The sequence below is a fragment of the Haloarcula rubra genome (genome assembly GCF_019599465.1).
In the GTDB taxonomy this organism is placed as follows: domain Archaea; phylum Halobacteriota; class Halobacteria; order Halobacteriales; family Haloarculaceae; genus Haloarcula; species Haloarcula rubra.
In genome coordinates this window covers 165,556-223,226 of sequence record NZ_RKLR01000003.1, presented here as the reverse complement: position 1 = coordinate 223,226, position 57,671 = coordinate 165,556, and the positions used below count along the sequence as shown (strand labels likewise).

Genomic DNA, 57,671 nt, shown 5'->3' with positions numbered 1-57,671 from the left:
AGCGCGAGGCCGTCTTCGAGAGTGGGTACTCGAACAGCCCCGACGGGACCGGCTTCGGACTCGCCATCGTGGGTCGAATCGTCGACGCCCACGGCTGGGACGTCCACATCTCCGAGAGCGACGCCGGCGGCGCTCGGTTCGAGGTCACCGGCGTCGAACGGCCGGAGTGACCCCCGTTCGCCGGTCAGCGGACAGCCGAACTTACGAGAACGCCTTGACCCAGCCGGGGACCGACGCCATCTCCGTCTTGTCCTCCCAGCCGTGGGCCCGCAGGTAACTCTCGAGGTCGGTGAACTCGAACCCGAACGTCGACTCGAGTGCCTCGATGTCGGCGTCGTATCCGACCTCGTTGAACCACTCACACATCACGGTGAACTCCTCGCCGAAGTCGTCGTAGGCGTCCTCGATGGGGACGTGATACGGTTCGACCTCCTGTCCCGACACCTCGGAGATGATGGCGGCCGTCTCCGAGAGCGTCTTCTCGTCACCGGCCAGTTCGTACCGCTCGCCGACGAACTCGTCGGGTCGCTCGAAGGCGACGGCGGCGGCGTGCCCGACGTCGGCCACGTCGACCATCTGTAGCGAGACGCCCTCGGCCAGCGGGAAGGCGAGCGTGCCGTCCTCGACGATACTCTCGACGAAGCCCTCGAGGTTCTGGTAGAAGAACACCGGCTGGAGGACCGTCATCGGGAGGTCGAGGTCCCGTGCGTACTGTTCTATCTCCCACGCCGAGTCGAAGTGCGGGATGCCCGTGTCTCGCTCGTGGCCGCCGACGCCGCTGAACACGAACTGGTCGACGCCCTCTTCGGCGGCCACGTCGGCTAGGTTCTGGCCCTGTTCGACCTGTCTGTCGTACCCTTCCGTCCAGAAGTTGGTCACCGCGAAGACGGCGTCGACGGCCGCGACGTGGTCCCGGAAGCTCTCCGGGTCGTAGAGGTCACCCTCCACCATCGTGACGCCACGGTCGGCGAGTGACTGTGCCGTCTCACTGGTCGCGTCTCTGGTCAGTCCGTACACGTCGAAGTCGTCGTCCGACGCGAGAAGGTGGTCTACGACGGCCCCGCCCTGATTCCCCGTCGCACCTGTCACGAGAACGCTGGATACTGTCGTCATGGCTACCGTACACTTCGACGGGAGTCGGTATCAGCGTTTGGCGTAACCGCTGTCACCCGGTTGCACCGGTGTAACTAGGTGGCGTCTCGTCACTCGCCGAACCGTTCGGTGACGGCCTGCCGGTCTATCTTCTCGGGACCGCTCGTCGGCATCTCGTCGACGAACGCGAGGTGCTGGGGGTGCTTGAACCGGGCGAGACGGCCGTCGAGGAACGAACGCAGGGCGTCCAGCGAGAACGCCTCCGCACCCGCGGTCAGTTCGACGACGGCCTTCCCGACCTGTCCCCACTGGTCGTCGGGGACGGGGACGACCACGCACTCGGCGACGGCGTCGTGGTCGGCGATAGCGTCCTCTACCTCCGCCGGGTAGACGTTCTCGCCGCCGCTGACGAACATGTCCTTCTTCCGACCCTCGACGTAGTAGTAGCCGTCCTCGTCGACGCGAGCGAGGTCACCGGTCGCGACCCACCCGGACCCGAACGTCGCCTCGGTCTCCTCGGGATTGTCGAGGTAGCCGTCGGCGGCGTGGGGCGAGCGCAACTGGAGTTCGCCGATATCGCCCGGTTCGACCGGTTCTCCGCCCTCGACGATTCTGGCGTCTACGTGCATCGCCGGCGTCCCGACGGCGTCGGCCTTCTCGCGGGGCCACCCCTCGGGCATCGCGAAGTTGTTGGGACCACACTCGGTGAGGCCGTACCCCTGCGAGAGGTCGACGCCCCGGTCCCACCACGTCTCCATCACCGACTGGCGGCAAGGGCCGCCGCCGGACTTGACGAACCGCAGCGTCGAGAGGTCCGTCTCGTCCCAGTCCTCGTGGTCGGTCATCATCCGCAGAACGGCCGGCACCGCCACCAGCACGGACCCGCCCTCGTCGTCTATCACGCGGAGCAACTCGCCGGGGTCGAACTCGCGGGCGACGACCACGGTGCCGCCCATGTGCCAGAGGGGGACCGTGACGACGTTCCACCCGCCGGTGTGGAACATCGGGAACACCATCGGCGTCACGTCGTCGTCGCGCAGGCCCCACGCCGTGATGGTGTTCAGCGAGTTCCAGACGACGCCCCGGTGGGTGACGACCGTCTCCTTCGGCGTGCCCGTCGACCCGCCGGTGTGGAGCAGGAGGTGCGGGTCCTCCGGCGAGAGCGTCGCCGTCTCGACCGACGAGTCGTCCGCCGGGAGTTCGTCGGCGTAGGTCTGACTGCTCTCGGCAACTGAATCGTCGTCCCCTGCCTCGACGGCGAGCACCGCCGTTTCGAGGCCCTCAGCCTCGGCCGTCGCCTCCCGTACGTCGCCGAGGAACGGCGTCTCGACGACGAGCAGTCCCGGGTCGACGCGTGCGAGCAGTTCGCCCAACTCCGGCGGTGCGAGGCGGTGTGAGAGCGGCGCGAGGACGCCGCCGGTCTTCCCCGTCGCGAAGAACAGGTCGACGACTTCGGGGCGGTTCCGCGAGACGACGGCGACGCGGCCGCCGTCTTCGACGCCGTACTCGCGGAGGAGTCTCGCCGTCCGGTTGGCCCGCCGGTCGAGGTCGGCGTACGTGTACCGCTCGCCAGTCGTCGCGTCGACGAGGCCGTCGCGGTCCGGTGTCAGGGCGGCGCGCTTCTCGCTCCACGCACCCACCCAGTCCTGCGGGCCGCTGGCGAACTCAGACATCGTCGAGGAACTCCGTCAGGTAGTCGTTCACCGTCTCGGCGCGTTCGAGAAAGAGGAGGTGCGGTGCGCCGTCGAGGCGGTGGAACTCCGCGTCGGGCAGTCGCTCTGCCAGCAGTTCGCCGTTCTCGACGGGGACGACCCGGTCGGCGGTCCCGTGGAGAACCAGCGCCGGCACCCGTATCTCGTCCAGTCGGTCCGAGAGGTCGAACTCGGCCACGGCCGCGCCCTGCCACTCTCTGGCCCGGTCGCTGGCGTCGCTGTCGAGTCGCCAGTCGACGATTCGCGCCACGAGGTCCGGGTTCTCGTCGACGAACGCGTCCGTCAGGGCGGGGGCCATCTTGTGGCGAATCGCCTCCCGGTCGTCGTACTCCTCGGGAACGTCGTACATCCGCTCTTGGGTCTCCTCGGGCACCGGGACGGCGTCAGGACCGCCCGGCGACGTACACAGGAGCGTGAGCGACTCGGCCCGGTCGTCGTCCAGCGCGAACTGCTGGGCTATCATCCCGCCCATGCTCGCCCCGACGACGTGTGCCGCGTCGACGCCGGCGTCGTCCAGCACTGCCGCGAGGTCGCTTGCCATCTGTTCGACGGTGTAAGGCCCTTCGGGTTCGCTGGACGCACCGGTGCCGCGGTTGTCCCACAGAATCGTGTCGTAGTCGTCGACGACGGCACGGCGGGTCCAGCGCCACATCCACCGGCCGTAGCCCAGTCCCTCGACGAACACCACCGTCTCGGCGTCGAGGGGCCCCGCCCGCTCGTAGGCGAGGCGGACCCCGTCGTTGTACGCGTCTGGCATACGTTTGGATAGTCATGGAACCCCTTTCAAGGGGGACGTTACCATGTGAACGTCGTCAGTCACACCACTCCAGTACCGACGCCGCCCACGTGTACCCGGTCCCGGCGGCGAGACAGAGGACGACGTCGCCGGCGGTGAGGTCGCCACGGACCTCGTCGAGGGCCAGCGCTTGGTCACAGCTCTGGACGTGGCCGTACTGGTCGAGATACAGGTGGTCGTCCGGGCCGAGTCCGAAGTCCTCGCACAGCGTCTCGTGGAAGGACCGCTTCATGTGGGTGATGGCGGCGAAGTCGACGTCGGCGCGGTCGTACCCCGAGCGGCCGAGCGCCTCGTCGGCCACCTGCCTGAAGTTCGGCAGACTCACGTCGCCGAGGCGGCGTTTCATCCGTTCGTGGTCCGGAACGCGGAGCGCGTGGTCGCCCTTCGCGACCGAGTCCTCGCTCGGTGGTCTACGGGTCCCACCGGCCGGCATCACCACGTCCTCGCTGAAACTCCCGTCCGTCAGCGAGGCACTCTCTCGGACGCGAGCGAGCGCGCGGTCGGATGTGTCCGCTTCCAGCACCAGCGCCGTGGCACCGCTCCCGAAGTTGAACATGAACGACGTGTCGGGGTCGTCGTAGTCGACGAGGTCTTCCTCGCGGCTGGCGGCGACGAGGAGGATGCGGTCCATCCCGGCGTCGGCGTCGAGCAGTGCCCGGGCCTCCCGTAGAGCGACGGGCAGACCGGCACAGAGGGCGTAGCTCTCGGTGGCCGAGGCCCGGTCCGCGCCGAGTGTGTTGGCGACGGCCGCGGCGGCGTTCCAGACGACGTAGTCCTTGAACTCGCTGCCGTGGTACCGGACAGCGTCGAGGTCGGCGGGGTCTATGGCCGCGCCTTCGAGTGCCTCCTCGGCGGCGGCGACGCACATCTCCGCGGGGTGGTCCTCGTCCGGGGGACAGACGTGTTTCTGCCTGACGCCCATCTTCTCGACGACCACGTCTTCGGGGATGCCGGTCCGAGAGGCGACGTCCGCACCCGTGAGCACCACGTCGGGGACGTAGGTACCCATGCCCGTGACGTGGACGGTCACTGCTCGTCACCCCCGGTCGCGTCGTCTGAGGTCTCGCTCTCGCTGGCCGCGTCGCGGAACCGGGCGGCCGACACCTCGGCCAACGTCCCGCCGACGCGCTGACGGACGGTCCCGAGCAGTCCGTCGGGGACGTAGAGGACGAACAGGACGAACACGATGCCGACGTACAGGCTCGCGTGGCCGTTGAGGAGCGTGTCGATGAGCACACCGAGGCTCGTGTCGCCGACGACGGGGGTCGCTAGCGTCTCCTCGCCGAGGCCGGCCCGGAGGTAGGGAAGGAGGCCGCCGCCCTGCCCGGACTTCGAGAGGAACTCCCGGACCGTCTCGTCGAACAGACGACCGAACAGCGGGCCGGCCAGCGTCCCGAACCCGCCGATGATGCTCGCCAGCAGGGCGTCGCCGGTCGTCAGGAAGTAGAAGGAGTTCTCCGGGCTGGCAGAGCGGCGGAACCCGGCGAACAGGCCGCCGGCGATGGCGGCGAAGAAACCGCTGACGGCGAACGCCGCGAGTTTGTAGCGGTAGGTGTCGTAGCCGATGGCGACGGCGCGCTCCTCGTTCTCGCGGATAGCGACCATCACGCGGCCGAACGGCGAGTGGATGATGCGTTGCATGGCGAAGTAACAGAGCAGCACCACCGCGCCGATGGCGTAGTAGGAGACGGCGGTGCCCGAGAGCGTGTGCCCCAGTACGGTCACCTCCTCGCCGGCGAGGACGCCGATGGCGACGTTCAACTGGTCGACGCCGGGGACGCCGATTTGGAACCCCTCGGGGTGGGTCGGCCCGACCGACGGGCCGTCCCGGGGGTTCGACGCCACGTAGTCCCACCCGCGGATGAACACGTACAGCACCTGCGCGAAGCCCAGCGTAATCATCGCGAAGTAGACGCCCGAGAGACGGAACGAGACGAGGCCGACGACGAGTGCCAGGAGGACCGCGAGCACGCCGGCGACCAGGAGCGACACGACGAACGGCGTCCCCGGGCCGAGCAGCGGCACGGCCCCGTTCGCCACGAGGATGACCGTGTACGCGCCGGTACCGTAGAACGCCGCGTGGCCGAAGGAGAGGTAGCCGGTGTAGCCGCTGACGAAGTCGAACGACATCGCGAACAGGCCGAAGTACAGCACGGCCGTCATCGTCTCGACGCCGGGCAGGAGGATTTCGGCCTCGTAGAGGCTCAGCGACTCCGCCAGCAGGTGGTAGATGGAGGGGTATAGCGCCAGCAGGCCGACGAGGGCGAGGTGTGGCAGGTGGGCACGGAGGTACTCGGTCGGCCAGTCGAGCCCAGTCACGGCGGCGGACTGGGTATCGGTGTCTGTGCTAATGGCCACCCACCTCCTCGACGCCGAACAGCCCCTGTGGTCGCACGACGAGCGTCACCACGAGGACGAGGAACAGGGTCAGTTCCGGCAGGCCGGTGAACCTGATGTAGTTCTGGAACCACCACGTCATCGTCGAATCGGTCATCCCGACGACGAGCGAGGCGACGACGGTGCCACGGAAGGTGCCGAGGCCGCCGACGATGACGACGATGAACGCCGGCAACAGCGTCTCGGCGGCGAGGGGGACGCTCGCACCCCACGCCACGTCCCACATCAGGAGCGTGCCCGCCGCCCCGGCCAGTCCGATACCCAGCGCGAAGACGACGGTGAACACCTGTCGGACGTCGATGCCCAGCGCCGACGCCATCTCCGAGTCCTCGCTGCCGGCACGGATGTACAGTCCGTACCGCGTGCGCGTGAGGAACGCCCAGATGGCGGCGACGGTGAGCACGCCGAGCAGAATCTCGAAGACCGATAGCCAGCGCACCTCGACGGGACCGAGCGCCGCCGGTTCGCGGAGCAACTGCGGTTTCGTCGCCAGCGCCGCCTGCCAGTCCGAGAGCGGTTGCATCCCGTACAGCCCGAGGACGATGCGGACGATTTCGTCGACGACGAGGGTGAGCCCGAACGTCAGGAGAATCTGGTAGATGGGCGGGCGGTCGTACAGCGGCCGGATGACCGTCGTCTCGATGGCCCCGCCCAGTATGGTCAGCGCGCCGAAGACGACGACGATGGCGACGAAGAAGAGGCCGAGTCGGCCGACCACCCCCGTCGACTGACTCACGGTGAGGACCATGACGAGGCCACCGAGGTACGCGCCGACCATCGTCAGCGACCCGTGGGCGAAGTTCAGCACGCCCATCAGGCCGAAGATGAGGGTCAACCCGCTCGCTATCATCACGTACAGGGCTGACTTCGCGAGGCCCTGCACGACGACACGCCCGAGTTCCGAGAGCGTGAGGAAGTCCGCGAGTGCTTCGACTATCATGCCGAGAGATACCTCCTGAACCGCTCGTCGTCGGCACTGACCGCGTCGGCGTCGCCGTCGTCGACCACGCGGCCGTTGTCGACGATGTAGAACCGGTCTGCGAGGTCCAGCGCCAGCGGGAGGTTCTGCTCGACGAGGAGCATCGTCGCGTCCTCGCTGGCGGCCGACAGCGCCTCGGCCACGTCGGCGACGATTTGCGGGGCGAGGCCCTCGCTCGGTTCGTCCACTAAGAGCAGGTCGTTCTCGCCGACGAGGCCGCGGGCGATGGCGAGCATCTGCTGTTGGCCGCCTGATAGCGTCCCGGCGTCCTGTCCCCGTCGCTCCTCGAGAATAGGGAAGGCGTCGAACGCGAGCGACAGCCCCGACGAGACGCCGTCGGCGTCGGGAATCGCCGCGCGGAGGTTCTCCTCGACGGTCAACTGCGAGAAGATACGGCGGTCCTCTGGAATCCACCCGACGCCGCGCTGGGCGACCTCGTGGGTTTCGAGGCCGACCAGCGACTCCTCTCTGAAGCGAACCTCGCCGGCTCTGGGCGGCGTCAACTGGAGAATGGAGCGCAGCGTCGTCGTCTTGCCAACGCCGTTACGGCCGACGAGCGCGACGACTTCGCCGGCCTCGACCGAGAGGTCGACGCCCTCCAGGATGTGGCTGTCGCCGTAGTAGGCGTGGACCCCGTCGAGTTCGAGGAGACTCACGCGACACCGCCCTCCTGGTCGTCCGTCTCGGCCCCGTCGTCGAGGCTCCCCGGTTCGTAGCCGCCGAGATACGCCGACTGTACCTCCGGGTCGGCCCGGACCGCTTCGGGGGGGCCGTCGGCGATGACGGCGCCCTGGTGGAGGACGACGACGCGTTCGGAGACGTCCATCACGATGTCCATGTTGTGTTCGACCAGCAGGACCGCGTGGTCCTCGGCCACGTCCTCGATGAGGTCACGGACCTCGTCGACGCTCTCGGAGGAGACGCCGGCGTTCGGTTCGTCCAGCAGGAGGACCGACGGGTCGCCGGCCAGCGCGACGGCCACCTCCAGTTTCCGCTTCGCGCCGTGGCTCAGCGTACTCGCCGGTTCGTCGACCCGGTCGGACAACCCGACGCGGTCGAGTTTCGCGTACGCTCGCTCGGTGTAGGCCTCGAAGTGGTCGACGTTGCGCCAGAGCGCCGTCGAGTCGTCGCCGGCCGCTTGCTCGGCGATACGCACGTTCTCTAGCACCGTGGAGTTCGGGAAGACGTTCGTCACCTGATACGACCGGTGGATGCCCCGCTGGGCCGTCTCGTGGGGCGAGGCGTCGGTGATGTCCGCCCACGTGTCGCCACGACGGAGTTCGACGGTCCCCGTCGTCGGTTCGAGCACCCCCGTCAAGAGGTTGAAGAACGTGGTCTTACCGGCGCCGTTGGGGCCGATGAGCGAACACAGTTCCGAGCCGAGTTCGAAGTCGACGTCGTCGACGGCGACGAGGCCGCCGAACTCCTTGGTCAGTCCCCGCGTGCGGAGCATGTTACAGCGAGCAACCCATCTGGTCGCTGTCCGCGGGAATCGTCGCCTCGCTCCCGTCGATGCGGGCGAGCGGCTGGCCGGGCATGATGGCCGCACCCCAGCTATCGGCCCACTCGTCGGTGGTCGGGATGGGGTTCGCGACGGTCATCGCCGAGCGGGCCTGATTGTTGTACTCCTGGAAGGTGTAGCCGTTCTCGCCTTTCGGCGTGTCGGTGACGGTCATCCCTTTCAGGGCGCTGGCGACGTCGGCACCGGCCGTCGACCCGCCCTCGGTGATGGCCTGATGGATGGCCGAGGCACCGGTGAACGTCCCGGACGTGAAGAGGTCGGGGACGACGCCGTAGGCGCTGGTGTAACTGTCGACGAAGGCGTTGTTTATCTCGTTGTCGTACTGGTTCCAGTGGTAGCGGGTCGTGAACGGACCGAGTTGGGAGTTCTGTATCTTCTGCTGCGTCAGCGGTTCCCCCAGCACGCTCTGCATCGTGCCGCCGACGACACTGTTGGTGATACGCGTCGCGAACCCGCCGAAGACGCGGTAGGAGTAGTCGCCCGAGAGGAAGGCGTTGAACATGCTCGGGAGCGTCGCGACGGTGAACCCGCCGACGACGCCCTCGGCGCCCGCCTCCTCGGCGTTGTCGAGTAGGCCCTCCCACTCGGCGTAGCCGCTCTCGACGAACCGCTTGCCGACGATGTCGACCCCTTCCGATTCGAGGACGTTCTGGTAGTTGTTCACGACGGCACGACCGAAGGAGTAGTCGGCACCGAACAGGTACACCTTTGAGACGTCCGTCTCGTTGGCGACGTACTTCCCGCCCGAACGAGCGTCCATCGCCGTGTTCTCGCTCGCGCGGAACACGAGGTCGCTACACGTGTCGGTGTTCGCCGTGATGCCGGCCGACGCGGCCGGTCCGACCATCATCGGGACGCTGGCCTGGTTGACGACGTTACTGATGACCCGACGCGCCGACCCCGACGACGAACACCCGGCCAGCAGGTCCACGTCCTGATTCTCGACGAGGTTCGTCGCCGCCGTCTGGGCCGTATCGGCGGCGAACTCCGAGTCCCGGACGTAGATGGTGTACTCTACGTCGCCGACGGTCATCGACAGTTGCCCCGTACTGACGTCGGTGGGTGGGTCCTCGCCGGCCTTGTAGGCGAGTCCCGAGAGGAACCCCCAGAGCGACTGCTTGCCGTAGTACGAGAGGTCACCCGAGAGTGGCTGGAGCATCCCGATGCTGACCGATTGCGTACTGTCCGACCCGTCGCCCGTCGCAGTACCGTCGTCTGTCATGTTGGAGTTGCCGTCGCCGCCGTCGCTTCCACCGTCGCTGCCGCCGTCGCCGCCGTCTTCGCTCACACAGCCACTGAGGCCGGCGATGCCGACCCCGAGCGACCCGAGTACACGGCGCCGTGTCACATGGTCTCTCATACACGGATACCTACACGAACGACGACCATAGTGTCCGACGTTAACATGTTAACGGCGCCGAGCGCCGTTCAGGAGTCGATGTCGTCGAGCGCCTCGACGGCGCGCTCTATCATCTTGCGCTCCCCTCGCCGGAGGTTCTTCGACACCGCCGGCTTGGAGACGCCGAACTCGTCGGCCAGCGACCCCAGCGTCGTGTCCCGAGGGCTCTCGAAGTAGCCCGAGGAGACGGCTTCCTCCAGCGTCTCGCGCTCCGTCTCCGAGAGGTCACGACAGCCCTCGACGAGCGTCATCGCCGCGCCCGCGTTCTGTACCACATCCTGTAATCGGGGGAGGCTCTCGGCGGATCGTTCGATGACGTCGAACTCGTTGTCGCGGTCGAGTTCCGAGAGCGTGTCGTCGGCGTCTCGGCCCCTGTCGAAGCCGACGTGCCACACCTCGCTACCAGCCTCGATGTGGAACGGCCCGGTGATGTACCCCCCGTTGTCCCGAATCGTCGCCATCGCCGCCGTCTCGTCGATGACCGTCCGAATCTGTGCCACCTCACCCTGCCGACGGAGCAGTGCGACGTCGTTCATGTTGCCGTGGTCCCGGAGCGTGTCGAGGCCGACGTCCAGTACGTCTCTGTCGTCCGCTTCCACGACCATCCGCGTCTCGAGTTCGCGGTTCGCACTGTCGAACTCCCAGTGGACCGCCGCGAAGGCGACACCATGGTCTGCCGTCGTGTCGATGAACGGGCAGTCGTACTGCTCCATGTCCATGGCGATATCTATCATGTGTTAGCCACGTTATCACGTATCCCACTCCCCACACGTATAAACGATTCTTCCTTTGTGTGTGATAGAAGTCGGGCGGCACGATGCGGGAATAAAACGCACGCTCTCCTACCGGAACGTCGGAAAGAAGGGTCGAACGGACACGTTCTGGGATTCTATCACGAACGAACACAGAGGACGGCGGTGCCGTGTCACCCCGTTTCAATAGTGTTTTAGGCCTCCACTCGGGAGGGACTGGTATGACTTTGCACGCCAGAGAGATAAACCAGGACGTCCGTGAGTTGGGCGAACTCCTGGGTGACGTCCTCGAGGCGCAATCGTCGACCGAGGCGTTCGAGATAGTCGAACGAATCCGTAATGCCTCAATCGAGTACCGGCGTGGCGACGCCGAGACCCGTACGGAGGTCGGCGAGACGCTCGACCGTCTCAACCCGGAGATGCAGGACATCGTCGCTCGCGCGTTCACGACCTACTTCGAACTCATCAACCTCGCAGAGGAGCGACAGCGCGTGCGCGAGATTCGAGAAGGGAGTCAGGAAGGCGTCCTCGAAGACAGCGTCCTCGACGCCGTCAAGAAGCTCTCGGACCAGGGGGCCGACGCCGAGGAAGTCGCCGACGTCTTAGACGACGTCCTCATCCAGCCGACGTTCACGGCCCACCCGACCGAGGCCCGACGGAAGACGGTCAAAGCCAAACTCCGCTCGGTCGCCAACGACCTCGAAGCGCTCGACGAGGTCCGCCTGACCGACCGCGAAGAGGCACGCATCGAACGCGACCTCGACGCCGAGGTCACCAGCCTCTGGCAGACCCCACAGGTCCGTGACCGCCGCCCGGAGGTCACCGACGAGGCGCTGAACGTCCAGTGGTACCTGGAGAACGTCCTGTTCGACGTCATCGACGAGGTGTACGACGAACTCGAACGCGCTATCGACGAGGAGTACGCCGAAGACATCGACGTGCCGCGACTGTACGAGTTCCGCTCGTGGGCCGGGTCGGACCGCGACGGCAACCCGTTCGTCACGCCCGAGGTCACCGAAGAGACGCTCGAACGACAGCGCGACACGATTCTCCCGCTCTACCGCGACCGTCTGAAGTCCCTCTCGGGCGTCCTCAGTCAGGACGCGTCGAACATCTCGACCGACGCTACCTTCGACGAGCGACTCAGCGACCACAAGGACCGCCTGCCCGGCGTCGCGACCGAGGCCGAGGAGCGCTATCCCGACGAGCCGTACCGCCAGAAGCTCAAACTGATGCGCGAGTCGGTGCTGCGGGTCAGCGACGTGCGACAGGGCGGTTACGACGGCCCCGAGGAGCTCCTGAAGGACCTGCGGGCCATCGCCGACAGCCTCCGCCAGAACGACGCCGGCGTCATCGCCGAGTCGCAGGTCGACCCCCTGATTCGGAAGGTCGACACGTTCGGCTTCTCGCTGGCCAGTCTGGACCTCCGGGACCACCGCAAGATGCACACCGACGCCATCGCGGAGGCCGTCGACCGGCAGGGCATCGACTACGCCGGCATGGACGAGGACGAGCGCGTGGAGTTCCTCACCGAGGCCATCCTGCAGGAGGGCACCGTCGTCGACATGGAAGACACCGAGGGCCTCTCGGACGACTCGACCCGCGTCCTCCGGCGCTTCCGCGAGACGGCCGACTGGCAGAACGAGTTCGGCGTCGACGCCATCGACACCTACGCGATCAGCTGGTGTGAGGAGTCCAGCCACGTGCTGGAGGTCCTCTTCCTCGCCGACCAGGTCGGTATCGTCGACCTGCCGGGCTACTGTGGCCTCGACATCGTTCCGCTACTCGAATCGGAGTACGCGCTCTCCGGCGCCCGTCGCATCATGGGGACGCTGTTCGAGAACGACGCCTACCAGATGGCGCTGGACGCCCGCAACGGCGTGCAGGAGATAATGCTCGGCTACTCGGACTCCAACAAGGAGAACGGGTTCCTCGCCGCCAACTGGTCCCTGTACAACAACCAGAAGCGACTGGCGGAGATAACCGACGACTACGACGTGGAAATGCGCCTGTTCCACGGCCGCGGTGGCTCTATCTCCCGCGGTGGCGGCCCGATGAACGACGCGATGCTGGCGCTGCCCAACGAGACAGTGACCGGCCAGATAAAGTTCACCGAGCAGGGCGAGGCCATCGCCGAGAAGTACGCCAACCACGACATCGCGGAGCGGAACCTCGAACAGATGCTCAACGCGCAGGTTCGCGCCCGTCACACCGCCATGCACGAACCCGTCGAGGAGATTCCCGACGAGTGGATGGAGGCCATGGAGACGGCCGCCCCCGCCGCTCGCGACGAGTATCAGGATCTGCTGGAGACGGACGGCTTCGTCGACTACTTCGAGCAAGCGACGCCGATTACGGTCATCGAGAACCTCAACATGGGGTCGCGCCCGGCCTCCCGGAGCGAGGACCGGAGCGTCGACGACCTGCGGGCCATCCCGTGGGTGTTCTCGTGGACGCAGGCGCGCTGTATCATCCCCGGCTGGTACTCCATCGCGACGGGGCTGAACGCGTACCTGGACGAGGGTGGCGACGTCGAGACGCTCCAGCAGATGTACGAGGAGTGGCCGTTCTTCCGCACGAAGATAGACAACGCGTCGCTCGCGCTCGCCCGGACGGAGATGGACATCGCCGAGCAGTACGCCGACCTCGCCGACGACGACCTGCGCGAGCGCATCTTCCCGCGCATCGAGTCCGAGTACGAGGAGACGGTCGACCTCGTCCTCGAAATTACCGACCGTGACGGCCTCCTCGCCCGCGACTGGCTCGAACAGAACCTCGAGCGCCGGAACCCCTACGTCGACCCGCTCAACCTCCTGCAGGTCCGCCTGCTCGCCCAGTCGCACCTGACCGAGACGGAGAAACGCACCCTTCGCCTGACGGTGCAAGGTATCGCGGCCGGGATGAAGAACACCGGATAACCCGCCCGGTCACCCCGGTCGACGGTTGGAGCTCAGTAACAACACCTGTTGTATCCACCGAAGCCTTTACTGTGGTCCCACTTGGACACTCGCTATGGCAATCCAGAAGATTCTCCTCGCAGTCGGGCCGAACGACAAAGACCGAATCGACGAACTCGCCGAGACCGTGGGCGACATCGCCGGGCCGACCGGGGCCGAAGTCGTCATCGGCCACGTGTTCACCGAGGACGAGTACGACAACGTCGTCGACCGACTGGAGTTCGCCTCCGCCGCAGAGGCCGACGTCGACGAGGTAGCCGACCGGCACACGACGGTCCGGGAACTGGAGAAGCGACTCGGCGACGCCGATATCACCACCAGCGTTCGAGGCGCTGTCGGGAACCACGGCGAACAGATAGTCGACCTCGCCGAGGAGACCGGTGCGGACCTCGTCGTCGTCGGTGGCCGCAAGCGCTCCCCGACCGGGAAAGCGGTCTTCGGGTCCACGGCACAGGAGGTCATGCTCAACGCGCCGTGTCCGGTCACCTTCGTCCGCGGCGAATAAGCGCTCACCACCTGTTCTTTCGCGGTTCTCGCCGCTAAGAGCGGCACTATCGACGACCAGGCGAGTCGGCGGCACACCCGGTAAAATCAGCGTGAAAACCGAGACTGGGACAGACGCCGATATCGGAATTCGAGGCCGACCGAACTATCTCCGTCTCGTCACTCCACCACTGCGGCCTCGACGAGTTCGAGGGGGTGGCGAATCTCGTAGCCGGTGCCGTGTTCCATCTGCATCGCACAGGTGGGGCACTCGGTCATGCCCGTCTCGCCCTCGGCGTGTTCCATGTGCTCGAACATCTCGTCACCTATCTCCATGGACTTCTCGTACTTCTCCTCCTTCCAGCCGTAGGTGCCCGAGATGCCCGAACAGGAGTCACCGACGTCCTCGACGCCGACGCCGTCGAGGTCCCGAAACAGTTCGACGGCCTGCCGTTCGAGCCCCTGATTCCGGGCGTGACACGGCGCGTGGTAGGCGAACTCCTGTGCCAGTTCGCCCGACACTTCGGCGGACTCTATCTCGCCTTTCACGTCCTCGTGGATGCGGAGGTACTCGATGGCCTCGAACGTGTTCGAAGCCACTTTCTCGATGCCGTCGATGTCGAACAGTTCGGGGTACTCCTGTCGGAGCGCCATCGAACAGGAGGTACAGGACGCGATGGCGTCGTATCCCTGGTCGACGAGGTCCGACATCGACGAGACGTTGACCTCGGCGTGCCGGCGAGCGTCGTCGAGCATCCCGTTTGCGAACATCGGCGTCCCCGAGCACTTCTGTTCGGGCGCGACGACTTCGTAGCCGAAGTGTTCGAAGACGTGGACCATCGCCTTGCCGACGTCCGGCGTGTTGTAGTTGGAGTAACAGCCGTGGAAGTAGGCGACTTTCTTGTCGGCGTCGGCGGGTTCGCCGCGGCGTTCGCGGCTCTCGACGGCGTTCGCTCTGGAGGCGTCGGCACCGCCGCGGGCGGCCCACCACTCGCGGAACGTCTGCTGGGCGAACTCGGGGAAGTCACGCTCGCTCGTGACGCCCATCGTCTTCTCCATCACCCACCGGGCGGGTCCGAAGTTCATGGCGAAGTTCGCGAGTCGTGGTACCTTGCTGGCGATACTCGCCGACAGGCGGTAGTTCGAGAGGATGCGGTTGCGGACGTACTCGACGGACAGTTTGTCCATCTGCTCCTCGACGTACTCCCCGCGGGCGGTGTTGTGCATCTGACTCAGCGGCACGCCCGAGGGACACGCCGAGTCACAGCGCATGCAGTTCGAACACGACATGACCGAGTCGTCTATCTCGTAGTCGTCGTCGGTCTGTTTCAGGCGCCACTGCTCGGGCCCCTGGAACTTCGGTCCGGGGAAGTCGTCGTCGACTTCCGCCACCGGACAGTTCGTATCACAGACCGAGCACTTGTAGCAGGAGTCCGCGCCCGGTCGCAGGTCGAAGTCGTCGCTCTCGGGGAACACTTCGACCGGTTCGAAGCCCTCGCCCGTGTTCGGTTCAACTGGGTCGAAGTCTGTAGGTTGTGCGTCGCTCATCGTACCTCCGCTGCGGCGCTCGTGCCCGCCGCGTAGCCTGTCGCAATCGAGACGCCGCTACCCGATTTCTCCGCCGCGAAGTCGTAGCCGCCGAGCACACTGCCCGCGGCCCGCAGGTTGTCGAACTCCACGTCGCCATCCGCAGACAGCGGTCGCAGGTCGTCGTCCGTCTCGACGCCGAACCCGGCGAACGGGTGGTCGCCGAAGACGTCGGTGTCGAACCAGTCGTACCGGTCGTCGCTGTGGGGGACGTGACAGTCGAAGACGGGTTCGCTGACCCCGTCGCGGTCGGACTCGACGCCTTTCCCGACGAGGCCACCAGTCGCGAGGACGTACTGGTCGGCCGAGAGCGGGATGCGTGCGCCGTTCTTCTCCATGAAGACGCGCTCTACGTGGCCCTCGCCGTCGAAGTCGACGATGGGGTTGCCGGTCTCGAAACTCGCACCGCTCTCGTCCAACGCCTCGAACAACTTGTCTTCGAGTCGGAGGCCCGGCAGGGATGGCGGGCCCATCGGGACCTCGAACACGTCGACGCCCATCTGGTCGCCGAGGGCGTCGCGGATGGCACCGGGGTTGTCGTCGCCCAGAATCGCGGGGAAGCCGACGCGCTCCGCGTCCTCGACGAGTGGGTTCACTCGCTGGGCGAGCGCCTCGCGTGCCGGCACCTTTCGGCCCCGCACCGCCACCTCGCCGTTGGTGTCGAGGAGTTTCGCGTACCGTGTCACCTTCGCGTCCGCTCGCAGGTCGCCCGGGAACCGGATGGTCTCGCCGCGCACGTCGAACGGGACGCCGGCGGCGTCTAAGTGGTCGGCCACGTGGGGCGCGTCGAAGTCCGTCATCGACTCGATGCCGACAAACAGGGTGTCCCGGTCGTCGCTCGCCAGTCCTGCCGCCGCACCGCGTGGGTAGCGGGCGGTGGGTTTGATGGTCCCGCCGTGGGTGGGCAGGAGGGCGTTGGTGTCGGTGTGGCCCCCTTCGTAGCCGCTGACCTCGTCGAACATCGCCATCGCCTCTCTGACCGTCTCGACACCGACGGTCCGGTACGGGTGGGAAGCGGGCAGGTCGGGCATCGCGGCGTAGGGGTCGGTCAGTGGGCCCTCCCCGTCGGGCGTGTATCCGAGGAGGTCGACCAACCCGGACGCCTGCCGGAGCGTGCTCTGCTTGTAGGAGACGAGGCGGACGTCGGCGCCGTCGCGGGCGGCCGCGAGGGCACTGGAGAGGCCCGCGAGACCGCCGCCGACGACGAGGATTTCGGACTCAATCGCCATCTGGTTTCCCTCCGTCGGCGGCGACGTCGGCCGTCCCCGAGTCGTCGGTGTGGTCGACGCCGGAGTCGAAGGCTGCGAAGTCGACCGGGTCCCCACCGGCGGGGTCGTTGTCGCGGTTCTGCGTCGTCGCGTGCAGCGCGTAGTTCAGCGCCGCCTGTGAGAGTTGTTCGCCCCAGAGGGCGTGTCGCTGGCCCTTCCAGCGCTCCTGTAAGAGTTCGTCCCACGCCTCGCGGACGATTCCCTCGTCGTACTCGCCGTGGAGTTCGCTGGCCATCCGATGCGTGCAGATACCGCCCTGACAGTTCCCCATCGAAGCGCGAGTGCGGATGCGGACGGCGTTGAGGTCGGAGCCGGACTGGCTGATAGCGTCCTGAATCTCGGCGCGGGTGACGCCCTCACACTCACAGACAGTGGGGTTCGGGCCCTCTGTCTTGAGCACCTCGTCGGCCCGGGAGCCGAGGCGTTCGACGCTCCGGCGACCGATTGGCGACCGGAGACCGAACTCGTCCATGTAGTCCCGGAGGACGGAGAAGTCCTCGCTGCCGGGCAGCGGTTCGTCGGCGGTTCGACACTCGGCGTCGATACCGAACTTGCCGCAGACGTGGTCGGATATCTGCTCGCCCATCATCCGGTAGGTGGTGAACTTCCCGCCGACGATGCTGGTCATGCCCGGCAAGTCGTCACGCTCGTCGTGGTCCAACAGGAAGAAATCCCGCGTGATGTCGGTCGGGTCCTCGCTGCCGACGTCCGGCGGTTCGTACAGCGGTCGGACGCCCCAGAACGAGCGAATCGTCCGCGCCTCTTCGAGCATCGGAATCAGTTCCGACAGCGTCTCTATCATCAGGTCCACTTCCCACTGCTCCTCTGGGTAGTCTTCGGGGTCTTCTACTTCCTCGTCCGTGGTCCCGAGGATGGCCGTCGTCTCGTGGGGGACCACGATGTCGGCGTCGCCCTTCGGCCGGCAGCGGTTGATGACCGTGTCCACCTGTCGGATGTTCATGATAGTCATGACGCCCTTCGAGGGCCTGACGGCGATGTCGAGGTCGGCCATGTCGCCGATGCGACCGGCCCACGCCCCCGTCGCGTTGACGACGTAGTCCGCGCGAATCTCCTCGGTGCCGCCTTCGGTCCCGTGGACTCGCTTGCCCGGCCCGGAGGCGTGTTCGACTTCCAGACCGACCACTTCGTCGTCCTCGACGAGGAGGTCCGTCACCTTCGAGTGCGTCTCGATGCGCGCGCCGTGTTCCTGGGCGCTGGCGGCGTTCGCGACGACGAGACGGAAGGGGTCGATTGCGCCGTCAGGGACGGTGATGGCCTTCTCGACGTCTTTCGCGAGGTGTGGCTCCATCTGGCGGGCTTCCGCACCGGAGACGACGTCCGCGGGGATGCCGCACTCCTTACACCCCTGTAACTTCTCCTGAAAGTACTCCTCGGAGTCCTCGGGGCGCTTGACGAACATCCCGCCGGTCATCTCGACGCAGTGGCTGGCGATGTCTCGCAGGACGCGGTTCTCTTCGATACACTCCGTGGCGCTGGCCTGGTCGGAGACGGCGTATCGCCCGCCGCTGTGGAGCAGGCCGTGCATCCGGCCGGTCGTCCCGTGTGTGAGATTCCCCTGCTCGACGAGTGTCACGTCGAGCCCTCGCATCGCGAGGTCACGGGCGATGCCAACGCCGGTCGAACCGCCGCCGATGACGGCGATGTGTGGTGTCGATGCCATCTGTTATACGTGCGCTTTGGAGCCCATCCACTTTATTTTACCGTTGAACCGGGGTTCGCCAGTAAATTTTATTAGTAATCATGATTGTCTCGACTATCGTGTGAACGATGACCACGCACGTAAAAATTCTCTGACGATTTGTCCTGTTTGGACCGATCCCCCCGCTGAGACCACCAATATCCGGTCACTGGCCAGTGTTCGAAGGGGCGAACGAGGAGTACTTCTCAGTTACTGTCGGCACGGGGGGCTTCAGTAACTACTATGTACAATTATGTGCGATTAGTGGGACACGAATTAGCATGATAGCACACGAGCTACGGAGTGAGGGGCCGACATGACTGGCTGGAACCCGTTCGGAGACGACGCCGTCGAGACCGACGGCGGAGCGGCGGACCGTACTCCCGACACAGACACACAGGGCGCGAAGACGGACACGAGCAAACCGACGGCGACGCCCGACACACCTGACGAGGAGGACGGCGCAGCCGCAGAGATAGCACGTCTCGAAGACGAACTCGCCGCCGAGCGCGCCAGACGGAGCGACCTCGAGTCGGCCGTCGACCGACTGGCCGACGTCGCGGCGGCCAACGCGGAGGGCGACCTGACCGCGACGCCCGGGGAACCGCCGACCGAGCGTGCGGCGGACCTCTACGACGCGTACGACGACCTCGTCTCGGAGTGGCGCGAGACCGTCGACCGCATGGCCTCGTTCAGTGAACAGGTGTCGTCGGCGACCGAACGCGTCGACGACCGAATCGATAGCGTGAAAGGCTCCAGCAGGGACGTCAGCGAGGCCGTCGACGAGATATCGGCGGGGTCACGGACCCAGCGTGACCGCATTCAGGACATCTCGGACGAGATGCGGAGCCTCTCGGCCACTATCGAGGAAATCGCCGCGTCCGCCAACGAGGTAGCAGACACCTCGGAGGCGGCGAGCAGTCGGGGGTCGACGGCACAGGCGGCCGCCGGCGACGCGATGGCGGAACTCGACCAACTGACGAGGCACGCCGAGGAGACGGCCCAGAAGGTCGAACGGCTGAACGACCGCATGACCGACATCGAGGACATAGTCGAGTTCGTCACCGACGTGGCGGACCAGACCAACATTCTGGCCCTCAACGCCAACATCGAGGCCGCACGCGCCGGGTCGGAGGGGGACGGGTTCACCGTCGTCGCCGACGAGGTGAAGAACCTCGCCAGCGAGACGAAGCGGGCGACCGACGAGATAGCGTCCTCCATCGACAGGGTGCACGACCACGCCGACGCGACGGCCGAGGAGATGCACCACACCCGGACCACCGTCGAGAGCACGCACGAGGCCGTCGAGCGGGCCCTCGACGAACTCGACGCCGTGGTCGAGCGTGTGGACGAGGTGGACGCGAGCGTACAGGAGATCGACGACGCGACCGACTCGCAGGCCCAGTCCACGCAGGAGGTCGTCTCGATGGTCGACGAAGTGGGCGAGATAAGCGACCGGACCACGGCGGAGGCCGACACCGCGGCCGACGCCGCACAGGAACAGACGACGGAACTGGCGGAAGTCTCGACCCGTGTGTCGACGCTCACCGAACGGGCCGATTCGCTGGAGGCCACGCTCGATCGGTTCGAGCTCGCCGGGGCGGGGACGTCGGCGAGCGCCGACGAGACGGTAGTGGAGTTCTGGCACGCGATGGGCGGAGAGAAGGCGTTGTTGCTCGAATCCCTCGCCGACGAGTTCGAGTCCCAGACCGAGGGCATCAGCGTCTCGCTGACCTCGAAGGGGAGCTATCGCGGGACGCTCGACGCGACGCTCGAGGCAGCGGCCACCGGGGACGGCCCCACCGTCGCGCAGGTGTTCGAGATAGGCAGTACGCGCGCACGCGAGAGTGGCCACTTCGTGCCGGTCGAACGGTTGCTCCCCGCCGACCACGTCGACTCGCTCATAGACCCGGTGTCGAACTACTACCGCATGGACGGGCAGTTGCAGTCGCTCCCATTCAACGCCTCGAACCCCGTCCTCGCGTACAACCGTGACGCGTTCCGTGCGGCGGGGCTAGACCCCGAATCACCGCCGCGGACGTTCGACGCGGTCCGGAGCGCCGCCGAGCGACTCGTCTCACGGAGCGGTGCGGACTACGGCATCACGTTCGCGAACTACTCGTGGTTCGTCGAGCAGTGGTTCGCCGAGGCCGACGAACTGCTAGTCGACGCGGAGAACGGCCGTGCTGGGGTCCCCCAGTCGGCGCATCTCGACGACGAGTTCGCCCGGTCGCTCGTCGAGTGGTGGGTCGCCATGGAGGCCGACGGCCTCTATCTGAACCCCGGTATCGAGGCTCGTGGGGAGGCGCGAACCGCGTTCCACGCGGGCGACGCGGCGATGCTCGTCGGGTCCTCGTCGTCGTTGCAAGCCATCGAATCCGGTGCCGACTTCGACGTCGGCACGGGGATGCTCCCGGTCGAAGACGAACGGACCGGCGTCCTCGTCGGTGGCGCGTCGCTGTGGGTCAGTGACGGGTTACCCCGTGCGACGCGGGACGCGGTCGGGCAGTTCCTCACGTGGCTCACCGAACAGGACCAGCAGATGCGGTGGCACCGCGAGACGGGGTACTTCCCGGTCCACGAGGCGGCGATTCCGAAGCTACGGTCGGACGGGTGGTTCGAACGGAACCCGCACTACGCCACCGCGTTCGACCAGTTGGTCGCCACGACCGACACGACGGCGACCCGGGGAGCCCAGATCGGGCCGTTCGACACCGTACGAACGGTGATAGAGGAGGGTATCGAACACATTACGAACGTCGAGCAAGTTGACGAGGAGTTGGCACGCGTCAACGAACAGGTGGAGAAACGACTCCGAACGTACGCTAGAAACTGAAAGAACAATCGTTTCGTATTTTTTATCTCCGGTCGGCCGTCGTGAGTAATCTTTATAATGATTCACTATATTGTTTACTCACAAGGCGGGGTCTTGGGTAAACAAGACTCGCCCGAACGGAGAACACACCAATGGCAGACACATACGTCGGCTCGATCGACCAAGGTACGACCGGTACGCGGTTCATGGTATTCGACCACAGCGGACAGGTCGTCGCCAACGCGTACGAGAAGCACGAACAGATCTACCCGGAACCCGGCTGGGTCGAACACGACCCGCTCGAAATCTGGGAGAACACGCAGGAAGTCGTCACGCGCGGCCTCGACGAGGCCGACCTCGACGCCAGTCAGATAGAGGCGCTGGGCATCACGAACCAGCGCGAGACGACGGTCGTGTGGGACAAGAAGACCGGCAAGCCGGTCCACAACGCGCTCGTCTGGCAGGACCGTCGGACGACCGACCGCGTCGAGGAGATTCAGGAAGCCGGCAAGGTCGAAGAGATTCGAGAGAAGACGGGGCTCGAGTGTGACGCGTACTTCTCCGCGACGAAGACCGAGTGGATCCTCGAGAACGCCGAACCGCTCAAGATGCAGAGTTCCCGTGGGGAGGACCTGCAAGACCGCGCCGAGGCCGGCGAGCTCATGATGGGGACCATCGACACGTGGCTCATCTACAATCTCACCGGGAACCACATCACGGACGTCACCAACGCGTCGCGGACGATGCTGTACAACATCCGGGACCTAGAGTGGGACGACGAACTCCTAGACGAGTTCGGCGTGCCCGAGTCGATGGTGCCGGAGGTCCGCCCGTCCTCCGACGAGGACTTCTACGGGACGACCGACGCCGACGGCTTCCTCGGCGAGGAGATTCCCGTCGCCGGCGCACTGGGTGACCAGCAGGCCGCGCTGTTCGGTCAGACCTGTTTCGACGAGGGTGACGCGAAGAACACGTACGGCACCGGGTCGTTCTACCTGATGAACACCGGGACCGAGGCCGTCAAGTCCGACCACGGGCTCCTGACGACCATCGGCTTCCAGATGTCCGGCGAACCCGTCCAGTACGCACTGGAGGGCGCTATCTTCATCACCGGTGCCGCGATCGAGTGGCTCGAAGACGTCGACCTCATCAACAACGCCGCCCAGACGGCGGAACTGGCCCGCTCGGTCGACTCGACCGACGGCGTCTACATGGTGCCGGCCTTCACGGGCCTCGGTGCCCCCCACTGGGACGGCCGTGCCCGAGGGACCATCGTCGGCATGACGCGTGGGACCCGGAAGGAACACATCGTGCGTGCCACCCTCGAATCTATCGCGTACCAGACGCGCGACGTTGCCGAGGCCATGGAGGCCGACTCCGGCGTCGAGACGACGTCGCTGCGCGTCGACGGCGGTGCGGTCAAGAACAACTTCCTCTGTCAACTGCAGTCCGACATCATCCAGACGGACATCGCCCGTCCGGAAGTCGACGAGACGACCGCGCTCGGGTCCGCGTACGCCGCGGGTCTGGCCGTCGGCTACTGGGACACCGTAGACGAACTCCGCGACAACTGGCAGATCGACCGCGAGTTCAGCCCCGAGAAGGACGCCGAGGAAGTCGACAAACTGTACAGTCGCTGGGACGACGCCGTCGAGAAGTCACTGGACTGGGCACAGGAGGAATAACGTATGGTGGCAGACCTGCTCCTCCAGATTCCGCTGTTCGGCGTCGAGGTGCCGCGCTTCATCGCGCTCCTGCTGGCCGCCTTCGCGGGCGGCGCGTTCGGGGCCGCTCTCGGCGCGCTCCCGGCGTTCTGTTTCACCGGGTTCATGGTCATCGCCGGCGAGGCCGTCAACATCCTCGTCGCCGAACTCGGCTCGGTGCTCGACATCGCCGGCGGCGAAATCGGGGTCGGTGTGACCGGCTCTATCGCCTTCGGTCCGGTGTTCGGGCCGCACGTCTCGTTCGCGGCCGGCGCGGCAGCGGCCGCCTACGCCGCGAAGAACGACGGCATGCCGGAACCGGCGGACGGTGACTACCACCCGGCGAAGGACATCGCGTACGCGCTGGGCACCCGCCCGGACATCCTCGCCGTCGGTGGTCTCTTCGGTATCCTCGGTCTGGTCATCACTCGCGTCTCGGCCGGCATCGGCGCGCCGTGGGACCCCATCGCCATCGCTGTGGTCCTCTCGGCCGTCGCTCACCGACTCGCCTTCGGCTACCCCATCGTGGGTGCCGGCGACCGCAGCGTCCTCGACATGTCCCCCTTCGAGAAGGGTGAAGAACGCGTCGCCACCGACGGCGGTACGGCCGGTGCCACTCGGCTGGCCGTCGAACCGTGGCTCCCCCACCAGTACAAGTGGAGCAACGTCGCTATGATCGGCATCGTCGCCGGTCTGCTCGGCGGCTGGATAGCCATCGTCACCGGGAGCGCGTTCCTCGGGTTCGGTATCTCCGCGGCGTCGCTGACGTTCCTGAACCTCGGCGTCGAGAAGATTCCGGTCACGCACCACATGACCCTGCCCGCCAGCACGGCGGCGCTCGCGGTCGCACCGCTCGGCGGCGAACCGATCCAGATAATCACCGCCGGGGTGTTCGGACTCATCGGCGCTCTCGCCGGTGAGACCATCCAGCGTATCTTCTACGCCCACTCGGACACCCACTTCGACCCGCCGGCCGCGGCCATCGTCGTCTCGACGTTCATCATCGCCGTCCTCGCTCTGGTCGGCGTCTTCCCGACGTCCGTCTGGATCCCGCTGCCGTAATTCACACGCCTTTTTGTTTCTCAAAACGAGCGGTACATACCGAAACACCCGAATCTAAGCATGGATATCGAAGCGCGAATCAAACGTCGGCAGCGCCGTGACGGCGAGCCGCGGCTGATCCAAGACTACGAGTCGCTCTCGCCGGTCACACACATCGAGGAACCGGCGGACCGGGGCCCGGTTCTCGAGCGCCTGCTCGACCATCTCGACCCCGTCTTCGACGGCAAACTGCCGCCGAACGCGTACGTCTACGGACCGAAAGGGTCGGGGAAGTCGGCGGTCGTGACGGCACTCTTCACACAGCTCGAACAACTCCCGACCGAGAACCGAGCGGTCATTCACACCAGCACGCGTGCCCAGTCACCGACCTCGCCGGCGTTCGTCTACGTCGACGCGCGCCAGACCACGAGCGAGTTCGCGTTCTACCACGCGGTGCTGGACGCGCTCGTCGAGGAGTCGGTTCCGGAACACGGCATCGGGACGGAGACGCTCCGCTCGCGTCTCCACGAGGTGCTCGGCGGCACGCGAACCGGCGTCGTCGTCACCGTCGACCACGTCGGCGAACCTCGAAGCACCAGCGAGAGCGACCTCGTCGACCTCTTCGCCGGCCTGCCGAGCAACGTCAGCTGGCTGGCAATCGGCCGGCTGAACCCGACGGAGACGGTACTCACGGAGTACACCGCTGAGTCCATCCACGTCGACCACTACCAGCGACAGATGCTGGTCGACGTCCTGATGACTCGGGCGTCGGTCGGTCTCGCCCAGCAAGCGCTGGACCACGGCCTCGCCCGCGACATCGCCGAGTGGGCCAACGGCGACTCCCACGACGCACTGGCGGCGCTGTTCATCGCGACCGACCGGGCGAGCGAGGCCGGGCGGGCCCAGTTGACGCCAGCCGACATCGAGTCGGCGTTCGAGGAGATGCCCGACCCCTGCGTCTCGCTGGGGATCGTCCTCTCCTTGCCACCCAACCGGCAGGCGGTCCTCAGGGAACTGGTCGACCTTGGACCCAAGGACCGGTCGTCCGTCACGGCGACGACGGAAGCCATCAGCGGGTCGACCGCCGTCGACCTCTCGGCGGGGACCGTCAAACGGTTCCTCTACGAGATGGCCGAGGCCGGCGTCGTCGAACGCGTCCAGTCCGAGGCACAGAGCGGGCAGGGACGACCACCCAGCAGGGTCGACCCGCGGTTCCCCCCGACGGTGTTCCGTCGGCTCTACGACTTACGACAGTAGCGAGGCGCGACCCCCGACGCCGAGCGGCCGCCCGTTTTCGTGTCGACACTACCGTCGAGCGGTGCCGTCGCTCACCGTCACGAGACGAACGGAAGAGCGCTCTTCAGACCCCTCTGGCCGGGTCGCCGGTCCCCTCTGTCAGCGCCGAGGCGAGTGCGCCGCGGACGACCACGTCGTCCCCGAGCGTCGTCAACTGGATGTCGGGGATGTTCGACATGACCATCTGGTCGAGGCGGTCGCGAATCGGGTCGAGAATCTGTTCGGGGTTGTTGATGGCGACGGCCCCACCGACGTAGATGACGAGCGGAGCGTAGGAGTGGACGATGTTGGCGACGCCGATGGCGTTCCAGTGACAGATTTGGTCCAGCACGTGCGAGGCGAAGTCGTCCTCGCCGGCGTACTCGAAGACGTCGGCGGCGTCGAACCCTTCGGTTTCGATGGGGAGGGCCGTCTCGACGGGGTCCTCGCGGTGGAGTTGCGTGGCGTACCGTGGGATGTTCTCGCCGGAACAGTACGCTTCCCAGTGGCCGTCGTGGCCACAGCCACACGTCATGAACCCGTGGGGGTCGATGGTCAGGTGGCCGACCTCGCCCGCGTTGCCGTCCCAGCCACTGAGGATGTTCCCGTCGACGGCGACGCCAGCGCCGATACCCGAGGAGATGGTCAGGTACACCATGTCGTCGGGGTTCCGGTCGGAGTTGTAGCGCTCGCCGATGACGCCCGCGTTGGCGTCGTTGTGGAGGTACACCTGCGACGTGCCCAGCAGGTTCTCGACCGGACCGGTCAGCGGGATACGGTCGATAGTGTCGGGGAGGTTCGCCGGGTTCTCGACGACGCCCTCCGCGAGGTCCAGCGGCCCGAACGAGCCGATACCGGCCGCCGTCACGTCCGTGGGTGCCACGTCGGCGGCGGCACACGCCTCGCGGAGCGCGTCCAGCACCGCTTCGGTGACCGCGATGCCGTTCGGCCCGCGCGGCGTCTCGCGCTTGAACGACGCTATCGGCGTTCCGGACGCGTCACCGAGGACCGCACGGATGTGTGTCGCGCCGAGGTCGACCCCTGCGTATACGGCCATGTTGGTGGGTAGGTCGCCCTTCCGCTACTTAATAACACAGATTCGAGTACGCCCGTGTTACCGTGCGTCGTCGTCCAGTCGCTCGCGTCCGACGGCCTCCTCGTAGACGACGCCGCGTTCGGCGTCTAACGTCACTACTGTCCCGTTCTCCACGTGCGCAGGCAGTTTGGCGTCCGAGACCATGGGGATGGAGAGTTCGCGGGCGACGATGGCGGCGTAACTCGTGATACCTTCGTGGGCATCGACGATGCCCCCGAGGCGTGTGGTGTCGCCGGTGAACTCGCCGTCGAAGTCCTCCGAGACGGCGACGATGGCCCCGTCGGGCACGTCGGCGATGTCGCCGTCGTCGACGTGGTACACCTGTCCGGTGACCAGTCCGTCGACGACGGAGCGGCCGTTGGCTATCGTCTCGGCGGCGACGTGGACCTTCAGCATGTTGGCCGTGTTCATCCCTTCGAGTTCCGTCATCATCCCGGAGAGGACGACGACGGTGTCACCGCCCTCGGCCGCCTCGGTGTCGAGGGCCGACTGGACCGCGTTCTGGATGATGGCGTCGGCGCCGTCGGTGGTGTACTGCGTCGTGACCGGCGTGATGCCCCACGAGAGCGCGAGACGTCGACGGACGTCCTCACTTGGTGTCGACGCCACGATGGGAATCGACGGCCGGAACTTCGCGGCCTTCAGTGCGGTGTACCCGGACTCCGAAGCGGCGACGACGGCCGACGCCCCGATGTCCCGAGCGAGGAACCGGGCAGACCGGGCGAGCGCGTCGGTCCGCGTGTTGCCGGCCGTCGGGACGCGCTGTTCCCGGGACTCGGCGTACTCCTCGCTGGACTCGACGTCCCGGACGATGCGGTCCATCGTCTCGACGACGCGAGTCGGGTGGTCGCCGATGGCCGTCTCGCCCGACAGCATCACGGCGTCGGTACCGTCCAGGACGGCGTTGGCCACGTCCGACGCCTCCGCTCGCGTCGGCCGGCGGGAGTGGACCATCGAGTCGAGCATCTCCGTCGCGGTGATGACCGGGACGCCCGCCTGGTGGCACTTCCGGATGATGCGCTTCTGGACGATGGGCACGTCTTCGAGCGGACACTCGACGCCGAGGTCACCGCGAGCGACCATGATACCGTAGGCGGCGTCGATGATGGAGTCGAGGTTCTCGACGGCCCCGGCCCGCTCGATTTTCGCGATGATGGGGATGTCGACGCCGCGGTCTTCGAGCGCCTGATTTATCTCGTAGATGGCCTCGCCGTCGCGGACGAAGGAGGCGGCCACGAAGTCCGGTTCCATCTCCGCGGCGACGTCGAGTTCCTGCTCGTCGTTCTCGGTGATGGTCGGCAGGCCGAGTTCGACGCCGGGGACGTTGACGCCCTTGCGAGCGCCGAGTTCGCCGCCGTTCTCGACGTTGGCGTACACCACGTCGCCCTCGACGCGGTCCACCGTGGTCTCGATGCGGCCGTCGTCCAGCAGGACGCGGTCCCCCGGCTCGACGCTAGTGATAGACTGGGAGAGCCCGACTTCTTCGGGAGTCGCTTCGTCGCCCACCACGAAACGGATGGTCGACCCCTCGACGAGGTCGATAGGCTCGCGGACGGGCGCCGTCCGGACCTCCGGGCCGGGCATGTCGAGCATCGAGGCCACCGGGGAGTCGACGATGTCGTCGACCTCCCGGATGCGCTCTATCATCGTGCGCCGGTGTTCCGGCGACCCGTGACTGGCGTTGAGTCGGGCGACGGACATCCCCGCCTCCGCTAGCGACGCAATCTGGTCGACCGACTCGCTGGCCGGGCCGAGCGTACAGACGATTTTCGCGCTACGCATCGGTCGATACTCCCGACAACTCTCGTGAACGCACCGTTCGATGAATCATACTCGACCGTACCGAGTCAAGGGATAAGAAGCTTGCCGGACGCCGCCAGTATCGCCGCCCTCACGCGACTTCAGCGCGAAATCGCTTCCGTGTCGCCGGCGATGACTTCACGGACCTCGTCCGGGGAGACGACGGCGATGTCACCGGGGACAGAACGCTTGAGGGCGGCGGTAGCCGCACCCCACGCGAGCCCGTCGGGGACGGACTCGCCGGCGAGGTACTGCGAGAGGAAGCCGCCGACGAAGGAATCGCCGGTCCCGACCGGGTGGGCGCTGGGCGCCTCGTAGGTCGGCTGTTCGTACACCTCGCCGTTCGAGAGCGCGAGCGCACCGTCGGCCCCGCGTGTCACTATCGTCACGTCGAACCCGTAGTCGTCGGCCAGTCCCCGAGCCACCGACTCGGCGTCGCCAGTCCGACCGAGCACCGTCTCGGCGTCCCGCCGGGCGGCGACGAGGACGTCCACGTCGGGGAACAGGTCCGTCAGCACCGCTCTCGCCTCGTCCGGGTCCCAGAGCTTCGACCGGTAGTTGAGGTCGAAACTCGTCACGGTGTCGGCGTCCTGCGCCCGAGCGAGCAGGTCGGCCGTCGTCGCCTCCAGCGTCTCGGAGAGGGCTGGCGTGATACCGGTCGTGTGCAACCCGGTCGCGTCCTTGACGGTTTCGACGGGTAGTTCGGCCGTCGTCGCCGTGGTCACGCTCGCTCCCGCTCGGTCGTAGATGACCTCGTTCCCGCGCGGTGGCTGGCCCTGTTCGAGGTAGTAGGTGCCCTGTCTGGCCGCCTCACTGTCGTCCCACACTACGTCGACGGTTACGCCGTGGTTCCGGAGTTCGCCGACGACGCGCCGGCCGACCGAGGACTCGGGGAGTTTCGAGGTCCAGACGGCGTCGAGTCCGAGTCGCTGCGCGGCGACGGCGACGTTCGACTCGGCACCGGCAGCCCGGACCCGGTACTGGTCCGCTGTCTCGAGGCGTTCCTCGTCCGGCGGCGACAACCGGAGCATGGTTTCTCCGAACGTAATCAGGTCGGTCATATGGCCCCCTCGTCGCCCGTTAGGTATAAATCCCTGAGAGTCGTCGCTGTGCAGTAGCTTAGGGTCGGACCGTGTACCGATTCCACACATTTGTTTTCGAATTGGTATATATTCATTAATAGCCTCCAAAGGCTTTTGTACCCATCTTATACACATCATGCTATGAATCGCAGGCAAGCGAGAAACGAGCCGTCGGTTTCTCGACGTTCCTTCCTCGGGGCGGTAGGGGTGTCGGGAGTCGCCGGACTCGCTGGATGTGGTGGGGGCGGTGGGGGTGGCACACCGACCGGTAATTCGTCAGTCACCGGTGACACGGTCACGTTCGGATTCAACGTGGCACGATCGGGGCCGTTCTCGACGACGGGAGAAGAGGAACTCCGCGGACACCGTCTCGCCGTCAAACACATCAACGAAGGCGGGGGATGGGTGTCGAACCGGTACTTCCCGCGACTCGGTGGGGACGGGTTACTGGGTAAGACTGTCGAAGCGACGGTGAGCGACACCGAGAGCGACCCGGAGGTTGCACGCAGTTCGGCCGAGGCGATGATCGAGAGCGACGGCGCCGTCGTGGTCTCCGGTGGGTCGACGAGCGACACCGGCCTCGTGATGCAGGACGTGGCCGCCGAGATGGAGACTATCTACATGGCGACGATGACCCACCTCAACACGCTCACGGGGTCGGACTGCAACCGCTGGACGTTCCGGGAGCTTTTCAACTCGCACATGACTGCGCGAGCGCTCGAACCGGTCCTCGTAGAGGAGTACGGGGAGGACGTCAACTTCTTCCAGATGTTCTCGCAGGACGAGTGGGGTGCGGGGCAGCGAACACTGATGAAGCGCCACCTCACCGAGGCCGGCTGGCAGCCCGTGGGGAGCCTGAGTGCGCAACTCGGGACGCGCGACTTCGACCAGTACATGCCCGATATCGAGAGCGCCGACGAGGACGTGCTGGTCCTGAACCTCCGTGGCCTGGACGCCGCGAACGCCGTCCGGGCCGTCCGGGAGAACTTCCCCGACGAGAACGTGGTCATCCCGCTGTACACTCGGGCCGTGGCACAGACAGCGGGGGGTGCCATAGAGGACGTCATCGGGACTATCGCGTGGGACCCGTCCATCGACACGCCGCTCTCCGAGCAGTTCCAGTCGGCGTTCAGCAAGGAGTACGAGGGCGGGACCGGGTCGGCGTCGTCGTCGATACCCTCGGGTCCGGCCCACGTCGCGTACACCCAGACGCTCCAGTACGCACACGCCGTGGCGCGGGCGGGGACGTTCGACCCCGAGGAAGTCATCCCCGCCCTCGAAGACTGGGAGTACGGGGCCGGCATCGGGGCACAGACCATGCGGGCGTGTGACCACCAGTCGATGCGTCCGGTACCCATCGTCAGGGGGCGACCGGGGTCCCAGCAGGACTTCGGCCGGTACTACGACCTCATCGACACGACGCGGGAGGCGACCTACGAGTGTTCTGAAGGACCAGCGGCAGCGTGTTCGCTGGGCGGTAACTAACAATGAGTGGACAGGATTCATCTTCGGCAGGGGCATCGGGCACAGACGACGCGAGCGGTGGTCTCCTCGCGACTATCGTTCCGGACGCGATTCGGCGCAACTTCGCGCTGAAGTTCGGTATCGTCCTCGTAGTGATGGCGCTGTCCGTCGGTGCCATCGGTCTGCTGGCGACCGACCAGGTCCGGACCTACACCGAGACGCAGGTGACCGACGAGTACCGAGGTGTCGCCGCACAGGAGGGGAACATCATCGAACAGTGGTTCGAGCGGAACCGGCTCTCCGTCCAGTTCGTCTCGTCGAGCGACGTCTGGACCTCCGACGACGCCGAGGACCTCCGTGCGGAACTCCGGAACCGGGAAGCAGGACTCTCGGCCGACGTGTCGAACGTCCACCTCGTCGAGCGGGAGATAACCGGGACCAGCATCGTCGCGAGCACGTCGCTGTCGGCGGGGACCAACGTCTCGACGATCAACCGTGGCTGGACGACGGAGACGCAGTTCGACCGTGCCGGGGAAGTCGTCCACTCTAGCGTCTACCAGACACAGACCGGCCCAGTCGTCGGGTTCATGAGCCCCGTCGACGCGAGCCAGAACCGCTACATCGTCATCGAGTACGCGGTGGGGGGAATCACCGAGTCACTGCAAGGCTCCGAACGGTCCGCCGGCGGGTTCACACAGGTCGTCAACGCATCCAACGTCGTGATGCTAGACGAAGGGCCGGACGGCGGCGTCGGTGACGCCCTCCTCCAGCCGTACGCGTCCGGTAGCGAGGCGACAGCGCCCATCAGCGCGGCCAACGACCTCCGGGGTCGAGACCAGGAGGCGGGCGTCGTCGCGACCATGCCGGCGAGCAGTGTCCTCGACGAGAAGTACACCGTCGGCTACTCCCCGATAGCGGGGACCGACTGGGTCGTGCTGGTCCACGCCCCCTATTCGGCAGTGTTCGGATTCGTCGAGAACGTCCAACTCTACGGACTCGTCGGAACGGCACTGATGGTCCTCCTCATCGGTGGCGTCGGTGCGGCGCTGGGGTACAACACGGCGACGGCTATCGACCGCCTCACCCGCAAGACCGACCAGATGCGACAGGGGAACCTCGACGTCGACATCTCGACGGCCCGCATCGACAACATCGGCCGTCTCTACGACGGGTTCGGCGACATGCGGAACGCGCTCAAACAGCAGATAGACGAGGCCGAGCGTGCCCGCAAGGAGGCGGAGGTGTCTCGCGCCGAGGCGATGGAGGTCAACAACTACCTGCAAGAGAAGGCCGACGAGTTCTCCGAGGTGATGGAGGCGGCCGCCGCCGGCAACCTGACAGAGCGCATGGAGACGGACGGCGAGAACGAGTCGATGGACCGTATCGCCAGCGAGTTCAACGGCATGATAAACGAACTCGAGAAGACCGTCGGTCAGTTGCGGAGCTTCGCCGACGACGTGGCCGACTCCGGTGACGTCGTCCTCACGAGCGCCGAGTCGGTGCGTGACGCGTCCGAACAGGTCGCCGAATCCGTGCAGAAGATATCCGACGACGCCTACGACCAGAAAGAACGCCTCCAGACGCTCTCAGAGGACTTAGACCACCTCGTCGAGACGCTCGAACGACTCGAAGCCGAGAACCCCGAGGTCGACATGGGCGACTCGCTCGCCGAGTTCCGGACCACGGCGACGACGCTGCAGGAGGCCGCCGACACCAGCGAAGCCATGATGGCGGAGTCCGAGACCGTCGCCGGCGCCGCGGAGGAACAGGCCGCCGAACTCAACGAAGTCTCCACTCGCGCGGAACGACTCAAGCGGTACGCCCAACCGCTGGGTGACATCCTGAACCGCTTCGAGACGGAGGCCGAGCACGAGTTCGTCTTCTCCGGCGGTCCGTCGCAGGGGCTGGCCGAGAACGACGACGAGTAATCGCTGCCCGCCGACGGCTCTCGACGGTTCGTTTTTCTTTCGAACCAGCGGGATGGACCGTGGGGTCCCGACTCAGGAGTCGGACGTGCTGATGATGTCGCGGACCCGCGTCGCGGCGGTCAACACCGGAAACGTCCACGGTTCGTCGTCGTAGAGCAGCGAACAGAGGCTGGTCCGGTTCTCGCCCGGGAGAGACACCTGTCTGTCGAGGTGTTCCTGTCTGGTCGTGACGACGCCGTCGAGCGTCTCGGTGAACGTCGACTCGTACCACTGTGGGACCGACATGCCGTCGAGTTCGACGACGAGGTCGGACAGCGACTGCCGGGCGTCCGAGAGCGACTCCGCCTCGCCCGCCAGCGTATCGAGGAAGCGCCGGCGCTCGGCGGCGGCGTCCCGGGCGGTGCTGACGAGCGCCTGTTTGTACGGCGCCGTGAACCCGCCCTGTTTGGTCCGGAGGCCCTCGGCCATCTCCTCGCCGAGTTCCAGCATCACGTTCTCGACGAGCGACTCCCCGTACACCTCGTCGTAGTGGGGTACGCTCATCACCGTCTCCCGGTACGCGTCACAGACGCGTTCGAGTTGCTTACACTCCTGTCGGGACGTGTGAAACGCCACCGGTTGCCACGCCTGTGGCCCCGCGGTCGGCACGTCCTCGACGGCGTCGGCGAATGCGTCGAAGGCCTCGGCCTCCGCTTCCACCTCGGCCGTCTCGCGTTCGACCACCTCCACGGCCGTCGTCACCGGAGACAGGACGTGCTGTCTGAAGGACTGGAGGTAGTGGGTCGCAGGGACGTTTGTGTCAATCATTACCACGGCTTCGCGTCCCGATAACTAAAATGTTTGTTTCACATACAAGGATTGCACCGTGTCGTGAGCGACCATATCGTCTGAAACTTGAGCTACGTCGTTGTATACCAATACTATATTTTCATTTTTGGAGATTACTTGTGTATCACAATCGAAATCACCGTTCAAACGCACTATCAGCTCGTAGCGACTTGATGGCAAGACCGAAGACGCTGGCGCCCCTGTGGGTGGCCATGACACGTGCCGACTCGCCCCTCTTCCTCGTCGCCTGTGTTGCGCTCGTGGCGCTGGCAGGGTGTGGCACGTTCTTCGGGTCCGGCGGCGGGCAATCTGAGGGCGGCGACCCCCTCACACCGGCCCCTCGACCCGAGGTATCTACGGCGTCGCCGACGCCGGAGCCGAACGGCCGGTCGCTGGCCGGTGACCCCGACCGGCGCGAGTACTGGGGTGGCATCACCGCGCCGGACAACCGAACTGGCGCGGCCCAACCCCGGTATCTCTCGCTGCGGCCGACGTGTCAGCGGCCGCCGGGACTGGTCGTCCACATCCAGGTCAACGCCCTCCGCAACAACGACCCGGCGACCAACGAGGGCATCAACACGACGTGGCAGTTCGCCGCCCCGACGAACCGACGAGCGGTGGGGTCCTACGAGACGTTCGTCGACGTCGTCACGACGCAGTTCCGCCCCCTGTTGAACGCGTCGACGGTGACGTACGAACCGCTCGAACGCGACGGCGCCCGGGCCCACCAGCGGGTGACGGTGTTCACCGGCGAGACGTCGGCGACGTACCGCTGGCACCTCGAACTGCAGACCGTCCAGACCACCGAACCGTACGGCGGATGCTGGATGACGACTGGCGTCACCACCGAGTGACCCAGTCGGTGTGTGGTCGGGCGAGTGACGTACAGACCGTGACCCCTACTCCGTCGGGACCCGTACCGGGATACGACAGAACCCTGCGGGACGTACTGTTAAGTCGGACGCCGGTGAGTGGCACACATGGCGGCTGACAGACACGCCGACCGAACCGTGATAGTGACAGGTGCGGCGAGCGGTATCGGCCGCGGCATCGCGAGACGATTCGGTGAGGAGGGCGCAAACGTCGTCGTCGCGGACCTGCGCCGCGACCCGAAACAGGGCGAGAAGTACGACACCGACGTGACCACGCCGACGGACGAACTCGTCCGCGAGGAGACGGCCGGCGACGCGACGTACGTCGAGACGGACGTCGGCGACCCCGAGAGCGTCGAGGCGATGGTCGAACGCGTCGTCGATACCTACGACGGCATCGACGTACTCGTGAACAACGCGGGCATCCAAATCGTCGGCGATTCACAGACGACCAGCGTCGAGGAGTGGCAGCAATCCATCGACGTCGACCTGAGCGGCGCGTTCTACTGCGCGAAGTTCGCGATACCGCACATCGTCGAACGCGAGGGCCAGATAATCAACGTCGGGTCCGTCCGCGGGTTCGAGGGTGGCGGCGGCCCGCCGTACGCCGCCGCGAAGGGCGGCGTCGTCAACATGACTCGGGACCTGGCGATGGAACTGGGCGAGGAGAACGTGCGCGTCAACTGCATCAACCCCGGGTACGTCGAGACGCCGCTGCAGGACATCCTCACCGAGGAGGACATGGCCAAGTCACGCGAGCAGACCCTGCTCCCCCGCTTCGGTACGCCGGAGGACGTTGGCGACGCGGCCGTGTTCCTCGCGAGCGAGGAGGCAGGGTTCATCACCGGCGCGAACCTCCCGGTCGACGGTGGCTGGCTGGCACACAGCGGCCTGTGAGTGAGGGCGGCGCCGACCGTCGCGCCCAAACAATTATTCGACTCGCCACCGCAGTGAGCCTATGCAGTTCGACTGGATGGTGCAGTGTTACGCGGGTGCCGGCGTCCACCGGGACACGCCGATGCTCGACACTGTCGACCGCGAGACGGTACTGCAGGGCGTCGACACCGCGGTGGATACGGGGCTGGACGGGCTCTGGGCACCCGACCACTTCATGCTGGGTCCGAAAGCCGAGGAGTACGAGGTGTGGACGCTCCTCTCCGCGCTGGCCGAACGGACCGACGACGTTGACCTCGGTCCGCTCGTCGGTGCCGTCACGTACCGGAACCCGGCCTTGCTCGCGAAGATGGCGACGACGGTGGACGTCCTCTCGGAGGGTCGCCTCCGCCTCGGCCTCGGTGCCGGGTGGCACGAAGCCGAGCACCGGGCTTACGGCTACGACTTCCCCGACATCGGGACCCGCATCGAGATGTTGGAGGAGGGCATACAGGTCGTGAAGGCGATGTTCACCGAGGACGTGCCGTCCTTCGAGGGCGAGCACTTCACCATCGACGAGGCGCTGAACAACCCCAAACCCGTCAGCGACCCGCACCCGCCCATCGTCGTCGGCGGCGCCGGCCCGAAGATGCTCAGACTCGTCGCCCGCCACGCCGACGAGTGGAACGTCGAAATCAGCGCCCGGGCGCGTGGCAAACCAATCGAGTTCAAGGTTAGGAAGTTCGACGAGTACCTCGAGAACGAGGGACGTGACCCGGACGACGTCGAGCGGTCGTGGCTCGCCCACGTCCTCGTCCGCGAGGACGAGGCCGCCGTCGAGGCGGCCGTCGACGACATCTTCCCGCTCCCGTGGGGCGAGGAGTCCGACATGGACGAGACGCTGGACGACGCCGAGGACGCCCGTCAGAAGGGGAGTATGCTCATCGGGACGCCCTCGCAGGTGGCGAGCCAAATCGAGGGTATCCGCGACCTCGGATTCGAGAAACTCCAGTTGATGTTTCTGGACTTCCCCGACACGCACGGGATGGAACTGTTCGGCGACGAAGTGGCGCCACAGTTCCAGTGACCGGCAGCCCGACGGGGCACCGAGGCTTATGTGTCGGAGCGCCGAACCGGCGGCATGGCCTGCACCGTCACCGACGAGTACGAACGGCGCGGCATCGACGCGCTGTTTCTGGAGAACGACCACCTCCGTGTGGAGTTGCTCCCCGGCAAGGGCGGCGACGTCACCCGCATCGTCGACAAGCGGACGGACACGAACGTGCTGTTCGAGGCGCCACACGAGTGGCGGTCCCCGGCCGCCGGGCCCGTCGGCGCTCCCGACGGTGCGTTCTCGTTCCTCGACCACTACCCGGGCGGGTGGCAGAGCGTCCTGCCGGGTGCGGGTGGCCCCTCGGAGGCCCACGGCGCTCCGCTGGGACTCCACGGCGAGTCGACGCTCGTCCCCTTCGAGACGGAGATACTCGCGGACACCGACGAGCGAGCGTCGGTCCGATTGACCGCCTCGCTCACCAGATACCCCTTCGACGTGGAGCGTGACGTGACGCTCTCGGCGGACGAGTCGGCCGTCGAAATCTCGGAGCGCGTCACCAACACCGGCGAGGTGCCGGTCGACTACTCGTGGTTACAACACGTCGCGCTCGGCGAACCGCTCGTCGGCCCCGAGGCGTCGCTCTCCGTGCCCTGCGAGACGGTCCACGTCGACCCAGACCAGACCGCGGCGACCGCTCGACTCCCGCCCGGCGAGACGTACGAGTGGCCGGTCTGCGAGACCGACGACGGGCCGGTCGACCTCCGGGAGTTCCCGCCGAAACGCGACCGCGTCCACGACCTCGTGGCCCTCGCCGACCTCTCCGACGGCCGGTACACCGTCTCGAACCCCGAACTGGACCTCGGCGTGACCGTCGAGTTCCCCGAGTCCCTGTACGAGTACCTGTGGTACTGGCAGGCCTTCGGCGGGTTCGAGTCGGCCCCGTTCTTCGGGCGGAACTACAACGTCGGCCTCGAACCGTGCACGTCGATTCCGAACGCGGGCCTCGCGGAGGCCGTCGAGAACGGCACGGCCGAGACGCTGGGCCCGGGCGAGACGCAGGCGTCGACGGTACGGCTACGGACGCACGGGGCAGAGTAACTACGACCGAATCGGGGTACCGAACGGCGCACGGGCGGAAGTATCGCGCGGTCCTGCGCCGATTCGACCCGTCACTCGGACTGCGGTCGGACGTAGGTCACCGGGCACGGCGAGTTGATGAGGACGTTCTGGGCGTTGCTCCCGAAGACGGCCTTACCGACGGGCGACCGCGACCCGCCGGAGATGACGACGCGGTCGGCGTCCGCCTTCTCGGCGGTCTCGACGATTCCCTCGCTGACGTTCCCGACGACGCCGTCGACGTCGTAGTCGACGCCGTGGTCGTCGAAGACGTCCCCGAGGTACTGGACCGACTGGTGGCGTTCGAGGACGACGTCGACGTCCTCGGCAGTCGCGCTCGGGTAGTCGAGTTCCGCGGCCACCTCGTCGAACTCCTCTCTGGTGAACACGTGCGTGAGGACGACCGTCGCGCCGGTCGGCTTCGCGACCTGCATCGAGACGCGTGCGAGTTGGTCGAGTCGGTCGTCATCTTCCGGGCCGATAGCGAGTACGATGGTGTCGAACGAGAGGTCCATCGCCGCCATCTTCGACGGCGTGTGAAAAAACACCATCGGTCGGCGGAACCGGCGCGCTCAGGACTCCTCCGGTTCGAACCGCCAGATGCACTCCATGAACGGGATGCCCGACTCCGGGTCCGCGTCGGCGTCGACGCCCGACTGCTTGAACTGGCCCGTGTACCGTTCCCACTCTGCGACCGCCTCGTCGCCGTCGACGGCGTCGAGATAGGCGTCTAGGTCCGCACACTCCAGAATGCAGACGGCGACGTCGTCCCGGACGTACAGTTCGAACTCCTCGACGCCGCCCCGGTCCATCGCGTCGGTTACCGCTTCGGGCACGTCGTCGTGAGCCTCGACGTACGCCTCCCGCTGGTCGGGGTCGAGTCGCTGGACGTACACCGCTCGCTCGGTATCCTCGGGCATGTTCGACACCTCTCGGGCAGTCTCAATGAGTGTTGTGCCGGCCGCTACCCGCACGACCCCGAGAGTATTTGTACCGGGCCGACGGGAGATGGGCTATGGTCTCGCCTGCACTCATCCTGCCGCACGAGCCGGACGAACGCTGGCAGCTAGCCAGACAGATGGGCGTCGAGAAAGCGGTCGTCCACCCGCTCGAAATCGGGGACGGTCGGACCCACTGGACCTACGACGATCTGCAGGGACTGGCCAACTGGCTGACCGACGCCGGCCTCGAGTTCGCCGTGCTCGAAGGGTCGGTCCCTATCTCCGACCGCATCAGACTCGGACGTGAGGGCCGCGACGAGGACATCGAGGAGTTCAAACAGTTCCTGAGGAACTGCGGCGAGGTCGGTATCCCGGTGGTCTGTTACGACTGGATGGCCGGCGTGCGGTGGGCGCGGACCGCCGCCCACGTCCAGTCCCGCGGTGGCTCTTACGTCACCGAGTTCGACGTCGAGAAGGTGCAGGGCGGTCCCGCCCAGTTCGACGACGTGACCCACGAGGACGTCTGGGAGGCTATCGAGTACTTCCTGCGGGAGGTGACGCCCGTCGCGGAGGAAGCGGGCGTCAAACTCGGTCTCCACCCGGACGACCCGCCCCGGGAGTCCCTGCGTGGCACCCCGCGAATCGTCGACAGCGTCGAGGCCTACGACCGGGTGCTAGAGGCCTACGACAGCGAGCACAACGGCGTGACCTTCTGTCAGGGGAACTTCGCGGCGATGGGGGCCGACATCCCAGCGGCCATCGAACACTTCGGCGACCGCATCAACTTCGTCCACTTCCGCGACGTGGAGGGCGACGCCGACCGGTTCGTCGAGACGTGGCACGACGCCGGCCCGACGGACATGCTGGCCGCGATGCGTGCCTACGAGGACCACGTCGGCGACGACGTGCCGATGCGGCCCGACCACGTCCCGACGATGGCCGGCGAGGACAACTCGAACCCGGGCTACCACACGAAGGGTCGGCTGTTCGCCATCGGCTACATGCGCGGACTACGCGAGCAAGTGCGCGCGGACCGCTGACTCACACCTCGACGTCGGACCGGAACTCCTCGCGGCCGGTCACGCCGAGGTCGACGCGGTAGAGGCTCCCGGCCCCCTCGCCCTCCACGGCGCGCGTCTCGACGCAGGCCGTCGTCACGTAGGCCGTCCCGTAGTCGTCTCCGGCGAAGGTCACCGACGACACCTTGCGGGGGTCGAACCGGACCGTCTCCACACGGGTGCCCTCGGGGCTGAACCGAATCAGTTTGTGGCCGTCCCAGAACGCCGACCAGAGGTAGCCCTCGCCGTCGACGGTCATCCCGTCGGGCAGTCCCTCGATGCCGCTGGCGTCGACGACCGTCTGGGGGTTCGAGATGGCGCCCGTGGCGCGGTCGTAGTCGTAGCGGTAGATGTATCCCGGACACTCGGGGTCGACTTCGCCAGTGTCGGTGAAGTAGAACCCGGACTGGTCGAGCGTGAACCCCATGCCGTTGGGGAGGACGCACTCCTCGCGGACGAGTTCGAAGGTCCCGTCGGTGTCCAGTCGGTACAGTTGTCCGGGCAGGTCCCGGTCCGTGTCGGGCATCACGCCAGCGAAGACGCGCCCCTCGGGGTCGGCGACGACGTCGTTGAACCGCTCGTGGAACCTGTCTGGGTCCGGGTCCGTGACGGCGTCGACGGTCCCCGAGTGCTGGTCGAGTCGGCGGACCGCGCCGGCCTCCTGAAACAGGAGCAACGTCCCGTCGGTCTGGATGGTGAACCCCCCGATACGCTCGTCGGTGTCCTCGTAGACCAGTTCGTGGTCGTCGGCCGCCGGGTCGTAGCTGTACAGGCGACCCCGCGGGATGTCGACCCAGTACAGCAGTTCGTCGCCCGGATGCCAGAGCGGTCCCTCTCCGGTCTCACAGGCGACGTCGACGACGAGTTCGGGTGTCGGCATACACTACCCTCCGACCCCGTGTCCCGTAAAATTATGCGCCGAAACGGCCCGCGTCTCAGTCGTCGTCCAGCAGGCCGGCGTCCAGCGTCCCCGTCGTCATCAGTTCGTTCAACTCCTCGAGGTCGGTCTCCCCGGGTTGCTTGATGTCGACGAGACTGCCCTGATAGAGGACGCCGATGCGGTCGGCGTGTGCGAGGACGGACTCGATGTTGTGGCTGACGATGACGATGGTGATTCCCTCTTCGGCCAGTCTGTCGAGGGTGTCCTGCACGAGACGGGTCGCGTCGACGGAGAGCGCGCTCGTCGGTTCGTCCAGGATGATGACGTCCGGGTCGAACGCGAGGGCGCGGCCGATGGCCACGAGTTGGCGCTGCCCGCCGGAGAGGAACTCCACTTCGGTCTTGATGTCGACGTCCCGGCCGAGTTGGTCCATCATTATCTGGCGGGACCGCTCGTACGTGGTCTCCCAGTCGATGAAGGAGAGGGGCCCGAAACCCCGGCGGGGGAACTGCCCCATGAAGATGTTCGTCGCGATGTCGAGGTCGTCCATCAGCGCGAGGTCCTGATACACCGTCTCGATGCCGTTGTCGCGAGCGTCCGAGGGGTTCGAGAACTGAACCTCGCGGCCGTCCTTGTAGATGGTCCCTTTCGTGGGCGCGTGGACGCCGCTGAGGACGTTCATCAGCGTCGACTTCCCGGCGCCGTTGTCGCCCACGAGGGCGAATATTTCGGACTCCTGGATGTCGAGCGTCACGTCGTCGACGGCGACGATACGCCCGAACTGTTTGGTGATGTTCTCGACGCGGAGTTTCGGCTCGCCGGCCTCGTCGGTGGCCGGACTGCCGGCGGCCTCCTGCTCGGCCGTCCCGCTGTCCTCGACGCTCATACCGCACCACTCGCGAGGATGCGAGCCCGAAGTTTGGCCTGCGTGCTGTACAGCAGTATCGCCGCCAGTAACACGAATCCGTTGACCATCTGTATCTGGGTCGCTCCGACCGCGGGGCTGTTGTTCAGCGCCGACTGCACCAACTGGATGAGGACGACGCCGCCGAGCGCGCCGGTAATCTTCCCGCGCCCGCCGAACAGGCTGATGCCGCCGATGACCGCACCGGCGAAGGCCTGGAACACCAGCCCTTCACCGATGAGCGGGGGGACGACGCCGACGAACCCGGTCAGCATCAGACCCGCGATGGCCGCCAACAGCCCGCTGATGGTGTAGACGACGATGATGAGCCGTTCGGTGTCGATACCGACCTCCCGGGCCGACTTCTCCGAACTCCCCAGCGCGTACACCGCCTGCCCGAACGTGGTAAAGCGCATGAGCAGGCCGAACACGAGGAAGGCGAACAGGAGCACGGCGATGGCGAACTCCGGGGTGCCGCCGACGTCGACGTAGAGCCTCGGCAGTCCCGTCACCGGTTGCGTCTGCATCGCCGTCTTGCCACCCTCGAAGATGATGAGGAAGGCCAGCGTCTGCAGGAACGGGTTGAGCCCGACCTTCGCTATCATGATGCCGTTGACGAGGCCGATGAGCGCCCCCGTCACGAGGATGATGCCGAACCCGGCCCACGGACTGGTGGTGACGCCCCAGCAACTCGGGCAGGTGCCCAGAATCATGCCGGTGAACATCGCCGAGAAGCCCGCTATCGACCCGATGGAGAGGTCGAAGTGCCCGGACAGCAGACACAGGCTCTCCGCGAGGACCAGCAACCCGATTGGGACGGCCGCCCAGAGGACCAGGCGAATCGCCTGGACGTTTCTGAGCGTCTGCGGGACGAACACGAGGACGCCGAGGATGACGACGGCCAGTATCGGCCAGATCATGTTGTCCAACAGGGTCAGTATCACGTCGTCTCTGTCGCCGAACGTTCGCCCGATGAAGCCTTGTTCCGTAGACATAGTGTAGGGGGAGTGGAGTGTCGTTAGATGCCGCGCTCAGCCCCAGACGTTACCCCAGAGGAACGGCTGGTCGTAGTTCTCTTGGGTGATGACGATGCTGTTGGTCCGGAACCACGGGTGGCCGTTCTGCTCGCGCATGATGCCCGGTTCCCAGATGGGTTCGGACCACATCTCCACGCCCTTGTGTTGACCCGGTTCGATGGTGAGCTGGTCCGAGGTGACCTCCGACCCGACTTCGGGGATGACGCTGTCGTCCATCCCCGACTCCACGTACTGTTTCATGTACTGCATGGCGATGGGGTTGTAGAAGTAGTTGGGCTGGTCGACGGCGGCGTCGATGGTGCCGTCCCCGACGAGCGGGTTGACCTCCGGACTGCCGTCCATCTGGGTGAGGACGATGTGTCCTTCCTCGCCTTTCGACACCAGCATGTCGAGGTTACGGAGTGCCTGCACCACGCCGAGCCCCATCGAGAGGTTCCCGGAGTAGATGCCGTCGACGCGGCCGTTCGCGTTGACCCACTCCTGTACCGTGGACTGGGCCACGTCACGAGCGTACTCGCCGTTGAGCGTCTGGACGACTTCGATGTTGTCCTGTTCGGCCATCACGTCGAGGAAGCCCTGCGAGCGCTGGTTGGCCGACTGGTTGCCCTGAATCCCGCGGACGTTGAGGACGCGGTAGCTGTCCTTGTTCGGGTACTGTTCGTCGAGTGCCGAGACCATCTGCTCGGCCGAACTCGCGCCGCCGTCGTAGTTGCTGAATCCGACGTACAGCGGAATCTCCGAACTGGAGGTGTCCGCGTTGGTCGCGAACACCGGCTTCCCGGCGTTCATCGCCTCGTTGATAGCGCCCTCCGCGGCACCGGTCGACCAGACGCCGACGAGGATGGCGTCGTGGTCCCCGTTCGTGAAGTCGCGGATGTCCTGTACCTGTTTCTGGGCGCTCTGCTGGTTCGGTCGGACGTCGAGTTCGATGCCGAGGTCCTCGGCGTAGAACTCGGCGGCCTCGATGTACGCCGTAATCCACGATCCCCCGCGGACGTACGCAGACATCCCGACTTTCTCCAGCGTGTTTCCGCCACTGCCGCCGTTTCCGCCGGTGGTGGTGCCGCCGTTGCCTCCGTCGCCGCCGTCGCTGCCGCCGTCACCACCGTCGCCGCCGCCGTCGCCGCCGTCGCCGCCGTTTCCGCCACAGCCGGCGATAGAGACTGTGGTAATCGCAGCACCGGTCGCCTTGATAAATCTGCGTCTGGTATTATCTGCCATACAGGGCTGAGATTGAGAGTGAACCTACATAAAGCTTGTCGAAAAACCATGATAAACACGGCCGCGTGGCCGTGCGAAGCCAATCAGGACCGCGTTTCGCCAAATGGCTGACCGATGGCGTGGCGGCGACTCGACGGAACGACCGACGCTGTGGCGGACCAGTGTGATCGAATTGTCGTTCGTTCTGCACGTTCGGGGACTAAACAAAAACTGGGTGCGTACCCAGCCAGTAACGGTCGGAACGAAGTCACAGAGAGCAGTCCGAACATGGCGGACGATCTGTGACGAGATTGTAAATAACGATTATTCGGGATTGTTTCGGGCCAGGCCTGCACGCTTCTGCACGGGACGACGACGCGGTCCCTCGGCGGCGGTAGCTTCTTTTCGTCACGTCGCGGACGTGGGAGTCGTGAACCTGTACATCGACACGGCGGACCGCGACCGTATCGCCGACGCCGTCGCACTCGGCGTCGTAGACGGTGTCACCACCAACCCGTCCATCGTGGCGGAGGCCGGACTGGAGTACCGTGAGGCGGTCACCGCTATCGCCGACCTCGTCGAGGGGCCGGTGTTCGCACAGGTCGTCGCCGACGACGTGGACGGGATGGTCCGCGAGGCGCGCGGCTATCAGGAGTGGGCCGACGACGTCGTCGCGAAGATTCCGGCGACCCGTCAGGGGTTCGAAGCGCTCGCCCGCCTCCGCGAGGCGGGCGTGCCCGCCGGCACGACAGTCGTGTTCTCCGTCGAACAGGCCGTCTTGGCGGCGAAGAACGACGCCTCGTTCGTCGCGCCGTACGTGGGCCGACTCGACGACGCCGGCGAGGACGGCGTCGAGACGGTCCGTCGAATCCAGTCGATGTACGACACCTACGGCTTCGAGACAGACGTGTTGGCCGCGAGCATCCGCAACACCACGCAGGCCGTCGCGCTGTACGAGGCCGGCGTCGACGCGGTGACGCTGTCGCCCGACGTCCTCTACGACCACGTCCCGCACCCGAAGACCGACGAGGGCGTCGCTGGGTTCGCGGCGGCGTGGGGCGACAGAGGGAGTCCGCTGGAGGAGTGAGCGGAGCAGTAGCTAAGTAGCGGGCCGGTGAATCCTGTGCTATGACGTCCGACCCGACAGTGCTGGTGGCAGGCGATACGCTCGTCGACTTCGTCCCCGAGCGGCCGGGTCCGCCGGGAGACGCCGGGGGCTATCGGCCGAAGTTCGGCGGGTCGGGGGCGAACGTCGCCCTCGCCCTCGACCGCATCGGCGTCCCGCCGTTGTTCTGGACGCGACTGGCGACGGACGACTTCGGTGCCTTCCTGCGCTCGCACCTCGACGACTCGGCGATTCCCGACTCGTTCGTCGTCACGGACCCCGAGGCCCGGACCACGCTGGCCGTCGTCACCCACGACGCCGACGGCGACCGGTCGTTCACCTTCTACCGCGAGGGCGGTGCGGACACGCGCTTCCAGACCGGTACCGTCCCCGACGAGACGCTGGACGCAGTGTCGTGGGTCCACACGACGGGCGTCACCGAGAGCGTCGAACCCAGTCGGTCAGCGACGCTGGAACTCCAACAGCGAGCGAGCGAGCACTGTACCGTCTCGCTCGACCCGAACTGGCGACCGGAGATGTGGGAGAGTCACCACGAGTTCCGCGCGGTCGTTCGCGGGTCGCTGGAGGCCGTCGACGTGGTCAAAGCCACGCCAGAGGACCTCGCCGCGGCCGGATTCGAGCACGACGACCCCGAACGCCTCGCCCGGGCCGTCACCGACTACGGCCCGCACACCGTCGTGTTGACGATGGGGGACGCGGGGGCGCTGTGCTACGGAACCGACGCGAGCCCCGTGCAGGGCGTTGCTCGCCACCCCGGCTACGACGTCGACGTCGTCGACACGACGGGGGCCGGGGACGCGTTCCTCGCGGCGTTCATCGCCGCGCTGACCAACGGGGTCCGAGACGCCGACGACGCCCTCTCGCTGGCGAACGCGGCGGGGGCCGTCGCCACGACGCAAGCGGGTGCCGTGTCGGCGCTGACCGGGTTCGAACAGATACGGCGGTTCCACGACGAGATTCCGTGGGCCGCCTAGTCGTCCCGGATAGGCGCACACCTGTTCCGCCGTGGTGAACACATCTATATGCGAGGGTTCCGTACCGGCCATATGGCCGGTCAGAACAACACCATCGACGCGACCAAGACGTCGTTGCGAATCATCGAGGAACTGAAACGCCTCGACGGGGCGGGGGTCACGACCGTCGCGGACGAACTCGGTATCGCGAAGAGTACCGTCCACAACCACCTCCAGACGCTCACGGAAGAGGAGTACATCAACTGCGAGGACGGTGTCTACCGTGTCGGCCTGCGCTTTCTGGAACTCGGGGAGTACACGCGAAACAGGATGGACATCTACGAGAAGGCTCGTCCAGAGGTGCTCGCACTGGCCGAGGAGACGGGCGAGATGGCCAACGCCGCCGTCGAGGAACACGGGACGGGCGTCTACATCACGCGGGCCGAAGGGACGGAAGCCGTCAGCGTCGACACCTACGCCGGCAAGCGCGTGAAACTCCACTGCACCGCCCTCGGGAAGACGATTCTCGCCGAACTCCCCGAGGACCGCGTCGACGAAATCATCGAGACCCACGGCCTCCCGGAACGGACGGAGAACACCATCACCGACCCGGACGAACTGAAGGCGGAACTCGACGCCATCCGTGACCGGGGGTACGCGTACGACCGCGAGGAACGGCTCCCGGGCCTCCGGTGTGTGGCCGCACCGGTCGTCTCCGAGGACGGGCGCGTCGTCGCGGCCCTCAGCGTCTCCGGCCCGACGACCCGCATCAAAGGCGACCTGTTCCACGAGGAGATTCCGGAACTGCTCCGCTCCTCGGCCAACGTCATCGAAATCAACATGGCGTACTCGTAGACGGGCCACTGGACGGGCGACCGGCCGTTCGGGAGGGCGGACACTCTCAATCTGATTCCCGTGACGAGGACTGTCGGACCTTGGAGCAGAAGTTAGTTTCAAGTGACACGACGACCGACGTACGGTATGGCCTCACCGTCGCTGAGAGCGCGGTTACTGGACGGCGAGACGCTCCTCGGGACGTTCCAACTCATCGACTCGCCGATGGCCGCCGAGATAGCCGGCGTCGCCGGGTTCGACTTCACCATCCTCGACCAGGAACACGGGCCGCTGACCGCCGAGTCCTGCGTCGGCATGTGTGCGGCCGCGGAGCGCGCCGGTGCCGCCCCCGTCGTTCGAGTCCGGAACAACTCTGAAGCCGAGATACAGCGAGCGCTCGACATCGGCGCGGCGGGCGTCGAGATTCCACAGGTCGAGACGGGCGCGGACGCCCGGGCGGCCGTCGACCACGCACGCTTCGACCCGCTCGGGTCCCGCGGGTTCTCCCCGTACGTCCGCGCCGGAGGGTACACCGGGGGCGACGACTACACCGACCGGCAGAACGAGACGACGGCTGTCGTCGTCCACATCGAGGGCGAGCGAGGCGTGGAGAACCTCGACGACATCGTCGCCGTCGACGGCATCGACGTGTTGTTCCTCGGCCCGTACGACATGTCACAGTCGCTCGGCATCCCGGGGCAGGTGCGGGACGACCGCGTCGAAGCCCTGATGCAGGAGGTGTGCGACCGGGCGGCGGACGCGGGGACGGTCGTCGGGACGTACGCCGACGACCCCGAGATGGCCCGGCAGTGGATAGCCGCGGGCGCACAGTACGTCGCCATCGGCGTCGACGGGGCCGTCCTCACCCGCGCCTTCGAAGACGTCGTTGAGGCGGTGACCGGCTAGTCCCGACGCCGGCGGTAGCTCTTTTGTCACCGGGACTGAACGACCGGTATGGAACTGACCGCGCTGACAGACGAGTTCGACCGACGCGACTGGCAGCACGTGACCGAGACGGACGACCCCGTCAGGTTCGCGATGGTGGGGCTCGGCTGGTGGACCCGGGAGCAGGCGATGCCGGCCGTCGCGTCGGGTGACCTCTGTGAGACGACGGTGCTGGTCAGCGGCGACCGGGAGAAAGCCGAGTCCGTCGCCGCCGACTCGGCGACGGTCGACCACGCCGTCACCTACGAGGAGTTCCACGACGGCGCCGCCAGCGAGGCCTACGACGCCGTCTACGTCGTCACGCCGAACGCCCGGCACCTGCCGTTCGTCGAGACGGCTGCCGAACTCGGGAAGGACGTCCTCTGCGAGAAGCCGATGGAGGCGACCGTCGACCGTGCCGAGCAGATGGTCGCGGCGTGTAACGAACACGACGTGACGCTGATGGTCGCCTACCGGATGCACACCGAACCGGCCGTCCGGCGGGCCAAGGACGTCGTCGACGCGGGGTACGTCGGCGACCCGGTGTTCGTCCACGGCAACATGAGCGAACCCATCCTCGAACTCGTCCCGGACCCGGACCAGTGGCGGCTCGACTGGGAGTTGTCCGGCGGGTGTGCGACGATGGACATCGGCATCTACTCGCTCAACACCGCTCGGTTCCTGTTAGACGCCGACCCGGTGCGCGTGCAGGGGTCGGTCGCGTCCGTACGACCGGAGTTCGACGACGTCCCGGACGAACACGCCGCCTTCCAGGTCGACTTCCCGGACCACACGTTCGCCGTCTGCACGGCCAGTCAGAACGCCGCGATGGCGAGTCACATCAGAGTGACCGGCACGGAGGGGGAAGTCCGCGTCGAACCGGCCTTCTACCCGTGGGACGAGCGGCGACTCCACGTCTCCCACGGCGGGTCGGACATCGACGTCTCCTTCGAGCAGATAGACCAGATGGAAGAGGAGTTCGAGTACTTCTCGCACTGCCTGCTGACCGGCGAGGACCCGTACGCCGACGGGGAACACGGACTGGTCGACATCCGGGCGCTCAAGGGCGTCTACGAGGCCGCCGAGGACGGGCGCGTCGTCGAACTCGGCTAGGTCTCAGCGGTGCGTCGACGGCGGGACGACGCCCGAGGACCCGACGTCGACCCGGTCGCCGACGCGGACCACCTCCAGCGTGCGGGGATACTCGTAGGACGCGACGTGTTCGTGCAGGACCTTCGGGTCACCGGCGACGCCCTTCCACATGTCGAAGTGCGACGGCAGGAGGCGGTCCAGTTGCAGGTCGTTCGCGGCCTCGACCACCTCGTTCTCGGACATGTACCACTTCGTCGGTCGCGTCTCGCCGTCCTCGGTGTGGTGGATGCGGCCGACGGTGCCGAACGCGAGGACGCCGAGGTCGACGTCGAACGCCTCGCCGATTCCTGCGAAGGCGTCGGCCGGTTTGCTGTCCCCCGGATGGAAGAACGTCCCCGCGTCGTGTTCGACGACGTAGGAGACCGGTTCGATGGCGTCGCCGTCGTCGGCGCCTCTGACGTGGACCGTGAAGTCCCCGACGGTGAACGAGTCGCCCTCGTCGACGACCGAGCGCTGGTCCTCGTCGACTCGCAGGTGGCCGTCGTAGTCGGGCGCGTCGTACGACGCTTGCGGAGCGTGGAGCGTCCCGCCGTCGTCGAGGAGCGGTCCGTACGACGGCGGGTGCATGTGGTCGATGTGTTCGTGCGTGACGAGGACGGCGTCGGCCGTCCCGTCTGCGGAGTCCATCGGGACCGGAATCATCCGGACGAGTTTCGGCGGGTCGCCGTCACCGAAGTACGGGTCGACGTACAGCGTCGTCGTCGCCGACTTCAGGACGAAGCCGTTACAGCCGAGGTACCAGACGGCGACCCCGTCGGGCGTGGCCTGCGCTATCTCCTCGGCGAGCCAATCCCCCCACGTCGCGTGAATCGTGTCCTGTGTCATGTGTGGTGGTCGTGTTCGGTCGGCTGTCCGTTCGCAGTAGTGACCGACTACCGCGGCGGGCCGGACTGTCCGGGAACAGTCGAACGCCGCCGACGGCCGCGTTCAGCCGAAGTACTGGCCGAGGTAGTCGGAGGCGTTCGCTTGAGTGACTTCGAGCCCTTCGATGACGATGGTGTCCTCGACGTCGTCCCCGGCGAGGTGGGCCTTCCCCGTCTCGATGGCGGTGTCGACCATCTCCTCGGGCAACTGTGCGATGGTCCCGTAGAACTGGTTGTCCGAGAACAACTGCACCCACGCCTCCGTACCGTCGATGCCGGTGACTGGCACCGACATGTTCGCGTTCTGGAGCGCCCGATGGGCGCCGAGCGCCATCAGGTCGTTCTGGCAGAACACGCCGTCTATCTCGTCGCCGTACTGGGTGATGAAGTCCTCCATGACGCTCAGGGCGTTCTGGGTGGAGAACTCGCCAGTCTGGCTCGCGAGGCGGTTCAGACTGTCGTTCTCGCTGACGGCGTTGCTGAACCCTTCGCCCCGGTCGTTGGTCACGCTCGCGCCGGGGGTGCCCTCCAGCTGGACGACGTTGTAGGTGTCCTGCTGGCCCATCTCCTGCATGAAGGAGAGACAGAGCTCCGTCGACCGGCGGCCGAGTTGGACGTTGTCGGAGGCGACGTAACTCACGGTATCCCCCTCGGCGACGTTCCGGTCGATGGCGACGACGGGGATGCCGGCGTCGTTGGCCTGTCGGATAGCGCTGATGACGCCCTCGGCCGTGATGGCCGAGATGAGCAGGAGGTCTACCTCGTTCGAGATGGCCGTCTCGACGTCGGAGACCTGCGTGCTCTGTGAGTTCCCGGCGTCGTAGAACGTGGAGTCCGAGGCGACGGTCCCTTCGCTCTTGGCGGCGTCGAACGCGTTCTGCATCCGGGCGAAGAACGTGAACTCCAGCGACGGGACCGAGAGCGCGACGGAGGGCGGTCCGCTCTCGGTCGTCGTCTGCTCGCCGTCATCGCCGTCACCGCCACCGTCACCACCGTCGCCACCGTCGCTAGCGGTCGTCTCGGTCGTTCCGCCACCGTCACCGCCGCCGTCGCCGCCGTCACCACCACAGCCAGCGACGAGCGCCGTCCCTACAATCGCTCCGGTACGGATAAACCGCCGTCTGGGAATGTCGCGTGACATACACTACCACAGTTCGACACGCGGTGTGAAAGAAGTATCGGTGGAAATGAAGGTTATTTCAGTTATCAGGAATCAGTCCTGTCCGACGACGTTCGCGAGGACGGCCAGCATCAGGACGATGCCCTGCGCGACGAGTTGGCCCGAGGGTCCGACGCCCATGAGGTTCAGGCCGTTCTGGAGGACGCCGAGGATGAGGACCCCGACGAGCGTTCCGACCATGTTCCCGGACCCGCCGAAGAGGTTCGCGCCCCCGAGGATGACGGCTGCGATGGGCGGGAGGAGGAGTCCGGACCCCATCGTCGGGATGGCGCTCCCGAGACGGCCGAGGGTGACGAGGCCAGCGATGCCCGCGAACACGCCGGAGATGACCAGCGTCCCGAGGCGCACCACCGGGACGTTGATACCCATGCGTTCTGCGGCCTGCCTGTCGCCCCCGATAGCGTAGATGTAGAGGCCGAACTTGGTGTACGAGAGGAGCAACTGGGAGACGACGAGTAACGTGAGGAAGACGACGACGATGCTGGGGAAGCCGAACACTCGCGACCCGCCCAGTGCGGTCAGCGACGGCGGTAGTCCGATGATGGGGCGGTTCCCCGAGACGATGAGGCCGAGCCCGTCGGCGAGGAACAGCATCGCCAACGTCGTCATGAAGGAGGGGACGCCGAACCGGGCGGTGACGAACCCCGAGACGGCGCCGAACGTCCCGCCCAGCGACAGGCCGACGACGATGGCCGCTACGACGGGGATTGCGAAGCCCTCGAACAGGCGAGCGCCGACGGCGAGCGTCGCGATGGTGAGCCCCGATATCTCCATCACCTGTGCGATGCTCAGGTCGATCTCCGCACAGAGAATCGGGAAGGTGACGCCGATGGCCATGATGCCGATAATCGACACCTGTTGGAGGACGTTCACCTGATTGCCCACGGTGAGGAACCGGTCGTTCAGGACGGTGAACGCGACGTAGAGGCCGACGAGACCGAGTATCGGCCCGTACTGGCCTAGCTGTTCGAGCGTCACCTGCTCCCGGGCAGCGCCGAAGTCGACGGCCGTGCGCGCCATGCCGTATCGGTTCTGCCGTCGCGGTATTATAACTTTGGCACAGTTGACAGGTCTGCCGCCGCTCACTCCCGGCCCCGTCGGGGCGAACGCTTTTATTGTCCCACCGACATTTCACAGCCATGGCCGAGGCGACTCAGCGCGACGTCGACCACATCGTCGAGATGGAGGGGATAACGAAGACGTTCGGCGAGGTGGTAGCGCTGGAAGACGTCACGTTCCGCCTCCGACGCAACGAGATTCTCGCGCTGGCGGGCGACAACGGCGCCGGGAAGTCGACCCTCATCAAGTGTCTGGCCGGGGCGCTCCAGCCGGATTCGGGGACGATTCACGTCGACGGGGAGCGCGTCGAGATTCCGAACCCACGCGTCGCGAAGGATTTGGGCATCGAGACGACGTTTCAGGACCTCGCCGTCGCCGGCAACCTCACTGTCACACAGAACATCTTTCTCGGCCGCGAGTCGGTCAGCGGGCCCGACAGCCTCTTCGGCGTGCTCGACAAGTCGGCGATGCGCGAGCGCGCACAGGAACTGCTCGACGACCTCGAGATACACGTCGACGTCGCCGAGAAAGTGTCGAACCTCTCGGGCGGCGAACGGCAACTCGTCAGCATCTCGCGGACGCTCCTCTCGGACCCGAAAATCGTCATCATGGACGAACCGACGAGCGCCCTCTCGGTCGAGGGTGCCGACAGGGTCCTCCAACTTATCGACCGGATGCAGAGTCAGGGCATCTCCATCGTCCTCATCTCCCACAACCTCGACTACATCAGGCGGGCCGCGGACCGCGTCCACGTCCTCCATCAGGGTCGCAGTGCCGGCATCATCGACGCCGACGAGTTCGACCAGGACGAAATCGTCAAGCGCATGGTCGCCGGGCAGCCCGACGCGGAGCGTGGCGAACAGACGGCCGACCTCTGACCCCGTGGACGGCGCTCACTCGTACACTCGCCGTCCCGTCTCGTTGGCCTCGATGTAGTCCCAGTCGTAGTCGACGCCCAGCCCCGGGCCGTCCGGGACGGGCACGGTACCCGCGTCGTCGACGGCGTCTATCTCGTCGCGGTAGTCGCCCCGATACACCGGCGGCGTCGTGTTCGGTGCGTCGGGGTGGACCAGCGCCATCTCGTAGTAGTTCGCGTTCCGCGTCGCAGCCATGCAGTGACGCTGTGCCGGGCCAGGCGCGTGGAACTCCACGTCCAGCCCGAACCCCTCTGCGACGTTCGCAATCTTCGTCGCCCCGGTGATGCCGGCGTCGTACTCCGGGTCCGCCCGGACGAAATCCGTCGCCTCCGTCGCCACGAAGTCGGTGTGGGGTTCCAGTCCACGAACGTGCTCGGTCTGGAGGAGCGGCGTGTCTATTTGTTGGCGTAGCTTCCGGTGGCCGTGCTGTGAGATGCCGCCGTCCCGGTACGGGTCCTCGTACCAGAGGTAGCCGTGGTCGTCACAGGCCCGGCCGACCTGCAGGGCCTCGGCGAAGGTGTCGAGGTCACACGCCGGGTCGACCATCAGGTCCATCTCGTCGCCGACCCGGTCCCCGACGGCGCGCACCGTGGCTTCCAACAGGTCCGGGTCGCGCCAGTCGCCGTCCCAGCCGTGGACCTTGTACCCCGGGTACCCCATCTCCAGACACGCCTCGGCGAAGTCGGCGTAGGCCGCCGGCGAGTCCAGCCCCCCGCTCCGGTCGCCCTGATACGTCGACGCGTAGGCCGGCAGTCGCTCGCGATAGCTCCCCAGCAACTCGTGAATCGGCGCGCCGTGCTTCTGGCCCGCGTAGTCCCAGAGGGCGATGTCCAGCGGGCCGATGCCCATCCGGTCGTACTTCCGGAGCGCCCGTTTCAGTTCCGACCAGTGGTGTTCGCGCCGCGTCGGGTCGCGGCCGAGGAGATAGTCGGCGACGGTGTTTATCTGGGCCGCACCCGGCGAGTTGCTACCGACGTACTCCCCGGTTAGTCCGTCGCTAACCGTGATTCTCACGGCGAACAGACGGCGCTGCATCACGTTGCCGGGGTCGTAGACGACGTCGAACCCGCCCGGCGGCGTCCCCACGTCCGGCAAGTCGTAGCTGAACTCGACGGTCTCGATGCGCTCTATCGTCGCGGCCATACCGACGTAAGACGCAGTGGCAGGATAAACATCTAGGGTGAGTAACTAGTCTACCGCTCGTGAACGGCCTCGAACGTCCGGTGGGCCATGTACGAGTAGTCCCGGGCCGAGAGGAACGGGGCCTCCTCTACCCACGAGAGACAGGCCTCGTAGTCGGCCCAGTCGTCCATCCACGGGTAGTCCGACCCGAGCATCAGCCGCTCGGTCCCGAACCAGTCCGCGAGGTGTCGGACGTAGTCCCAGAGGTCCTCGTAGGGCCACGACTCGTCGCTCGACCGGGGGAGCGAACTCACCTTGACGGCGACGTTGTCGTGGTCGGCCAGCGATTCGAAGTCGGTCCACGGTGCCTCGTCCGGGTCGGTCGTCTCGTCGGGGTAGGCCATGTGGTCGACGACTATCTGAACGTCCGGGTACCGCTCTGCCAGCGTCGCGAGCATCGAAATCTGGTCGGCCTTCGGGAAGACGAACACCGCGGTATCCTGCGCGGCGGCCTCGTCCCAGACGGGTTCGAGGGCGTCGTCGAGTATCCAGTCGGCGGTCCGGTCCAGTTCCGTCGAGTGTTCCTCGTAGGCCAGACAGGCGTGCATCCTGACGCCGAGCATCCGGTCGTGGCCGACGACGCGCCGGAGGTCCGCCCGGACCTGTTCGGGGTCACCGTAGAAGTCCATCAGGCCGACGCCCCACAGCCGGTCGGGATAGGCCTCGATGGACCGCATCGTGTACTCGTTGGCACGCACGCCGCGGCCGTACAGCGGCGTCGTGACCACGACGCTCTCCTCGACGCCGGCGGCGTCCATGTCGGCTATCAGGTCGTGAGCGGTGTACGCGCCCTCCCAGCCCGGCGGCAGGATGTCGACCGGCCACGGCAGTTCCTCGGTGTCGGGGCCCCACGTATGCGTGTGCGTGTCTACGAATCGCATCGAATCACTCCAGATTCCCCCCGCCGCTCACTCTGACGACGTCGCCGACCACGTAGTCGGCCCGGTCGCTGGCCAGCCACAGCACCGCGTCCGCGAGGTCCTCGGGTTGGCCGAGTCGGCCGAGCGGCCGTTTCTCGCCGCGCTCCCGGAGTATCTCCTCGGCCGTCCGGTCCGGGTCGTCCCTCGCTTCCACCTCGGCCTCGTAGCGGGTCTGGGCCGTCTCCGTGACGTCCGTCGAGACGGCGTTCATCCTGATACCGTGCTCGGCCAGTTCTTGTGCCATCCGCCACGTCAGCCCGTTTATCGACGTCTTCGAGATGCCGTACAGGCCGAACGGGCCGGTGCGCCGGTCGCCCGCCTGACTCGTGTGGTTGACGATACACCCCTCGACACCCTCGGCTATCATGTGCTCGGCGACGAGTTTCGCCGCGTAGTACTGCGACCGGACGTTGACGTCCATCGTCCGGTTCCACTGGTCCAGCGTCGACTCGACGAGCGAGTCCTCGCGGGGCCACGTCGCCGCGTTGTTGACGAGGAGGTCTATCTCCCCGAAGGCGTCGACGGCCGTCTCGACGAGTCGCTCGATGGCCGCCGGGTCGCCGACGTCCGCCGCGACGCCGACAGCGTCGCCCGGCCCGCGGTCGGCCAGTTCGTCGGCGGCGTCGGTCACCTCGTTCTCGTCCCGGGCGTTGACGACGACGTTCGCCCCGGCGTCGGCGAGTCCCTCGGCGATGCCCCGGCCGATGCCCTTCGTCGACCCGGTGACGATAGCGGACTCGCCGGTGTAGTCGTACTCGGTGTGCCCTACCATGACACAGTAATCGTCTCACCACGACGGCATGAATCCACCGGTGAGAGCGGCCAGACTGGCTGCACGGTCGTCTGTGACGGCCGCGGCCGGCCACCGCGTGGCGGCAATCGCCCGGGGGAGCACGCACGTTTATTGTGATGGTATCTGATGGTACCTGTATGGCGCCGGAGATTACCAGCATCGAGTCAGTGGAGTTCTCCTATCCTATCGAGGACGTGGGCACAGACCAACACGGGTTCAACCTCGTCTACGAACCCGGGTCGGTGACCGAACGAAAGCTGTTCGGTCTCAAGATTCACACGGACGAGGGCATCACGGGCGAGTACGTCGGCGGTAACTCGCCGGGCGCGGCCCAGATAAACACGTTCGCGAACTACCTCGTGGGGAAGAACCCGCTGGAACGGGAGAAACACTGGAGCGAAGTGAAGCGAGCGCTCCGGAAGTACGACCGGATGGGGATGGGGCCCATCGACATCGCCCTCTGGGACTTCGCCGGGAAGTACCACGACGCACCCATCCACGAACTGCTGGGCACCTACCGAGAGAAGTTCCCCGCCTACGCGTCGACGTATCACGGCGACGAGAACGGCGGCCTCGACACGCCCGAAGCCTTCGCGGACTTCGCCGAGGAGTGTCTGGAACTGGGCTACGGCGCGTTCAAGATTCACGGCTGGGGCGGGAGCGAGGGCGCGCGTGACCTCGACAGAGAGATAGCGGCGGTCCACGCCGTCGGGGACCGGGTCGGCGACGAGATGGATCTGATGCACGACCCGGCCTGCGAACTGGAGACGTTCGCCGACGCGCTGAAACTCGGCCGTGCGCTGGACGAGGTGGGCTTCTTCTGGTACGAGGACCCGTACCGGGACGGCGGCATCTCACAGCACGGCCACCGCAAACTCCGGCAGGCGCTGGACACGCCCATCCTCCAGACCGAACACGTCCGCGGCCTCGAACCGGCGACGGACTTCGTCGCCAACGAGGCGACGGACTTCCTGCGTGCGGACCCGGAGTACGACGCCGGCATCACCGGGGCGATGAAGCGGGCCAGCGTCGCAGAGGGGTTCGGCCTCGACGTGGAGTTCCACGCGCCCGGCCCCGCCCAGCGCCACTGCATCGCGGCCATCCGCAACACGAACTACTACGAACTCGCGCTGGTCCACCCGGACTGTCCCAACACGCAACCGCCGGTGTACGAGGGCGACTACTCCGACATGATAGACACCGTCGACGAGAACGGCATGGTCGAAGTCCCGGACGGGCCGGGACTGGGCGTCGACTACGACTGGGACTACATCGAGGACAACCAGACCGGAAGTCGGCACACCTACGAGTGAGATGACGTACAGAGCCGGTATCATCGGAACGGGCGGTATCGCAGGGATGGGCATCCTCGGGATGCACGACGAGGAAGACATCGGGCAGAAGAAGGTCAGAGCCAGTCACGCGGGCGGCTACGACGCCACGGAGGGCATCGAACTCGTCGCCGTGGCCGACGTCGACGAGGAGAAACTGACCCGGTTCGGCGAGGCCTGGGACGTCCCCGCGGACCGGCGGTACGTCGGCCACGAGGCGATGCTCGACGCCGAGGATCTAGACGTCGTCTCGGTGTGCACGCCGTCGTATCTCCACGCCGACCACGTCGTCGACGCGGCCCGGTCGGCGGCCGACCCGTCGCTCGTCTGGTGCGAGAAACCCATCGCCTCCTCGGTGACCGACGCCGAGGAGATGGTCGACGTCTGTGCGGAGACGGACACCGAACTGCTCGTGAACCACTCCTTTCGCTTCACGACCAAACTCCAGCGACTCCGCGACCTCGTGCAGGACGAGGACATCATCGGCGACGTGCACTCGGTCGCGACCCAGTTCCGGATGGAACTGCTCCGCAACTCCACACACCTGCTGGATACGCTCGTCTACCTGTTGGACGACCGGGCCGACACCGTCTCCGGGTACATCACCGGCGAGAACGAGGCCGTCGACTCGCTGGAAGCGGCCGAACGGGTCGACGACGCCGGCGGCGGCGGGTTCGTCGTGATGGACGACGGCACCTTCGTCACTATCGACTGCACCATCCCCCGGGCGGAGTCGTCGATGACGCTCCAGTTCGTCGGCAGCGAGGGCAAGCTCTACCTCAACAACGACGACGGCGAGTGGCGCTACTGGCGCCTGGAGGACGGCG

At 66.4% G+C, this 57,671-nt stretch carries 51 protein-coding genes (2 of these 51 only partly in view); 22 read left to right on the top strand and 29 right to left on the bottom strand.

The annotated features are described in order from the left end of the window. Positions 1-170 carry the end of a PAS domain S-box protein gene (locus EGH21_RS09400; protein ID WP_220618220.1) on the top strand. 2,674 nt of this gene lie to the left of the window's left edge, so the window shows 170 of its 2,844 coding nt (coding positions 2,675-2,844); its start codon lies off the left edge, out of view; it ends in the stop codon at positions 168-170. 31 nt (positions 171-201) lie between these two features. On the opposite strand, the gene EGH21_RS09395 is transcribed toward EGH21_RS09400, so the two are convergent. From EGH21_RS09395 to EGH21_RS09350, 10 genes are all read right to left on the bottom strand, one after another. Next, positions 202-1,113, bottom strand: coding sequence for an NmrA/HSCARG family protein (locus EGH21_RS09395; protein ID WP_220618219.1), 912 nt, complete (start codon positions 1,111-1,113; stop codon positions 202-204). Between the two features lie 89 nt (positions 1,114-1,202). Continuing rightward, positions 1,203-2,765: an AMP-binding protein gene (locus EGH21_RS09390; protein WP_220618218.1), complete on the bottom strand. Its 1,563-nt coding sequence runs from the start codon at positions 2,763-2,765 to the stop codon at positions 1,203-1,205. Then, a complete protein-coding gene (locus tag EGH21_RS09385) occupies positions 2,758-3,561 on the bottom strand; it encodes an alpha/beta fold hydrolase (protein WP_220618217.1) in 804 nt (267 codons plus the stop codon). The genes EGH21_RS09390 and EGH21_RS09385 overlap by 8 nt, the downstream gene beginning before the upstream one ends. 55 nt (positions 3,562-3,616) lie before the next feature. Beyond that, positions 3,617-4,630 carry a 3-oxoacyl-ACP synthase gene (locus tag EGH21_RS09380; protein WP_220618216.1) on the bottom strand — a complete coding sequence of 338 codons (1,014 nt, stop codon included), beginning with the start codon at positions 4,628-4,630 and terminating at the stop codon, positions 3,617-3,619. Further along, complete coding sequence (locus EGH21_RS09375) at positions 4,627-5,763, bottom strand: branched-chain amino acid ABC transporter permease (RefSeq protein WP_220618646.1); 1,137 nt, start codon at positions 5,761-5,763, stop codon at positions 4,627-4,629. The genes EGH21_RS09380 and EGH21_RS09375 overlap by 4 nt, the downstream gene beginning before the upstream one ends. Positions 5,764-5,947: 184 nt before the next feature. Then, complete coding sequence (locus tag EGH21_RS09370; protein WP_220618215.1) at positions 5,948-6,937, bottom strand: branched-chain amino acid ABC transporter permease; 990 nt, start codon at positions 6,935-6,937, stop codon at positions 5,948-5,950. Beyond that, on the bottom strand, positions 6,934-7,632 hold the full coding sequence (locus EGH21_RS09365; RefSeq protein ID WP_220618214.1) for an ABC transporter ATP-binding protein: 699 nt from the start codon (positions 7,630-7,632) through the stop codon (positions 6,934-6,936). Before EGH21_RS09365 ends, EGH21_RS09370 begins: the two co-directional genes overlap by 4 nt. Continuing rightward, complete coding sequence (locus EGH21_RS09360; protein ID WP_220618213.1) at positions 7,629-8,429, bottom strand: ABC transporter ATP-binding protein; 801 nt, start codon at positions 8,427-8,429, stop codon at positions 7,629-7,631. The genes EGH21_RS09365 and EGH21_RS09360 overlap by 4 nt, the downstream gene beginning before the upstream one ends. Before the next feature lies 1 nt (position 8,430). Next, on the bottom strand, positions 8,431-9,858 hold the full coding sequence (locus EGH21_RS09355; RefSeq protein ID WP_220618212.1) for an ABC transporter substrate-binding protein: 1,428 nt from the start codon (positions 9,856-9,858) through the stop codon (positions 8,431-8,433). Positions 9,859-9,926: 68 nt separating this feature from the next. Continuing rightward, positions 9,927-10,631: a helix-turn-helix domain-containing protein gene (locus EGH21_RS09350; RefSeq protein WP_220618211.1), complete on the bottom strand. Its 705-nt coding sequence runs from the start codon at positions 10,629-10,631 to the stop codon at positions 9,927-9,929. A gap of 239 nt (positions 10,632-10,870) precedes the next feature. On the opposite strand from EGH21_RS09350, the gene ppc reads away from it, so the two are divergent. Continuing rightward, positions 10,871-13,567 (top strand): phosphoenolpyruvate carboxylase, encoded by a 2,697-nt coding sequence (gene ppc / locus EGH21_RS09345; RefSeq protein ID WP_220618210.1) that lies wholly within the window; start codon positions 10,871-10,873, stop codon positions 13,565-13,567. Positions 13,568-13,661: 94 nt separating this feature from the next. Then, on the top strand, positions 13,662-14,111 hold the full coding sequence (locus EGH21_RS09340; protein WP_220618209.1) for a universal stress protein: 450 nt from the start codon (positions 13,662-13,664) through the stop codon (positions 14,109-14,111). 158 nt (positions 14,112-14,269) lie between these two features. On the opposite strand, the gene EGH21_RS09335 is transcribed toward EGH21_RS09340, so the two are convergent. Genes EGH21_RS09335 through glpA form a run of 3 tightly spaced genes read right to left on the bottom strand, consistent with a single transcriptional unit; the run spans position 14,270 to position 18,625 of the window. After that, positions 14,270-15,637, bottom strand: a complete 1,368-nt coding sequence (locus tag EGH21_RS09335; protein WP_220618208.1) for an anaerobic glycerol-3-phosphate dehydrogenase subunit C — start codon at positions 15,635-15,637, stop codon at positions 14,270-14,272. Beyond that, entirely contained in the window at positions 15,634-16,905 is a 1,272-nt protein-coding gene (gene glpB, locus EGH21_RS09330) for a glycerol-3-phosphate dehydrogenase subunit GlpB (RefSeq protein WP_220618207.1), read from the bottom strand. Before glpB ends, EGH21_RS09335 begins: the two co-directional genes overlap by 4 nt. Continuing rightward, positions 16,895-18,625 carry an anaerobic glycerol-3-phosphate dehydrogenase subunit GlpA gene (glpA, locus tag EGH21_RS09325; protein WP_220618206.1) on the bottom strand — a complete coding sequence of 577 codons (1,731 nt, stop codon included), beginning with the start codon at positions 18,623-18,625 and terminating at the stop codon, positions 16,895-16,897. Before glpA ends, glpB begins: the two co-directional genes overlap by 11 nt. A 334-nt stretch (positions 18,626-18,959) precedes the next feature. On the opposite strand from glpA, the gene EGH21_RS09320 reads away from it, so the two are divergent. From EGH21_RS09320 to EGH21_RS09305, 4 genes are all read left to right on the top strand, one after another. Next, entirely contained in the window at positions 18,960-21,479 is a 2,520-nt protein-coding gene (locus EGH21_RS09320) for a methyl-accepting chemotaxis protein (protein WP_220618205.1), read from the top strand. Between the two features lie 131 nt (positions 21,480-21,610). Next, positions 21,611-23,143, top strand: a complete 1,533-nt coding sequence (gene glpK, locus EGH21_RS09315; RefSeq protein WP_220618204.1) for a glycerol kinase GlpK — start codon at positions 21,611-21,613, stop codon at positions 23,141-23,143. 3 nt (positions 23,144-23,146) lie between these two features. Further along, positions 23,147-24,223, top strand: coding sequence for a DUF7973 family transport facilitator (locus EGH21_RS09310; protein ID WP_220618203.1), 1,077 nt, complete (start codon positions 23,147-23,149; stop codon positions 24,221-24,223). Positions 24,224-24,283: 60 nt separating this feature from the next. Continuing rightward, positions 24,284-25,459: a Cdc6/Cdc18 family protein gene (locus EGH21_RS09305; protein WP_220618202.1), complete on the top strand. Its 1,176-nt coding sequence runs from the start codon at positions 24,284-24,286 to the stop codon at positions 25,457-25,459. A 103-nt stretch (positions 25,460-25,562) separates the two neighbouring features. Here the strand turns inward: EGH21_RS09305 and EGH21_RS09300 are convergent, their stop codons facing one another. The 3 genes from EGH21_RS09300 to kdgK1 form a co-directional block, all read right to left on the bottom strand. Further along, positions 25,563-26,534: an ROK family protein gene (locus EGH21_RS09300; protein WP_220618201.1), complete on the bottom strand. Its 972-nt coding sequence runs from the start codon at positions 26,532-26,534 to the stop codon at positions 25,563-25,565. A 57-nt stretch (positions 26,535-26,591) separates the two neighbouring features. After that, positions 26,592-28,355 (bottom strand): pyruvate kinase, encoded by a 1,764-nt coding sequence (gene pyk, locus EGH21_RS09295; RefSeq protein WP_220618200.1) that lies wholly within the window; start codon positions 28,353-28,355, stop codon positions 26,592-26,594. 119 nt (positions 28,356-28,474) lie between these two features. After that, positions 28,475-29,434: a bifunctional 2-dehydro-3-deoxygluconokinase/2-dehydro-3-deoxygalactonokinase gene (kdgK1, locus tag EGH21_RS09290; RefSeq protein WP_220618199.1), complete on the bottom strand. Its 960-nt coding sequence runs from the start codon at positions 29,432-29,434 to the stop codon at positions 28,475-28,477. A 162-nt stretch (positions 29,435-29,596) separates the two neighbouring features. On the opposite strand from kdgK1, the gene EGH21_RS09285 reads away from it, so the two are divergent. Both EGH21_RS09285 and EGH21_RS09280 read left to right on the top strand, forming a co-directional pair. Beyond that, positions 29,597-30,940, top strand: a complete 1,344-nt coding sequence (locus EGH21_RS09285) for an ABC transporter substrate-binding protein (RefSeq protein ID WP_220618198.1) — start codon at positions 29,597-29,599, stop codon at positions 30,938-30,940. Positions 30,941-30,942: 2 nt separating this feature from the next. Beyond that, entirely contained in the window at positions 30,943-32,847 is a 1,905-nt protein-coding gene (locus EGH21_RS09280) for a PDC sensor domain-containing protein (protein WP_220618197.1), read from the top strand. Between the two features lie 72 nt (positions 32,848-32,919). Here EGH21_RS09280 and EGH21_RS09275 read toward each other — a convergent pair whose 3' ends face one another. Further along, positions 32,920-33,654: a DUF7260 family protein gene (locus tag EGH21_RS09275; RefSeq protein ID WP_220618196.1), complete on the bottom strand. Its 735-nt coding sequence runs from the start codon at positions 33,652-33,654 to the stop codon at positions 32,920-32,922. Between the two features lie 233 nt (positions 33,655-33,887). On the opposite strand from EGH21_RS09275, the gene EGH21_RS09270 reads away from it, so the two are divergent. From EGH21_RS09270 to EGH21_RS09255, 4 genes are all read left to right on the top strand, one after another. Beyond that, on the top strand, positions 33,888-34,529 hold the full coding sequence (locus EGH21_RS09270) for a DUF4864 domain-containing protein (protein ID WP_220618195.1): 642 nt from the start codon (positions 33,888-33,890) through the stop codon (positions 34,527-34,529). Between the two features lie 126 nt (positions 34,530-34,655). Next, complete coding sequence (locus EGH21_RS09265; protein ID WP_220618194.1) at positions 34,656-35,444, top strand: SDR family NAD(P)-dependent oxidoreductase; 789 nt, start codon at positions 34,656-34,658, stop codon at positions 35,442-35,444. A 61-nt stretch (positions 35,445-35,505) separates the two neighbouring features. Beyond that, the gene (locus EGH21_RS09260) at positions 35,506-36,507 is read left to right on the top strand and encodes an LLM class flavin-dependent oxidoreductase (protein ID WP_220618193.1); all 1,002 of its coding nucleotides are present in this window, start codon (positions 35,506-35,508) and stop codon (positions 36,505-36,507) included. Between the two features lie 54 nt (positions 36,508-36,561). Then, entirely contained in the window at positions 36,562-37,572 is a 1,011-nt protein-coding gene (locus EGH21_RS09255; RefSeq protein WP_220618192.1) for an aldose 1-epimerase, read from the top strand. Between the two features lie 71 nt (positions 37,573-37,643). On the opposite strand, the gene EGH21_RS09250 is transcribed toward EGH21_RS09255, so the two are convergent. Together EGH21_RS09250 and EGH21_RS09245 are read right to left on the bottom strand one after the other, a co-directional pair. After that, on the bottom strand, positions 37,644-38,141 hold the full coding sequence (locus EGH21_RS09250) for a universal stress protein (protein ID WP_236035489.1): 498 nt from the start codon (positions 38,139-38,141) through the stop codon (positions 37,644-37,646). 21 nt (positions 38,142-38,162) lie between these two features. Then, the gene (locus EGH21_RS09245; RefSeq protein ID WP_220618191.1) at positions 38,163-38,510 is read right to left on the bottom strand and encodes an L-rhamnose mutarotase; all 348 of its coding nucleotides are present in this window, start codon (positions 38,508-38,510) and stop codon (positions 38,163-38,165) included. A 95-nt stretch (positions 38,511-38,605) separates the two neighbouring features. On the opposite strand from EGH21_RS09245, the gene EGH21_RS09240 reads away from it, so the two are divergent. Then, entirely contained in the window at positions 38,606-39,571 is a 966-nt protein-coding gene (locus EGH21_RS09240) for a mannonate dehydratase (protein WP_220618190.1), read from the top strand. A gap of 1 nt (position 39,572) precedes the next feature. Here EGH21_RS09240 and EGH21_RS09235 read toward each other — a convergent pair whose 3' ends face one another. From EGH21_RS09235 to EGH21_RS09220, 4 genes are read right to left on the bottom strand one after another with little or no spacing between them, the layout of a single operon-like run. Next, entirely contained in the window at positions 39,573-40,469 is an 897-nt protein-coding gene (locus tag EGH21_RS09235; RefSeq protein WP_220618189.1) for an SMP-30/gluconolactonase/LRE family protein, read from the bottom strand. A 55-nt stretch (positions 40,470-40,524) separates the two neighbouring features. Next, positions 40,525-41,355 carry an ATP-binding cassette domain-containing protein gene (locus EGH21_RS09230; RefSeq protein ID WP_220618188.1) on the bottom strand — a complete coding sequence of 277 codons (831 nt, stop codon included), beginning with the start codon at positions 41,353-41,355 and terminating at the stop codon, positions 40,525-40,527. After that, on the bottom strand, positions 41,352-42,368 hold the full coding sequence (locus tag EGH21_RS09225) for an ABC transporter permease (protein WP_220618187.1): 1,017 nt from the start codon (positions 42,366-42,368) through the stop codon (positions 41,352-41,354). The genes EGH21_RS09230 and EGH21_RS09225 overlap by 4 nt, the downstream gene beginning before the upstream one ends. A 36-nt stretch (positions 42,369-42,404) precedes the next feature. Continuing rightward, complete coding sequence (locus EGH21_RS09220; protein WP_220618186.1) at positions 42,405-43,631, bottom strand: sugar ABC transporter substrate-binding protein; 1,227 nt, start codon at positions 43,629-43,631, stop codon at positions 42,405-42,407. Positions 43,632-44,040: 409 nt separating this feature from the next. Between EGH21_RS09220 and EGH21_RS09215 the strand changes: the two genes are divergently transcribed. The 5 genes from EGH21_RS09215 (at position 44,041) to gfo6 (ending at position 48,560) form a co-directional block, all read left to right on the top strand. Next, positions 44,041-44,697, top strand: a complete 657-nt coding sequence (locus EGH21_RS09215) for a transaldolase family protein (protein ID WP_220618185.1) — start codon at positions 44,041-44,043, stop codon at positions 44,695-44,697. A 41-nt stretch (positions 44,698-44,738) separates the two neighbouring features. Continuing rightward, complete coding sequence (locus tag EGH21_RS09210) at positions 44,739-45,710, top strand: carbohydrate kinase family protein (RefSeq protein ID WP_220618184.1); 972 nt, start codon at positions 44,739-44,741, stop codon at positions 45,708-45,710. Between the two features lie 72 nt (positions 45,711-45,782). Next, the gene (locus EGH21_RS09205; protein WP_220618183.1) at positions 45,783-46,544 is read left to right on the top strand and encodes an IclR family transcriptional regulator; all 762 of its coding nucleotides are present in this window, start codon (positions 45,783-45,785) and stop codon (positions 46,542-46,544) included. 126 nt (positions 46,545-46,670) lie between these two features. After that, a complete protein-coding gene (locus EGH21_RS09200; RefSeq protein WP_220618182.1) occupies positions 46,671-47,429 on the top strand; it encodes an HpcH/HpaI aldolase family protein in 759 nt (252 codons plus the stop codon). 48 nt (positions 47,430-47,477) lie between these two features. Then, a complete protein-coding gene (gfo6, locus tag EGH21_RS09195; RefSeq protein WP_220618181.1) occupies positions 47,478-48,560 on the top strand; it encodes a D-xylose 1-dehydrogenase Gfo6 in 1,083 nt (360 codons plus the stop codon). A 3-nt stretch (positions 48,561-48,563) separates the two neighbouring features. Here the strand turns inward: gfo6 and EGH21_RS09190 are convergent, their stop codons facing one another. From EGH21_RS09190 to EGH21_RS09180, 3 genes are all read right to left on the bottom strand, one after another. Continuing rightward, positions 48,564-49,424: an MBL fold metallo-hydrolase gene (locus EGH21_RS09190; RefSeq protein WP_220618180.1), complete on the bottom strand. Its 861-nt coding sequence runs from the start codon at positions 49,422-49,424 to the stop codon at positions 48,564-48,566. A gap of 102 nt (positions 49,425-49,526) precedes the next feature. After that, a complete protein-coding gene (locus tag EGH21_RS09185) occupies positions 49,527-50,603 on the bottom strand; it encodes a substrate-binding domain-containing protein (RefSeq protein ID WP_220618179.1) in 1,077 nt (358 codons plus the stop codon). A gap of 72 nt (positions 50,604-50,675) precedes the next feature. Beyond that, positions 50,676-51,662, bottom strand: a complete 987-nt coding sequence (locus EGH21_RS09180) for an ABC transporter permease (protein WP_220618178.1) — start codon at positions 51,660-51,662, stop codon at positions 50,676-50,678. A 119-nt stretch (positions 51,663-51,781) separates the two neighbouring features. Between EGH21_RS09180 and EGH21_RS09175 the strand changes: the two genes are divergently transcribed. Further along, positions 51,782-52,579 (top strand): ATP-binding cassette domain-containing protein, encoded by a 798-nt coding sequence (locus tag EGH21_RS09175; RefSeq protein ID WP_220618177.1) that lies wholly within the window; start codon positions 51,782-51,784, stop codon positions 52,577-52,579. Positions 52,580-52,594: 15 nt separating this feature from the next. On the opposite strand, the gene EGH21_RS09170 is transcribed toward EGH21_RS09175, so the two are convergent. The 3 genes from EGH21_RS09170 to EGH21_RS09160 are packed head-to-tail and all read right to left on the bottom strand — an operon-like array spanning position 52,595 to position 55,492. Next, positions 52,595-53,761, bottom strand: a complete 1,167-nt coding sequence (locus EGH21_RS09170; RefSeq protein ID WP_220618176.1) for an enolase C-terminal domain-like protein — start codon at positions 53,759-53,761, stop codon at positions 52,595-52,597. Positions 53,762-53,811: 50 nt separating this feature from the next. Continuing rightward, positions 53,812-54,681, bottom strand: coding sequence for an amidohydrolase family protein (locus EGH21_RS09165; protein ID WP_220618175.1), 870 nt, complete (start codon positions 54,679-54,681; stop codon positions 53,812-53,814). Positions 54,682-54,685: 4 nt separating this feature from the next. Next, the gene (locus EGH21_RS09160) at positions 54,686-55,492 is read right to left on the bottom strand and encodes an SDR family NAD(P)-dependent oxidoreductase (protein WP_220618174.1); all 807 of its coding nucleotides are present in this window, start codon (positions 55,490-55,492) and stop codon (positions 54,686-54,688) included. Positions 55,493-55,650: 158 nt separating this feature from the next. On the opposite strand from EGH21_RS09160, the gene EGH21_RS09155 reads away from it, so the two are divergent. Further along, positions 55,651-56,826: a mandelate racemase family protein gene (locus EGH21_RS09155; protein WP_220618173.1), complete on the top strand. Its 1,176-nt coding sequence runs from the start codon at positions 55,651-55,653 to the stop codon at positions 56,824-56,826. A gap of 1 nt (position 56,827) precedes the next feature. After that, positions 56,828-57,671, top strand: the 5' portion of a protein-coding gene (locus tag EGH21_RS09150; protein WP_220618172.1) for a Gfo/Idh/MocA family protein. 254 nt of this gene lie beyond the right edge of the window; 844 of the gene's 1,098 nt are visible here — the first part of the coding sequence; its start codon is at positions 56,828-56,830; the stop codon falls past the right edge of the window.

Coding starts and splice junctions, on each gene's coding strand:
- EGH21_RS09395 (WP_220618219.1), bottom strand. CDS start 1,113: ATGACGACAGTATCCAGCGTTCTCGTGACAGGTGCGACGGGGAATCAG.
- EGH21_RS09390 (WP_220618218.1), bottom strand. CDS start 2,765: ATGTCTGAGTTCGCCAGCGGCCCGCAGGACTGGGTGGGTGCGTGGAGC.
- EGH21_RS09385 (WP_220618217.1), bottom strand. CDS start 3,561: ATGCCAGACGCGTACAACGACGGGGTCCGCCTCGCCTACGAGCGGGCG.
- EGH21_RS09375 (WP_220618646.1), bottom strand. CDS start 5,763: ATGACGGCCGTGCTGTACTTCGGCCTGTTCGCGATGTCGTTCGACTTC.
- EGH21_RS09370 (WP_220618215.1), bottom strand. CDS start 6,937: ATGATAGTCGAAGCACTCGCGGACTTCCTCACGCTCTCGGAACTCGGG.
- EGH21_RS09360 (WP_220618213.1), bottom strand. CDS start 8,429: ATGCTCCGCACGCGGGGACTGACCAAGGAGTTCGGCGGCCTCGTCGCC.
- EGH21_RS09355 (WP_220618212.1), bottom strand. CDS start 9,858: ATGAGAGACCATGTGACACGGCGCCGTGTACTCGGGTCGCTCGGGGTC.
- EGH21_RS09350 (WP_220618211.1), bottom strand. CDS start 10,631: ATGATAGATATCGCCATGGACATGGAGCAGTACGACTGCCCGTTCATC.
- ppc (WP_220618210.1), top strand. CDS start 10,871: ATGACTTTGCACGCCAGAGAGATAAACCAGGACGTCCGTGAGTTGGGC.
- EGH21_RS09340 (WP_220618209.1), top strand. CDS start 13,662: ATGGCAATCCAGAAGATTCTCCTCGCAGTCGGGCCGAACGACAAAGAC.
- EGH21_RS09335 (WP_220618208.1), bottom strand. CDS start 15,637: ATGAGCGACGCACAACCTACAGACTTCGACCCAGTTGAACCGAACACG.
- glpB (WP_220618207.1), bottom strand. CDS start 16,905: ATGGCGATTGAGTCCGAAATCCTCGTCGTCGGCGGCGGTCTCGCGGGC.
- glpA (WP_220618206.1), bottom strand. CDS start 18,625: ATGGCATCGACACCACACATCGCCGTCATCGGCGGCGGTTCGACCGGC.
- EGH21_RS09320 (WP_220618205.1), top strand. CDS start 18,960: ATGACTGGCTGGAACCCGTTCGGAGACGACGCCGTCGAGACCGACGGC.
- glpK (WP_220618204.1), top strand. CDS start 21,611: ATGGCAGACACATACGTCGGCTCGATCGACCAAGGTACGACCGGTACG.
- EGH21_RS09310 (WP_220618203.1), top strand. CDS start 23,147: ATGGTGGCAGACCTGCTCCTCCAGATTCCGCTGTTCGGCGTCGAGGTG.
- EGH21_RS09305 (WP_220618202.1), top strand. CDS start 24,284: ATGGATATCGAAGCGCGAATCAAACGTCGGCAGCGCCGTGACGGCGAG.
- EGH21_RS09300 (WP_220618201.1), bottom strand. CDS start 26,534: ATGGCCGTATACGCAGGGGTCGACCTCGGCGCGACACACATCCGTGCG.
- pyk (WP_220618200.1), bottom strand. CDS start 28,355: ATGCGTAGCGCGAAAATCGTCTGTACGCTCGGCCCGGCCAGCGAGTCG.
- kdgK1 (WP_220618199.1), bottom strand. CDS start 29,434: ATGACCGACCTGATTACGTTCGGAGAAACCATGCTCCGGTTGTCGCCG.
- EGH21_RS09285 (WP_220618198.1), top strand. CDS start 29,597: ATGAATCGCAGGCAAGCGAGAAACGAGCCGTCGGTTTCTCGACGTTCC.
- EGH21_RS09280 (WP_220618197.1), top strand. CDS start 30,943: ATGAGTGGACAGGATTCATCTTCGGCAGGGGCATCGGGCACAGACGAC.
- EGH21_RS09275 (WP_220618196.1), bottom strand. CDS start 33,654: ATGATTGACACAAACGTCCCTGCGACCCACTACCTCCAGTCCTTCAGA.
- EGH21_RS09270 (WP_220618195.1), top strand. CDS start 33,888: ATGACACGTGCCGACTCGCCCCTCTTCCTCGTCGCCTGTGTTGCGCTC.
- EGH21_RS09265 (WP_220618194.1), top strand. CDS start 34,656: ATGGCGGCTGACAGACACGCCGACCGAACCGTGATAGTGACAGGTGCG.
- EGH21_RS09260 (WP_220618193.1), top strand. CDS start 35,506: ATGCAGTTCGACTGGATGGTGCAGTGTTACGCGGGTGCCGGCGTCCAC.
- EGH21_RS09255 (WP_220618192.1), top strand. CDS start 36,562: ATGGCCTGCACCGTCACCGACGAGTACGAACGGCGCGGCATCGACGCG.
- EGH21_RS09250 (WP_236035489.1), bottom strand. CDS start 38,141: ATGGTGTTTTTTCACACGCCGTCGAAGATGGCGGCGATGGACCTCTCG.
- EGH21_RS09245 (WP_220618191.1), bottom strand. CDS start 38,510: ATGCCCGAGGATACCGAGCGAGCGGTGTACGTCCAGCGACTCGACCCC.
- EGH21_RS09240 (WP_220618190.1), top strand. CDS start 38,606: ATGGTCTCGCCTGCACTCATCCTGCCGCACGAGCCGGACGAACGCTGG.
- EGH21_RS09235 (WP_220618189.1), bottom strand. CDS start 40,469: ATGCCGACACCCGAACTCGTCGTCGACGTCGCCTGTGAGACCGGAGAG.
- EGH21_RS09230 (WP_220618188.1), bottom strand. CDS start 41,355: ATGAGCGTCGAGGACAGCGGGACGGCCGAGCAGGAGGCCGCCGGCAGT.
- EGH21_RS09225 (WP_220618187.1), bottom strand. CDS start 42,368: ATGTCTACGGAACAAGGCTTCATCGGGCGAACGTTCGGCGACAGAGAC.
- EGH21_RS09220 (WP_220618186.1), bottom strand. CDS start 43,631: ATGGCAGATAATACCAGACGCAGATTTATCAAGGCGACCGGTGCTGCG.
- EGH21_RS09210 (WP_220618184.1), top strand. CDS start 44,739: ATGACGTCCGACCCGACAGTGCTGGTGGCAGGCGATACGCTCGTCGAC.
- EGH21_RS09205 (WP_220618183.1), top strand. CDS start 45,783: ATGGCCGGTCAGAACAACACCATCGACGCGACCAAGACGTCGTTGCGA.
- EGH21_RS09200 (WP_220618182.1), top strand. CDS start 46,671: ATGGCCTCACCGTCGCTGAGAGCGCGGTTACTGGACGGCGAGACGCTC.
- gfo6 (WP_220618181.1), top strand. CDS start 47,478: ATGGAACTGACCGCGCTGACAGACGAGTTCGACCGACGCGACTGGCAG.
- EGH21_RS09190 (WP_220618180.1), bottom strand. CDS start 49,424: ATGACACAGGACACGATTCACGCGACGTGGGGGGATTGGCTCGCCGAG.
- EGH21_RS09185 (WP_220618179.1), bottom strand. CDS start 50,603: ATGTCACGCGACATTCCCAGACGGCGGTTTATCCGTACCGGAGCGATT.
- EGH21_RS09180 (WP_220618178.1), bottom strand. CDS start 51,662: ATGGCGCGCACGGCCGTCGACTTCGGCGCTGCCCGGGAGCAGGTGACG.
- EGH21_RS09175 (WP_220618177.1), top strand. CDS start 51,782: ATGGCCGAGGCGACTCAGCGCGACGTCGACCACATCGTCGAGATGGAG.
- EGH21_RS09170 (WP_220618176.1), bottom strand. CDS start 53,761: ATGGCCGCGACGATAGAGCGCATCGAGACCGTCGAGTTCAGCTACGAC.
- EGH21_RS09165 (WP_220618175.1), bottom strand. CDS start 54,681: ATGCGATTCGTAGACACGCACACGCATACGTGGGGCCCCGACACCGAG.
- EGH21_RS09160 (WP_220618174.1), bottom strand. CDS start 55,492: ATGGTAGGGCACACCGAGTACGACTACACCGGCGAGTCCGCTATCGTC.
- EGH21_RS09155 (WP_220618173.1), top strand. CDS start 55,651: ATGGCGCCGGAGATTACCAGCATCGAGTCAGTGGAGTTCTCCTATCCT.